Below are 57,335 nucleotides of genomic sequence, written 5' to 3'. Positions count from 1 at the left end.
ACTTGGCTGCCGCGGGGTGCGGAGGCGCCCTTCGCGGGAACCGGGGTCTCGGACGCGGAGTCCACCGGCTTGTCGGTCGAGTCGGTCGAGTCGGTCGAAATGCTCACGGCGTCCTCCTCAGGCCGTCGCCGTCTCGCGCACGCGCGCGTCGAGCAGCGCGTAGCAGACGTCGATGACGATGTTGAGCGCGAAGATGGTGATCGCGGTGATCAGCACCGCGGCCTGAAGCACCGCGAAGTCGCGGCCCAGGATGGAGTCGATCATCAGCTTCCCGATGCCCGGCCAGCCGAAGATCGTCTCCACCACCACGGCCCCGTTGACCAGCGAGACGGCGAGGTCGCCCGCCACGGTGAGCGCGGGCGCGGCGGCGTTGCGCAGCGCGTGATGGCTGACCACGCGGACGCTGCCGGCCCCCTTGCTGCGCGCGAGGCGCACGTACGGGGCGGAGAGCGCGGAGACCATCGCGCCGCGCACCACCTGGGTGAGCACGCCGAGCGGCCGGATCACCAGCGTCGCCACCGGCAGCACCCACGAGAGCATGCCGTCGGTGACGCCCGAGGTGGGCAGCACGCCGAGCGTCACGGAGAAGATCCATACGCCGGTGATCGCGAACCAGAAGTCGGGGACGCTCGCGGCGGTCATGGACAGGAACGAAGAGACGCGGTCGGCAAGGGAGTTGGGCCGGTAGGCGGCCCAGCTGCCGATGATCACCGCGCCGATGACGGCGATCAGCATGGTCGCGAAGGCGAGCTGCAACGTGGCGGGGAAGGCCCGCAGCGCCATCGTCGCCGCGGACTCGCCGGTGCGCAGCGACTCGCCGAAGTCGAGCTGGAAGACGCCGCCGAAGTAGTCGGCGATCTGCTGCCAGATCGAGTCGTCGAACCCGTTGCGCGCGGCGAAGGCGGCGCGCTGGGCCGGGGTGGCGGATTCGGGCAGGTACAAGGACGAGGGATCGCCGGTGAGCCGCGCGAGGACGAAGACCCCGAGAAGCACCGCGAGCAGCGGCAGGATGCTGGTCAGCGTGCGGCGACGAAGAAAGGGGAACATCGCTGTCCCTAGGTCGGAGGACGGGGAGCGGGCGTGCAGTGCAGGTGGGCAATTTCAGCCCCGCCGGCGTTTGAGGCGCGGGGTCCGGGGCGGAGCCCCGTGAGCGGGGTGGACGCGCCGCCCTGTCAGTCGGCGTGCGTGAACTCGGCGAGGCGCATCTCGTCGCCCGTCGCAGAGTTGGGCCGATACCGAACCCCTCCCGCGAGTGCAACGATCCCGTACATGTGCGCCACGTACGCGTACTGCGTGATCTCGGTCGGCTCCGCCGCGAAGACCCCCGCCAGCGCCCGCTGCCGCGCGCCGCCGGTGAGCGCCTCCGCCGCACGGATTCTCCGGTCGAACGCCCCCGTGCCGCCGGAGCTCTGGAACCCCTTGCTCAGCAGGTACTGATCCATGGAGAAGGCCGCGTCACCGGCCTGGTTCCCGTGCTGGATGAGCAGCAGATACGGCCCCGTGTCCTTGGGGAAGGGCCGCTCCTGGAACTCCGTGCTGCCCGCCGTGTCCTTCATCTGGATCTTGACGTTGAGGCCGATCCCCGCCAGCTCGTTCTGGATGACCTGCACGGTCTCGTCGACCTTCGGGAAGAGCGCGGTGCGGCTGATCAGCCGGATCTGCTTACCGACATCGACCCCGTCGGCCTTCGCCTGCGCCAGCAGCTTCCGCGCCTTGGCGAGATCGGTCGGCCAGGGCTTCAACCCCTTGTCGTACCCGGTGATCCCGGAGGGCACGAGCTGGGACGCGACCTTGGCGTCGCCCCGGTACAGGGAGTCGACGATGCCCTTGCGGTCGATCGCGTAGTTGATCGCCTTGCGCACCCGCTCGTCGTTCAGCGGCGCCTCGCCGAGCTGCATGCGCAGCGCGGTGGTCTCGTTGTTCGGATACGTGACCGCGGTGTCGCCCGCCCCGTCCTGCGGTCCGAGCGAAGTGGCCACGTCCGCCTCGCCGTTGGTGACCATGGCGGCGCGGACACTGCCTTCGGGGCGCCACTGGTAGAGGGCCTTGCGGTAGTCGGGGGCCTTGCCCCAGTACCGCTTGTTGGCGGCGAGGGAGAGCCGCAGGCCGGGCTCCCAGTCGGCGATCCGGTACGGGCCCGTGCCGACGGGTTCGCGCACCTTCTTCTTCGCGTCGGTGGACGTCGGCACCATCTCGATGAAGGAGAGCCGCAGCGGCAGGATCGGATCCGCCTCGGGGGTCGTCACCTTCAGCGTGTGGTCGTCGGGCGTCGACAGCTTCACGTCCATGTCCCCGAAGACGTAGCCCTCGACATTGCAGCCGAGCTTCGAGTTGACCGCGCGGTCGATGGAGTACGCGGCGTCCTTCGCGTCGAACCGCGAACCGTCGCTGAACCGGACACCCTCGCGGACGGTGTACGTCCACTGGGTGTCGGAGGTGCGCTTCCAGGCGGTCGCGAGCTTCGGCCGAAGCTCGCCCGAGTCCGGGTCGCGCTCGGTCAGCGGCTCGGTGATGTTGGAGCGCACCACCACGCCGGTGGAGGTCAGCGAGGACTCGCAGGGTTCGAGGGTGGGCGGCTCCTCCGGCAGTACGACGCGCAGCGTGTCCTTGCCCGCCGTCACCGACGCGCTGTTGGCCACGGTGCAGGCGCTTGCGGCGAGCGTGCAGACGACCGCCAGAGCGAGAGCCCGACCGGGGATGGGAACAGGGGGCATGGGGCTTCCTCCACCGTGACAGGCGCGAGCATGTCCACGGATGTAGACGCCGTTTCGATTTGTGGACGCACGGTAAGTGGGGGTTCTCGGGCACGTCAATAGGTCGCGCAGGCAGGGAAGTTGGACGCGCCCTACACGTTCCCTATGTGTGCGCCGGAGAGGAGGCGTACTCATATGTAGACGCCATTCCTATCCATGATCGACGTCTGCTAGCTTGCGGCCAGCCGGCCTCATCCGCCCGACGACCCTGGAGCTGCCCCATGGCCCGTTTCTCGCCCGATGATCTGCGCCGCGTCCTGGGCTCCGGCCTGCTGTCCTTCCCCGTCACCCACACCACGCCCGACCACGCCTTCGACGAGCCGGCCTACCGCGCGCACCTCCAGCGTCTGGCCGGGTACGACGTGGCGGGCCTCTTCGCCCCGGGCGGCACCGGCGAGTTCTTCTCGCTCAGCCACACCGACGTCGACGCGGTGCTGCGGGCGACCGTCGCCGAGGCGCACGACGGGCTGCCGGTCATCGGGGCGGCCGGATACGGCACGGCGACCGCGGTGGAGATGGCCCGGCGGGCGGAGGAGGGCGGGGCCGACGGCCTCCTGCTGCTGCCGCCCTATCTCACCGAGGTCGGACAGGAGGGGCTCTACGACCATGTGGCGCGGGTCTGCGCGGCCACGTCCCTCGGCGTGATCGTCTACCACCGGGCCAACGCACGCTTCAAGGCGGCGACCGTGGACCGGCTCGTCGCCCGCTTCCCCAACTTCATCGGGTTCAAGGACGGCGTCTGCGACATCGACCTCATGGCCCGGTTGCACGCCGAACACGACGGGCGGCTCGTCCTCATCGGCGGCCTCCCGACGGCCGAGACCTACGCCCTGCCGTACCTCGAACTGGGCGCCACCACCTACTCGTCGGCCATCTTCAACTTCGCCCCGCAGTGGGCCTGCGACTTCTACGCGGCCGTGCGCGCCCACGACAAGGCGCAGGTCTACGACCGGCTGCGCGAGTTCGTCCTGCCCTACATCGCCATCCGTGACCGGCAGCCCGGCTACGCGGTCTCGATCGTGAAGGCCGGCCTCACCGTCTCCGGCCACGGCGCGGGACCGGTGCGCCCGCCACTGACCGACCTCACCGAGGCCGAGCACGTCGAACTCGCCGCGCTCGTCAAGAAAGTGATCTGAACCGGCCCGGGACCATGAACCCGGACCATGAACCGGCCCCTGACCACGAGCCGGTCCAGGAAGGAGTCCCCGCATGACCACGTCCACCGCCACGTCCTCTGCCGCCGTCGGCCGCGTCCTCGCCGTCGGTTCGCTCAAGCCCTCGCTCGCCCGGACGCTGAGCACCACGTACGACGCTCTCGTCCTTCCGAAGGAAGGACCGGAACGCGACAGTTTCCTCGCGGAGTACGGGGTGAGGTCGGCGTCGTCGTCACCTCCGGCCGCGCGGGCGTCGGCACCGAACTCATGACCGCGCTGCCGCGCCTCGGCGCCGTCGTCAACTTCGGGGTCGGCTACGACACCACCGACGTCGCCCTCGCCCTGGAACGCGGCATCGTGGTCAGCAACACCCCCGACGTGCTCACCGACTGCGTCGCCGACACCGCGCTTGGGCTGACGCTCGACGTGCTGCGGGGGCTCTCCGCCGCCGACCGCTACGTACGGGCCGGCCGTTGGCCGAGCGAGGGCGCCGTCCCGTTGGCGCGGCGGGTCAGCGGCGCCCGGATCGGCGTGCTCGGGCTCGGCCGGATCGGGCGGGCCATCGCCACCCGGTTCGCCGCCATGGGCTGCCCGATCAGCTACCACAGCCGCCGCGAGGTCTCCGGCGTCGACTACACGTACGCGGCCTCGCCCGCGGAACTGGCCGCGTCCGTCGACGTGTTGGTGGTCGCGACCTCCGGCGGCGCCGCCACCAGCGGTCTCGTCTCCCGGGAGGTCCTGGAGGCGCTCGGCCCCGAGGGCTACCTCGTCAACATCGCGCGCGGCAGCGTGGTCGACGAGGAGGCGCTCGTCGACCTCCTGACCACCGGCGGCCTCGCGGGCGCGGGTCTGGACGTCTTCGCCGCCGAACCGCACGTGCCGGAGCCGCTCCTCGCCCTGGACAACGTGGTCCTCACGCCGCACCTGGCCAGCGGCACCGTCCAGACCCGCGACGAGATGGAACGGCTGACGCTGGACAACCTGGCGGCGTACCTGTCGCACGGGAAGCTGGTGACGCCGGTGTCCGAGATGGGCTGAGGTCCGGCGCAGGCCCGTTTCAGAGCTGTCCAGGGGCTCATTTCAGGGCAGTGTTCGGCCATTGTCAGTGGCGTGGTGTGCAATGGATCTCGTGCCCGCGCTCGAAGAACCATTGAAGAAGGTGCTCGGCCCCGCCACCGCGAAGGTGATGGCCGAGCATCTAGGCCTGCACACGGTCGGCGACCTGCTCCACCACTACCCGCGCAGATACGCGGAGCGGGGCGAGCTCACCCGCCTCGCGGAGCTGCCGCTCGACGAGCACGTGACGGTCGTCGCCCAGGTCGCCACCGCCCGCATCCTGAAGTTCAACGGCGGCAGGGGCCAGCGCCTCGAAGTCACCATCACCGACGGCAGCGGCCAGCTCCAGCTCGTCTTCTTCGGCCGCGGCATCCACAAGCCGCACAAGGACCTGCTGCCCGGTACGCGCGCGATGTTCGCCGGCAAGGCCTCGGTCTTCAACCGGAAGATGCAACTGGCGCACCCCGCCTACCAGTTGCTCAACGCCGAATCGTCCGACGAGGCCGCGGAGGCCGTCGGATCGTGGGCCGGTGCCCTGCTGCCGATCTACCCGGCGACGGCCAAGCTGGAGTCCTGGAAGATCGCCAAGGCCGTCGACCTGGTGCTGCCCAGCGCGCGCGAGGCCGAGGACCCGCTGCCCGAGTCGCTGCGCGAGGGGCGCGGCCTGGTCCCGCTGCCCGAGGCCCTGCTCAAGATCCACCGGCCGCAGGCGAAGGACGACATCGCCGACGCCCGGGACCGCCTCAAGTGGGACGAGGCCTTCGTCCTCCAAGTGGCCCTCGCCCGGCGCCGGTTCGCGGAGACCCAGCTGACGGCGGTCGCCCGCGTCCCGAAGCCGGACGGCCTGCTGACCGCCTTCGACGCGAAGCTCCCCTTCACGCTCACCGACGGCCAGCAGAAGGTCTCCAAGGAGATCTTCGACGACCTGGCCACGGAGCACCCGATGCACCGGCTGCTCCAGGGCGAAGTGGGTTCCGGGAAGACGATGGTGGCGCTGCGCGCCATGCTCGCCGTCGTCGACGCGGGTGGGCAGGCCGCGATGCTCGCGCCCACCGAGGTCCTCGCGCAGCAGCACCACCGGTCCATCACCGAGATGATGGGCGAGCTGGCGCAGGGCGGGATGCTGGGCGGGGCCGAGCACGCCACCAAGGTCGTCCTGCTCACCGGCTCGATGGGCATGGCCGCCCGCCGCCAGGCGCTGCTCGACCTGGCCACGGCGGAGGCCGGCATCGTCATCGGTACGCACGCGCTGATCGAGGACAAGGTGCAGTTCGACGATCTGGGCCTGGTCGTCGTGGACGAGCAGCACCGGTTCGGCGTGGAACAGCGCGACGCCCTGCGCTCGAAGGGCAAGCAGCCGCCGCACCTCCTGGTCATGACGGCGACGCCGATTCCGCGCACGGTCGCGATGACGGTCTTCGGTGACCTGGAGACGTCCGTCCTCGACCAGCTCCCGGCCGGCCGCTCGCCGATCGCCAGCCATGTCGTACCGGCGGCCGACAAGCCGCACTTCCTGGCGCGCGCGTGGGAGCGCGTACGCGAGGAAGTGAGCAACGGCCATCAGGCGTACGTCGTCTGCCCCCGCATCGGCGACGACGAGGACGAGAAGCCCAAGAAGGGCGCCGCCAAGAAGGCGTCCGCCGAGGACGAGGCGGAGAAGCGGCCACCGCTCGCGGTGCTCGACGTCGCGGAGGAGCTGGCGCGTGGCCCGCTCCAGGGGCTCAAGGTCGAGGTGCTGCACGGCCGGATGCAGCCCGACGACAAGGACGCCGTGATGCGCCGCTTCGCCGCGGGGGAGACGGACGTCCTGGTGGCGACGACCGTCATCGAGGTCGGTGTGAACGTGCCGAACGCGACGGCGATGGTGATCATGGACGCCGACCGGTTCGGCGTCTCGCAGCTCCACCAGCTGCGCGGCCGCGTCGGGCGTGGGTCGGCGGCGGGCCTGTGCCTGCTGGTCACCGAGATGCCGGAGGCCGCCCCCGCGCGCGCCCGCCTCGGCGCGGTCGCCGCCACGCTCGACGGGTTCGAGCTGTCCCGGATCGACCTCGAACAGCGCCGTGAGGGCGACGTCCTCGGCCAGGCCCAGTCCGGGGTCCGCTCGTCCCTGAGGATGCTTGCCGTGATCGAGGACGAGGAGATCATCGCGGAGGCGCGGGAGGAGGCGACCAAGGTGGTTTCGGCGGACCCGGAGCTTGCGGCATTGCCTGCCCTACGAGTGGCGCTGGACGCCCTCCTCGACGAGGAACGGGAACAGTACCTGGACAAGGGCTGACCCGTGCCGGGCCGGGGCCCCGAGCCCCGGTTGCACAGCGCCGTGGCTTCACCGTGCCGTGGCCGAGGCCTCCCGCCCTGATTGCGCGGCACCGGGGTCCCACCGTGCCGTGGTCGACGCTTCCCGTCCTGGGTGCGCGGCACTGTGCCGGGGGTGGGCGCCGTTGCATTCGGCGCGCGGCACCGGTTCCTGCCCGGCTGTGCCGGTGCCCGGTCATCTCCCACCGCCCGCCCCCTCCGGGGGCTTTGGCCTGTCCGGGGCCCGGTTGCTGTGCCGGGGTCTGCGCCTGTCGTAGCTGTTGCGCGGCACTGGTCCTTGTCCGGCTGTGCCGGTGCCCGGTCATCTCCCGCCCGCCCGCCCCCTCGGGGGGCTTTGGCCTGTCCGGGGCCCGGGTTGCTGCACCGGGGCGGGGCCCGTCGTGAGGGGTGCGCTGCACCGGGGGCCGGCGTGCCGTGGTCGGCGCCTCCCGCCCGGGGTGCGCCGCACGGGGTCTTGGGGCTGTGCCGGGGTGGGCGCCGTTGCATTCGGCGCACGGCACCGGCCCCTGTCCGGCTGTGCCGGTGCCCGGTCATCTCCCACCGCCCGCCCCCTCCGGGGGCTTTGGCCTGTCCGGGTCCGGGTTGCTGTGCCGGGGCGGGCGCCTGTCGTAGCTGTTGCGCGGTACCGGGGTGCCGCCGTGCCGTGGTCGACGCCTCCCGCCCTGGGAGCGCGGCATGGGGCCTTGGGGCTGTGCCGGGGACGGCGCCTGTCGTGAAGGGTGCGCGGCACCGGGGTGCCGCCTTGCCCACCCTGCCGCCCCAGGCGGCAGATTGCCCAAGTCGGCGACGGCCGACCGCAGTGGGTGGGGAGTCGTGGTTGCGGCGGATTGCCGAAGGCGGGTGGGGTCGACCGCAGAGGGTGGGGGAGCCGTGGCTGGCGGAGGTTGCCCAAGGCGGGTGTGGTCGGCCGCAGTGGGTGGGAAGTCGTGCTTGTGGCGGATGGCCCAAGGTGGTGGCGGTTGGCCGCAACGGGTGGGAACAGTGCAGGGCGGTGGATTGCCGTAGGCGGGTGCGGTCGACCGCAGTGGGTGGGGGAGCTGCGGTTGGCAGAGGTTGCCCGAGGCCGGGCATCCCTCGTCGTCCCGGGTGGGGAGCCGTGGCTGCCGGCGGATAGCCAAAGACGGGTGGCGGCACCCCGTCGGGCCGACGCCCCCGGAGGGGGCGGGTGGTGGGAGATGGGCGAGAGCCGGGCGATTGCCTGCGGGGCAGGACGACAATTCGAGCCCTGCGGCGGGTGGGCAAATCCAGCCCCGCCGGCGTTTGAGGCGCGGGGTCCGGGGCGGTGCCCCGAGGCCGTATCGCCGGTTCGGCACCGTCAGCCCCGTTCTTGGGTGAGAGTTCGCGGGGTCCGGGGTGGAGCCCCGAACCCGTATCGCCGGTTCGGCACCGTCAGCCCCGCTCGTGGACGAGAGCTCGCGGGGTCCGGGGTGGAGCCCGGTGTCCGTATCGCCGGTCGGCACCGTCAGCCCCGTTCCTGGGCGAGAGCTCGCGGTGCCCCGTGGTCGTATCGCCGGTCGGCACCGTCAGCCCCGCTCGTGGATGAGAGCCCGCCGGGGCCGGGGCAGCGCCCCGCGGCGTAGGAACGGTCGGCCCCGCCGCCCGGCAAGCGCACCGCGTCCACGTGCTGACAAACTGGACCCGCACCAGTCACACGGAAGACGAAGACAAGGACGTAGCGCGATGACCCGCGTGATCGCCGGAACCGCCGGCGGACGCCGCCTCGCCGTGCCCCCGGGCAACGGCACCCGGCCCACCTCCGACCGAGCACGCGAGGCCCTCTTCTCCACCTGGCAGGCGCTCCTCGGCGGCAGCCTCGACGGAACCCGCGTCGCCGACCTGTACGCGGGCTCCGGCGCCGTCGCCCTGGAGGCCCTCTCCCGCGGCGCGGCCCACGCACTCCTCGTCGAGGCCGACACCCGCGCCGCCCGCACGATCCGCGAGAACATCCGCTCGATCGGCCTGCCGGGAGCCGAGGCACGTACCGGAAAAGCGGAGCAAATCGTCGCGGGCCCGCCCCCAACTGCCCCCTACGACCTGGTCTTTCTCGACCCCCCTTACGCCGTCTCCGACGACGATCTTCGGGAGATCCTCCTCACACTCCGCGCCGGGGGCTGGCTCGCGGACGAAGCGCTCGTCACCGTGGAACGCAGCACCAGAGGCGGCGAATTCCGGTGGCCGGACGGCTTCGAGGGTCTGAGGTCCCGTCGCTACGGCGAGGGCACGTTTTGGTACGGTCGCGCCGCCTTGAACACCACCCTCACGTGCGACGACGCACGATGACCGGACCGGAGAGCGAGGGACATCCCGTGCGCCGCGCAGTCTGTCCGGGGTCGTTCGACCCCATCACCAACGGCCACCTCGACATCATTGCCCGAGCCTCCAAGCTCTACGACGTCGTGCACGTCGCGGTGATGATCAACCAGTCCAAGAAGGGACTGTTCGAGGTCGAGGAGCGGATCGAACTGATCCGCGAGGTCACGGCCGAGTTCGGCAACGTGGAGGTGGAGGCCTTCCACGGCCTCCTCGTCGACTTCTGCAAGCAGCGCGACATCCCGGCCATCGTCAAGGGCCTGCGCGCCGTCAGCGACTTCGACTACGAGCTGCAGATGGCCCAGATGAACAACGGCCTGTCCGGCGTGGAGACCCTCTTCGTCCCCACCAACCCGACGTACAGCTTCCTGTCGTCCTCCCTGGTCAAGGAGGTCGCGGCCTGGGGCGGCGACGTCTCGCACCTGGTTCCGCCGCAGGTCCACGAAGCATTGACGGAGCGCCTTCCCAAGAAGTGACGCGCACGCGCACGTTGGGCTTACAGTCGTCTCGTCCGTCTCCAACACCCCAGCCAAACCGGCGTCTAGACGAGAGAGTGGCGAGCACACGGTGGACGTGCAGAAGAAGCTCGACGACATCGTCAGCACGGTCGGTGGTGCGCGCTCGATGCCGATGTCGGCCTCGTGCGTGATCAACCGCGCCGACCTGCTGGCGATGCTCGAAGAGGTGCGCCAGGCGCTGCCCGGCTCCCTCGCTCAGGCCCAGGAGCTCATCGGCGGCCGCGAGCAGATGGTCGAGCAGGCCCACGCTGAGGCCGAGCGGATCATCGAGAGCGCGCGGGCCGAGCGGGGCACCCTGATCGCCGACACGGAGATCGCCCAGCGCGCCCAGGCCGAGGCCGACCGGATCCTCGCGGAGGCCCGCCAGGAGGCCGAGGAGGTCCGCGCGGAGGCCGACGACTACGTCGACTCCAAGCTGGCCAACTTCGAGGTCGTCCTCAACAAGACGCTCGGCTCCGTCGGCCGCGGCCGCGAGAAGCTGCTCGGCACCGGACCCGGCGTCGACGAGGCGGGCTACGAGGACGAGGACGCCCCCGAGCGCAGCCACGACCCGGAGACGCTGCGCCGGGACGCGGACGCGTATGTGGACACCAAGCTCGGCGCCTTCGAGGCGGTGCTCGCCAAGACCCTGGACGCCGTCGGCAAGGGCCGGCAGAAGCTGCACGGCCGCATCGCCAGCGACGACCTCGGCACGCTGGGCGTGGACGCCGAGGGGCAGCCGCACACCAGTGATGCCGACTACCTCGCGGGCCTCGCCGAGATCGGCGGCACCCAGGCCCAGCAGCCGGCCGCCCCGCAGCCCCCGCACATGCCGGCGCCTCCGCAGGTCCCCCAGATCCCCGCCCAGGCCCCCGAGCCCGCGCCCGCGTACGCGCAGCAGGGCCAGGACCCGTACGGCGGCTACCAGCAGCAGCCCTACGGCCAGCAGGACGCCTACGGCACCTACCAGCAGGACCCGTACGCGGCGTACCAGCAGGACCCGTACGCGTATCAGCAGCAACAGCAGCAGGACCCCTACGCGTACCAGCAGCACCAGCAGGACCCGCAGCAGCACCAGCCGCAGCAGGCCCAGGACAGCGCGCTCGACGAGACGAGTCTCTTCGACACGAGCATGATCAGCCTGGAGCAGATGCGGCAGTACGAGCAGGGGCGCTGAGCCGGTCCCAGGGGCAGATTGGGCCGTGAGCGAAAGGTCCAGTACCCTGGTTCTTCGGTCGCGCGTAGCACGTGCGTTCCGAGCTGCCCGGAAATTCGGGGCAGCGATCCCCACATGAGTTTCGAAGATCGAAAGCAGGACCAGCCCTGAACACCCACCTCGACCACCGCAACCCGTTCGTGTTCGATACGCACGAGCTGGGTCGGCGTCCTGGTGCCATGCAGCGGCTGTCCCGCACGATCGACGCTCCCAAGGAGTTCGGCCTCCTGGGAGTCATCGAGGTGCCGGAAGGCGCCCCGGTGGAGCTCGACCTCCGCCTGGAGTCGGTCATGGAAGGGGTGCTTGTCACAGGCACCGCCCGTGCATCGGCCAAGGGGGAGTGCGTAAGGTGTCTGGAGCCGCTCGTCCAAGAGGTCGACGCGGACTTCCAGGAGATGTTCTCGTACCCTGACGCCGACGACCGGGGCCGCGTAAAGGCGGAACCGGCCGACGACGCCGAGGAAGACGAGGACAGGCTCTTTCTCGAGGACGGCCTGTTCGACCTCGAGCCGGTGCTGCGTGATGCGGTGGTGCTCGCACTGCCGATGCAGCCGGTGTGCCAGGAAGACTGTGAAGGTCTGTGCTCCGAGTGCGGAGTGCGGCTTTCGGACGAGCCGGGCCACCACCACGACGCCGTCGACATCCGTTGGGCGGCTTTGCAGGGACTCGCTGAATCCATCCAGGACGGCGAGAAGGACGAGATGAGCGGCGCCGAAGCGCAAGCGGGCGTCGACGAGAAGCAGGAGAAGTAGCCGTGGCTGTTCCGAAGCGGAAGATGTCGCGCAGCAACACGCGCCACCGCCGGTCGCAGTGGAAGGCTGCGGTCCCCACCCTGGTTTCGTGTGAGCGTTGCCAGGAGCCCAAGCTGCAGCACATCGCGTGCCCGGCTTGCGGCACCTACAACAAGCGCCAGGTCCTCGAGGTCTGAGCGGCTGGTGAGAGGCACAGTGTCGAGCCCCAAGAAGGCGGATGACGCCAAGAAAAAGGTGGACACCACAGCCTCGTCCCACACGCTTCTGGAAGGGCGGCTCGGGTACAAGCTCGAGTCCGCCCTTCTGGTGCGCGCGCTGACGCATCGCTCGTACGCGTATGAGAACGGCGGCCTGCCGACGAACGAGCGCCTGGAATTCCTGGGCGACTCGGTCCTCGGCCTCGTGGTCACCGACACCCTCTACCGAACCCACCCCGACCTGCCGGAAGGCCAACTGGCCAAGCTGCGGGCCGCGGTGGTCAATTCGCGTGCACTTGCGGAGGTCAGCCGCGGGCTCGACCTGGGTTCCTTCATCCGGCTCGGCCGGGGCGAAGAGGGCACGGGCGGCCGGGACAAGGCGTCGATTCTCGCCGACACCCTTGAAGCGGTGATCGGTGCGGTGTACCTGGACCAGGGTCTGGACGCGGCGGGCGAACTCGTCCACCGGCTGTTCGACCCGCTCATCGAGAAGTCCTCGAATCTCGGTGCCGGCCTGGACTGGAAGACCAGTCTCCAGGAGCTGACGGCGACGGAGGGACTCGGCGTGCCCGAGTACCTGGTCACCGAAACCGGCCCGGATCATGAGAAGACCTTCACTGCTGCCGCCCGCGTCGGAGGCGTCTCGTACGGCACCGGCACCGGCCGCAGCAAGAAGGAAGCGGAGCAGCAGGCCGCCGAGTCCGCGTGGCGTGCGATTCGCGCTGCCGCGGACGAGCGGGCCGCTGCCGCGGATGCCGCGGTGGTCGATACGCCCTCCGGGACGTAACCGCTCCGCTTCCTACGCCCGTCCCACCGGTCAGCCGGAGGGGCGGGCGTTGTATTTTGCCTACGCTGCGGGGCTCCGCCCCGGACCCCGCTGGCTCTCGTCCAAAGGCGGGGCTCAATAGACGCAACCCGCCGCCTTGGGCAATCTGCCGCCTTGGACGGCAGGGTGGGCAAGGCGGCGCCCCGATGCCGCGCAACGATGACAAGGGCCCCTGCTGCGGGTTGTTTCGTGCGCGATACGCTCCCCTCAATCAACCCACCCGTCTCGTCCGGAGGACCCCCCGTGCCGGAGTTGCCCGAAGTAGAGGTCGTGCGGCGTGGGCTGGAGCGGTGGGTGGCGCATCGGACCGTCGCCGAGGTCGAGGTGTTGCACCCGCGGTCCGTGCGGCGGCACATCGCGGGTGGCGAGGACTTCGCGTCGCGGCTCAAGGGGCAGACGATCGGCGAGCCGAGCCGTCGCGGCAAGTATCTGTGGCTGCCGCTGGAGGGCTCGGGCCTCTCCGTCCTCGCCCACCTCGGCATGAGCGGCCAGCTCCTGGTGCAGCCGCACGACGCTCCCGACGAGAAGCACCTGCGCATCCGCGTCCGCTTCGCCGACGACCTCGACACCGAGCTGCGCTTCGTCGACCAGCGCACTTTCGGCGGCCTCTCGCTGCACGACACCGATGCCGCCGGCCTGCCCGATGTCATCGCGCACATCGCCCGCGACCCCCTCGACGCGCTCTTCGACGACGCCGCGTTCCACACCGCGCTGCGCGCGAAGCGCAGCACCATCAAGCGGGCCCTGCTCGACCAGTCCCTCATCAGCGGCGTCGGCAACATCTACGCGGACGAGGCACTGTGGCGCGCGAAGCTGCACTACGAGCGCCCCACGGGCACGTTCACGCGCCCGCGCACGGCCGAACTCCTGGGCCACGTAAGGGATGTGATGAACGCGGCGCTGAGCGTCGGCGGGACGAGCTTCGATGCCCTGTACGTGAATGTGAACGGGGAGTCGGGGTATTTCGACCGGTCGCTCGACGCGTACGGGCGCGAGGGGCTGCCGTGCCGGCGCTGTTCGACGCCGATGCGCCGGCGCCCGTGGATGAACCGGTCCAGCTACTACTGCCCGCGCTGCCAGCGCCCGCCGCGCACGCCGGCGTAAGGCGTCAGTAGCCGAAGTCCTGCGTCCACCACGGCCCGCCCGAGCCGAAGTGCACGCCGACGCCCAGGGTCTTGAAGTCGCAGTTCAGGATGTTCGCCTTGTGACCGGGGCTGTTCATCCAGGAGTCCATGACCGACTGGGCGTTCGCCTGGCCGCGGGCGATGTTCTCGCCGCCGAGGTCCGTGATGCCCGCCGCCTTGGCGCGGTCCCAGGGCGTCGACCCGTCCGGGTCCGTGTGGTCGAAGAAGTCCCGCGAGGCCATGTCGTCGCTGAACGCCGTGGCGAGCGAGGCGAGGCCGCTGTCCGCCGTCACCGGGGAGCAACCCACCTTGGAGCGCTCCTGGTTGACGAGGGAGAGGACCTGGGCCGATGCCGCCTTCTCCGATGTGGTCACCGAGCCGCCGCCGCCCCCGCTGGAGGGCGCCTTCGTGCGGGCCGGTGACGAGGGGGCGGCCGTCGACGGGCTCGCGCTCTTCGTCCTCGTACCGCTGTCGTCGGCGGACCGGGACTGCTGCGGACGCTTCGACGGTTCGGAGGTCCGGGGGGCTGCGCTCGAAGCGGACCGTGACGGCGTCGCGGACGGCGTGGCCCGCTCGGTGTCGCGGCTCGCCGCGGACGGCGCCCGGTCGTCGACCGCGCCGCTCGTGCCGCCCTGCGCGGTGACGTCGGGGGAGTCGGCGGCCTGCACCCTGCTGCCGTCACCGCCGCCGAACTTGAAGCTCCCGCCGCCGGGTATCAGCCCCGTGGTCACCGCGACCGCGCCCATCGCGACCGCGGCCGAGGCACCGAGCAGACCGGTGCGCAGCGGCACGCCGTCGCGCCGCTTGCGGTGGTGGGAGGTGCCGGGTTGGGCGGGAGGCGTGGGGCGCGGTGGGTACTCCGCGTAGCCCTGCGCAAAGTCGCTCGCGTGCGGGCGGCCGGCGGCGGAGCGTCGGTGGCGTCCCATGTCCTGTGCCTTCCTGGTCCTCTGGTCCTCGCGGTCGTCACTGTGGTGCGTGCTTCTCACCCGTACGAGTGAGGCTCGATGGTCGGGGACGCTACCCCAACTCCCCAGTGGGCGAAGTGCTCCGAGTGCTTTTGGCCGGTTAGCGTGCACCCATGAACGAAGAAGTACGGCTCACCGCCTGGGTGCGAGGACGTGTCCAACGTGTGGGTTTTCGGTGGTTCACCCGTGCACGCGCGCTGGAGATCGGCTCCCTGAGTGGTTTTGCTCTCAATCTGGACGACGGGCGTGTCCAAGTGGTCGCCGAGGGACCACGCGGCGCGTGTCAGCAACTGCTCGACTGGCTCCATGGCGACGACACACCCGGCCGCGTCGAGGGTGTGACTGAGATCTGGGACACGCCCCGCGGCGGTTACGACGGGTTTGCCATCCGCTGAGTCGTTGGCGCAGGCGGGCCCGGGTGAGGGGGCGCGGGACGTGCCGCAGGCACCTGCGTGCGGCAGAAACGCCCTGGTGGTTGCCAAGAACGGGGACTCGTGGCAGGCTCCCCGGCAACGGATGATCTCTACGCCCCCGGGCCCCGAACGTGAGGCCGTACCGCAGGTTCTGCGGCGCGAAGCCCCCGGTTTGCCCGCCAATACGGGGCGTGATCGTGTTGACCGTCAAACTTTTTGGTGAGACTCTGGAAGTCCCCGCGCACCTTAGCTGTTTGGCATGTGAGAACGGCAGCAATACAAGAAGTGCCAAGCACCGCGGGTGCGAATCCCTCACGACCCACACCGCTTCGGTCGGTCACTCATTGTGGAGGACCATCCATCATGGCAAAGGCGCTTCTCGGTTACGTCGGCGGCAGCGACCCGCGACTTCTCGCCGAGATGCGACGGCTCCAGCAGCGCGTCCAGGACCTCGAATCCGAGCTCGGCCGTATTCAGGCCGAGAACGACGCGCTCGCGGCTGCCGCTTCTCACGACTCTCTCATCGAGGGTATCGACGTACCCCAGGCGGAGCCTGCGCTCACCTGACCACCCCCAGCGACCCAGGTGGTCGGGCATCGCCCGTAACCAGCCGCTATCACCCGCTCGACCGAGTTATCCAAGGGACGCTTCGGCGTCCCTTTTTCCTCTCGGCCGGGCCTCCCGGTGCCCCCGTGCACCCTCTTGCGCTGACGTTCTATACGTCTGATGTGCCCTGCATGTTCACGCGTGAAACCGTGGGTTCATGGAGTGAGACAGGGGTGCCGGGTAGAGTCCGACGGCGTGCACCTCAAGGCCCTGACCCTGCGCGGGTTCAAATCGTTCGCCTCGGCCACCACACTGCGGTTCGAGCCGGGCATCACCTGTGTCGTGGGCCCCAACGGATCGGGCAAGTCCAATGTCGTGGACGCCCTGAGCTGGGTCATGGGCGAGCAGGGTGCCAAGTCGCTGCGCGGCGGCAAGATGGAGGACGTCATCTTCGCCGGCACGACCGGGCGGCCCCCGCTCGGCCGCGCCGAGGTCTCGCTCACCATCGACAACTCCGACGGCGCGCTGCCCATCGAATACGCCGAGGTCACCATCACGCGGATCATGTTCCGCAACGGCGGCAGCGAGTACCAGATCAACGGCGACACGTGTCGACTCCTCGACATCCAGGAGCTGTTGTCGGACTCCGGCATCGGCCGAGAGATGCACGTCATCGTCGGGCAGGGCCAGCTCGACGGCGTGCTGCACGCCGATCCCATGGGCCGTCGCGCCTTCATCGAGGAGGCCGCGGGCGTCCTCAAGCACCGCAAGCGCAAGGAGAAGGCGCTGCGGAAGCTGGACGCGATGCAGGCCAACCTCTCGCGCGTACAGGATCTGACCGAAGAGCTGAGGCGGCAGTTGAAGCCGCTGGGCAGACAGGCCGCCGTCGCGCGCCGGGCCGCCGTGATCCAGGCCGACCTGCGCGACGCGCGGCTGCGACTGCTCGCGGACGATCTCGTACGGCACCGTGAAGCGCTCAGCACCGAGGTCGCCGACGAGGCGGAGCTGAAGCGGCGCAAGGGCGCGGCCGAGGAGGAGCTGAAGAAGGCACAGCTGCGCGAGGGGCACCTGGAGGACGCGGTCCGGCAGTTGACGCCCCGGCTGCAGCGGGCGCAGCAGTCCTGGTACGAGCTCTCCCAGCTGGCCGAGCGGGTGCGCGGAACGGTCTCGCTGGCCGACGCGCGGGTCAAGAGCGCCACGGCGGCGCCCACGGAGGAGCGGCGCGGACGTGAGCCCGAGGACCTTGAGCGCGAGGCCGCGCGGGTGCGTGAGCAGGAGGCCGAGCTGGAGGCCGCCCTCGAAGCGGCGCAGGTCGCCCTGGACGAGACGGTCTCCCACCGGGCGGATCTGGAGCGGGAGTTGGCGGTCGAGGAGCGCCGGCTCAAGGACGTCGCGCGTGCCATCGCCGACCGCAGGGAAGGCCTCGCCCGCCTTCAGGGCCAGGTCAACGCCGCGCGCTCCCGGGCCGCTTCCGCGCAGTCCGAGATCGACCGGCTCGCCGCCTCCCGCGACGAGGCGCAGCAGCGGGCGGTCGCCGCGCAGGAGGAGTACGAGCAGCTGCAGGCCGAGGTCGACGGGCTCGACGCCGGTGACGAGGAGCTGACCGCGCGGCACGAGGCGGCCAAGACCGCGCTCGCCGAGGCGGAGGCCGCGCTGAGCGCCGCGCGGGAGGCCGCCACGTCCGGGGAGCGCAAGCGCGCGGCGCTCGCGGCCCGCCACGAGGCGCTCGCGCTCGGACTGCGGCGCAAGGACGGCACGGGTGCGCTGCTCGGCGCGAAGGACCGGTTGACCGGGCTGCTCGGCCCCGCCGCCGAGCTGCTGTCGGTGGCGCCGGGGCATGAGGTGCCGGTGGCGGCGGCGTTCGGCGCGGCGGCCGACGCGATCGCGGTGACCACGCCCACGGCCGCGGCCGACGCGATCCGCCTGCTGCGCAAGCAGGACGGCGGGCGGGCGTCGTTGCTGCTCGCCGCTGACGCGGACGGCTCGGCCACCGAGACTCAGCAGCCGGGTGGCCCTCCGTACGCCGCTGAACTGGTCCGCGGACCAGATGAGTTGATGTCTGCCGTGCGCCGGCTCCTGCGCGGAATCGTCGTCGTGGGGACGCTCGAGGACGCCGAGGACCTGGTGTACGCGCGGCCCGACGTGACCGCGGTGACCGCCGAAGGCGATCTGCTCGGGGCGCACTTCGCGCACGGTGGGTCCGCCGGGGCGCCGAGCCTGCTGGAGGTGCAGGCGTCTGTCGACGAGGCCGCCGCCGAGCTGGAGGAGCTGGCCGCCCAGTGCGAGCAGTGGGCCGAGGCGCAGCACGCCGCGGCCGAGCGGCGCACCGAATGCGCCGCGCTCGTCGAGGAGTTGGGGCAGCAGCAGCGGGTCATAGAGCGTGAGCGTTCCGGCCGGGCGCAGCAGCTCGGCCGGCTCGCCGGGCAGGCGCGCGGCGCCGCGGGCGAGGCCGAACGCAGCGCCGCCGCCGCGACCAAGGCGCAGGACGCGCTGGAGAAGGCCGTACAGGACGCAGAGGAGTTGGCCGAGCGCCTCGCCGTGGCCGAGGAACAGCCAGCCGACGAGGAACCCGACACCTCCGTGCGCGACCGCCTCTCCGCCGACGGGGCCAACGCCCGGCAGACGGAGATGGAGGCGCGCCTCCAGGTGCGTACCCACGAGGAGCGCGTCAAGGGGCTCGCGGGGCGCGCCGACTCACTCGACCGGGCCGCCCGCGCCGAGCGCGACGCACGCGCGCGTGCCGAGCGGCAGCGCGCCCGCCGCCAGTACGAGGCCTCGGTCGCCGAGGCCGTCGCGTCCGGCGCGCGCCAGCTGCTCGCGCACGTCGAGGTCTCCATCACCCGGGCCGACGAGGAACGGACCCTCGCCGAGCTGGCGAAGGCGGCGCGGGAGCAGGAGCTCGGAGCCGAGCGGGCGCGCGGCCGCGAGCTCAAGGAAGAACTCGACAAGCTGACGGATTCGGTCCACAAGGGCGAGGTACTCGGCGCCGAGAAGCGGCTGCGGATCGAGCAGCTGGAGACCAAGGCGCTGGAGGAACTCGGTGTCGAACCGGCCGGACTTGTCGCGGACTACGGTCCCGACCAGCTCGTGCCGCCCTCGCTCCCCGCCGAGGGCGAGGAGCTGCCCGAGGACCCGGAGCACCCGCGCAACAAGCCCCGCCCGTTCGTCCGTTCGGAGCAGGAGAAGCGGCTGAAGTCCGCGGAGCGCGCGTACCAGCAGCTCGGCAAGGTCAACCCGCTTGCTCTGGAGGAGTTCGCGGCGCTGGAGGAGCGTCATCAGTTCCTCAGCGAGCAGCTGGACGACCTGCGGAAGACCCGCGCGGACCTGCTTCAAGTGGTGAAGGAGGTCGACGAGCGCGTCGAGCAGGTCTTCACCGAGGCCTACCGGGACACGGCGCGTGAGTTCGAGGGCGTCTTCAGCCGACTGTTCCCGGGCGGCGAGGGACGGCTCGTCCTGACCGACCCGGAGAACATGCTCACGACAGGCGTCGATGTCGAGGCCCGACCGCCGGGCAAGAAGGTCAAGCGGCTCAGCCTGCTCTCGGGCGGCGAGCGGTCCCTGACCGCGGTGGCGCTCCTCGTGGCCATCTTCAAAGCGCGGCCGAGCCCGTTCTATGTGATGGACGAGGTGGAGGCGGCGCTCGACGACACCAACCTGCAGCGCCTCATCCGCATCATGCGGGAGCTGCAGGAGGCCTCGCAGCTCATCGTGATCACGCACCAGAAGCGCACGATGGAGGTCGCCGACGCGCTGTACGGCGTGTCCATGCAGGGCGACGGGGTGTCGAAGGTCATCAGCCAGCGGCTGAGCTAGGCCCCGCCTGTACCGACCCCTACCAGTGTTCAAGCCTTGAACGCAGTACGACACACCTATGCCTGAAATTCACAGGACCCGAAGTATTGACTTCAAAACATGAAGGCATAGTCTCTGCAACGTTGCTTTTACCTTCAGGTGGTGGGTGGCGCGAAGTTATGCGCCACTGGAATCGGATCTGAAGGGCTCGCCCCCACCCCCGGCAGCGAGGCCGGTGGCCCGAGGAGTACATGTGACCAGCAGTGCGGCACCAGTAGCGGGAGCCCGGCAGGAAGAGCCGGGCAATCTCCGACGTGTCACCTTGATCGCGGCCGGTGCCGCCATGGGTGGCTTCCTTTTCGGCTACGACAGCTCAGTCATCAACGGAGCCGTCGAAGCCATCCGTGACCGGTGGGACATCGGCTCCGGGACCCTCGCTCAGGTCATCGCCATCGCGCTGCTCGGCTCGGCCATCGGCGCGGCGACCGCCGGACGGATCGCCGACCGGATCGGTCGCGTGCGGTGCATGCAGATCGCGTCCGTGCTGTTCATCATCAGCGCCCTCGGCTCGTCGATGCCGTTCGCGCTGTGGGACCTGATGCTGTGGCGCGTCATCGGTGGCTTCGCCATCGGTATGGCCTCGGTGCTCGGCCCGACGTACATCGCCGAGGTGGCGCCGCCGGCCTACCGCGGCCGGCTCGGCTCCTTCCAGCAGGCCGCCATCGTGCTCGGCATCGCCATCTCGCAGCTGGTCAACTACGGCCTGCTGAACGCCGCGGGTGGCGACCAGCGCGGTGAGCTGCTCGGCCTGGAGGCCTGGCAGGTCATGCTCGGGATCATGGTGATCCCGGCCGCCCTGTACGGCGTGTTCACGTTCATGATCCCGGAGTCGCCGCGCTACCTGCTCGGCAAGGGCCGTCCCGACGAGGCCCGCAGGGTCATCAGGCAGGTCGAGGGCGACGGCGCCGACGCGGAAGCGCGCATCGCCGAGATCGAGCACGGCATGAAGAACGAGCGCCTGTCGACCTTCCGGGACCTCAAGGGCAGCTTCATCTTCAAGCCGATCGTCTGGGTCGGTATCGGCCTCGCGGTCTTCCAGCAGTTCGTCGGCATCAACGTCGCGTTCTACTACTCCTCGACGCTGTGGCAGTCGGTCGGTGTCGACCCGACGGACTCGTTCTTCTACTCGTTCACGACGTCGATCATCAACATCATCGGTACCGTCGTGGCGATGCTCCTGATCGACCGGGTCGGCCGCAGGCCGCTCGCCCTCATCGGCTCCGTCGGCATGGTCATCGGTCTCGCGCTGGAGGCCTGGGCGTTCTCGTACGACCTGGTCGACGGCAAGCTGCCGAACGCGCAGGGCTGGGTCGCCCTGATCGCCGCCCACTGGTTCGTCTTCTTCTTCGCGATGAGCTGGGGCGTCATCCTCTGGGTCATGGTCGGCGAGATGTTCCCGCCGAAGATCCGGGCCACCGCCATCGGTGTCGCGTCGATGTTCAACTGGCTGGCGAACTACACCATCACCGCGACGTTCCCGTCCCTGTCCGACTGGAACCTGAGCGGCACGTACGTGATCTACACGATCTTCGCGGCGCTCTCCATCCCCTTCACCCTGAAGTTCGTGAAGGAGTACAAGGGCAAGACACTGGAGGAAGCGGAAACGGTCGTCTGACCTCCGCCTCCCCTCCCCGAGACCGGGGAGATGGATTCAAGTCCCCGCTGCCATCTCCCCGCTTCTGTGACTGCCCCGGCTGAAGGACCTACGACTGGTCCTTCAGCCGGGGCAGTACGTTTTCGCAGTACAGCTGCAGGCTGCGGCGGCCCTCGTCCAGGGGCATGCCGCCGGACAGCGGGTGCAGGATGAAGTTGTCGAGCCCCTGGGCCAGGCACTCCTCGGGCGTGAGCACCCGGTAGACGCCCTCGGCGCGCAGCTCCTCGACCGACGAGGCCCCCGATTTCACGGCCGACTTGATGTCCCCCGACTGCCAGGACGCGTACGTCCGTGCCTCGTGCAGGAAGTGTTCGCCGTGCTTGGCCCAGGTGCGGTCCGGATCGTCGGACAGGTGCAGGAGCGGGGTCACCTTCCCCGGCATCATGGTCCAGCCCTCGGTCCCGTACTCCTCCAGGAGTTCCTTGTAGTACGCCTCGATCTCCGGCAGGTGTGCGCTCGGGAAGAACGGGAGGCCGAGCCGGGCCGCCCGGCGTGCGGCCGCCTTCGAGGAGCCGCCGACCAGGAGCAGCGGGTGCGGCTGGGTGAAGGGGCGCGGGGTGACGCGGACCCGGCGGCCGCGGAACTCGAACTCCTCGCCGGTCCAGGCCTTGAGCAGCGTTTCGAGCAGCTCGTCCTGGAGCTTGCCGCGCCGCTTCCACTCCACGTCGAACTGCGCGTACTCCTCGGGCCGGTAGCCGATGCCGGAGACCGTCACCAGGCGGCCGCCGCTGAGCAGGTCGAGCACGGCGATGTCCTCGGCGAGGCGGAGCGGGTCGTGCAGCGGGCCGATGATCGCGGAGACGGTGACCGCGATGCGCTTCGTGGCGCCGAGGACCGCGCCCGCGAAGGTGAAGGGTGAGGGCAGCCAGTTGTTGGCGACGCCGTGGTGCTCCTCGGTCTGCACCGTGTCGATGCCCTGCTCGTCGGCGTAGCGGGCCATCTCGACGGCCGCCTGGTAGCGGGCGGCGAGCGTCTCGGGCGTGCCGGCGGGGTCGACGAGGTTGAACCGTACGACGGACACGGGCATGGAAAAGTCCCCCTCCGCGAGGCGTGGAGCCGGATTCGTGGAGGGGGACGTTAGCTGACGGAGCGTCAGGAGGCCATGGCCTCGACGGCCTCGGACTCGTCAGGGGCCTTCGTGGTGTCGGCCGGCTTGGGCAGCGCCAGGTACAGCAGGCCGGAGACGACGATCGTGACGACCCAGCCGAGGCCGTACTCACCGACGAAGTTGTTCGAGGCGAGCGGGCCCGAGAACCAGGTCGACGACGTGAACAGCAGGCCGACGACCAGGCCGACCGCCCAGGCGACGCACGCGGCGGGGGAGAAGCCGCCCTTGTACCAGTAGGCGCTGGTGCGGGTGGTGTCGATGAGGGCGGCGGCGTCGTAGTGCTTGCGCTTGAACATGTCCGCGCCGAAGACGCCGACCCAGGCGGAGAAGGCCACGGCGAGCAGCGAGAGGAAGGAGATGAACGAGCTCATGAAGCTCGTCGCGACCAGCATCAGGATGGCGCCGAAGACCAGCGAGATCAGCGCGTTGATGGAGACGGCCCAGTGGCGCGGCACCTTGAAGCCGAGGGTCTGCGCCGTGAAGCCGGCCGAGTACATCGACATGGCGTTGATCAGCAGCATGCCGACCAGGGCGATCAGCAGGTACGGCACCGCGATCCACAGCGGCAGGATCTCGCCGAGGAAGGAGACCGGGTCCTGGGCGGAGGCCAGGTCGGGCGTGGAGACCGCCATCACGGCGCCCATCAGGACCATCGGCAGCACGACGATACCGGCGCCGCCGATCGAGTTCCCGATGATCCCCTTGGTGGAGGCGGTGCGCGGCAGGTAGCGGGTGAAGTCGGGGGAGGACGGGATCCAGCTGACGCCACCGGCGGCGATCATGCCGATGCCCGCGACCATCAGGGAGGTCTTACCAGTGGGCTGCCCGAAGACCTCGGACCAGTCGGTGTTGATGATCAGGTAGACCAGCACCAGGACCGAGAAGATCCCGAAGAGGTACGTCGCGTACTTGTTGCACATCTGCACGACGTTGATGCCGAGGCCCGAGATCGCGAACGTGGCGCACACGAACAGGAACAGGGTGAGGATCACCAGGAAGTTGTTCTGTTTGATGCCGAACAGGATGTCCAGGACGGTGAGCACGGCGTACGCGCCGGTCACCGCGTTGATCGTCTCCCAGCCCCAGCGCGCGACCCAGATCAGCGAGCCGGGCAGCAGGTTGCCGCGCTGCCCGAACACCGCGCGGGAGAGCGCCATGCCGGGCGCGCCACCGCGCTTGCCCGCGATGCCGATCAGACCCACGAGGCCGTACGACACGATGGGCGCCGCGATGGCGACGACGATGGCCTGCCAGAAGTTCAGCTTGTACGTCACGACGAGGCTCGCGCCCATCGTGAGCAACAGCACGCTGATGTTGGCGGCGACCCAGGTGGGGAAGAGCTCGCGGGTCTTGGCGGTGCGCTCGGCGTCGGGGACGGGCTCGATGCCGCGTGTCTCCAGCGCGCCTTCGGCTTCGGCGGTCTTGCTCATGCGGTGGGGTTCCGTGCCTCTCGCTCGGCTCGGCCGTGGGGGACGGAGAGCCGGTGGGGGGGGGTGACGGGCCCGCAGGGCCCTTGTGGAGTGGGTGTCGAGATCTGGGCGTGGTGTCCGGATCGCGTTGGACTCTACGCGCGTTGATGCGACGACTGCCATCGTACTTTAGTCCGAGTCGAACCCGTCAGAGGCCTTTGTCCTTTGGAGGAAGGCACGAACAAGGCTCGGGCGGGGTCCATGACTGATACTGGACGGGTTATGGAAACCGTCATCCTTGCTGTAGTCATCGCCGTGGTCGTGATCGGCGCGCTCGGCGGGCTCGTGATCGGCAGCCGCAAGAAGAAGCAGCTGCCCCCGTCCCCGCCGTCGGCGCCCGACATCACCACCGCCCCGCCCGCCGAGCCGCACGTCGGCGAAGAGGCCGAGACGCCGCGCGACGAAGCGCGGCGCACGATCGAAGAGGTCGATCTCCCCACCGCCGAGCCGGCCGTGGAAGAGGAACCCGAGGCCCCGGCCGTCGAGGAGCCCGCCGCTCCCGAGGTCGAGGTTCCGGAGCCGACCGCGGGCCGCCTCGTGCGGCTGCGCGCCCGCCTTTCCCGGTCGCAGAACGCGCTCGGCAAGGGCCTGCTCACCCTCCTGTCCCGCGAGCACCTCGACGAGGACACGTGGGAGGAGATCGAGGACACGCTGCTCACCGCCGATGTCGGCGTGCAGCCCACCCAGGAACTGGTCGAGAACCTGCGCGAGCGCGTCAAGGTGCTCGGTACCCGCACGCCGGACGAGCTGCGCGCGCTGCTGCGCGAGGAGCTCCTCAAGCTGCTGGTCCCCGAGTTCGACCGCACCGTGAAGACCGAGGGCTTCGCCACCGAGGGCACGACGCCCGGCATCGTGATGGTCGTCGGCGTCAACGGCACCGGCAAGACCACCACCACCGGCAAGCTCGCGCGCGTGCTCGTCGCCGACGGCAAGAACGTGGTGCTCGGCGCCGCGGACACCTTCCGTGCCGCTGCCGCCGACCAGCTGCAGACGTGGGGCGAGCGGGTCGGTGCGCGCACCGTGCGCGGCCCCGAGGGCGGCGACCCGGCCTCCATCGCCTTCGACTCCGTCAAGGAGGGCATCGAGGAGGGCGCCGACGTCGTCCTCATCGACACCGCGGGGCGCCTGCACACCAAGACCGGGCTCATGGACGAGCTCGGCAAGGTCAAGCGGGTCGTGGAGAAGCACGCGCCGCTCGACGAGGTGCTGCTCGTGCTCGACGCGACGACCGGGCAGAACGGTCTGGTCCAGGCCCGCGTGTTCGCCGAGGTCGTCGACATCACGGGCATCGTGCTGACCAAGCTGGACGGCACGGCCAAGGGCGGCATCGTCGTGGCCGTGCAGCGGGAGCTGGGGGTGCCGGTCAAGCTCGTGGGTCTCGGCGAGGGGCCCGACGACCTGGCGCCGTTCGAGCCGGAGGCGTTCGTGGATGCGCTTATCGGCGAGTAGCGGAAGTTCTCTTCGCACCCGGCGGGGAACTGCGGACCGGCTTCACCCGGTCACGTGGTTCCCCGCTTTCGTTCATACGCAGGGCGAGCGATGCGCCACGTACGCCAGCGTGCCCAGGAGCAGCCGTGCCTGCGGCGGTTGGGTCGCCGTGTCCAGGGACGGTGCGCGCAGCCACGTCGTCGGGCCGAGGCCGCCGCGGTCCGACGGCGGCGCCGTGACGTAGGAACCCGCGCCCAGCGCGTGCAGGTCGAGGTCGGCGTCGTCCCAGCCCATCCGGTAGAGCAGCGTGGGGAGTTCGGCCGCGGCGCCCGGTGCCACGAAGAAGTGGGCGCGGCCCTCCGGAGTGGCGATGACCGGGCCGAGCGGGAGGCCCATGCGCTCCAGGCGGATCAGCGCGCGGCGCCCCGCGGCCTCCGGCACATCGATCACGTCGAAGGCCCGGCCGACCGGCAGCAGTACCGCGGCGCCGGGGAACCGGCCCCAGAACTCGGTCACTTCGTCGAGCGTGGCCCCCGCCGGCGCCACCGCGGCCGGGTCGAGGGGATGGGCGCCGGGGGCCGGGCAGCCGGCCTTTCCGCAGGAGCACTCGGAGCCGGCGGCGCGGGCGCCGGGCGCCACGTCCCAGCCCCAGAGGCCGGTGAACTCCGCCACCGTGGTGCAGTCCGAAGCGCGGCCGGACGTGCGGCCGCGGCGCCGTGAGCCGGTGCGCATCTCGCGCATGCCGCCGATCGTGAAGCCCATGCCCCCTCCAACCCATCCCGTGCGCCAGCGGTTACGTGGCGGAATCGGATCGTTACCCAATGCGCACGCCGCTCCGGTCGGACCGGAGCTGATTCGCATTCGGGGTGGTGCGCCCGGTGCCGCGCGCCCCCGTCCACCCTGGTTCGCCTACTTCCGGCTGTCCTATGTCAAGTGAATCGTGTGGGGCCACTGCTGGGTTCATTCGAAGGGGTGGCGAATGGTGGCGTTTCCGTGTTCGCCCTCGCGGGAGGGGTGATCGTAGGATTACTTTCAGTGCACGAGCCCTGAGGGTGAGTGCACCCGTGGGTATGCCGGAGGCAAGTCGGTTTCCTGTTCGAGGAGTGACAACTGCCGGACGGGGAGCCGGGTTTGACGGCATCCTGGTAGGGCTTGCGGGCAAGAGTGTGGAGGCCGACGGTCGACTGGCCGACGGGGCTTCGCACACAGCGGCTTAGATGGCTTTCAGGGATGGGGGCGTTCCAGTGGGCGGCAGCGGCGGTGGCGTCACGAACGCCGAGAAGCGCCCGAACGAGCTGCTCGGTTCGTGGTTCGTGCGCAGTGGCTGGTCCAAGGGCGAGCTGGCGCGCCAAGTGAACCGACGGGCCCGGCAGTTGGGTGCGAACCACATCTCCACGGACACCTCGCGCGTACGCCGATGGCTCGACGGGGAGAACCCGCGAGAGCCGATCCCGAGGATCCTCAGCGAGCTGTTCTCCGAGCGCTTCGGCTGTGTCGTCGCCGTCGAGGACCTCGGCCTGCGCGCCGCGCACCAGGCGCCCTCGGTGTCCGGCGTCGACCTGCCCTGGACCGCCCCCCAGACCGTGGCGCTCATCGGCGAGTTCTCGCGCAGCGACCTGATGCTCGCGCGCCGCGGCTTCCTCGGCAGCTCGCTCGCGCTCGCCGCGGGCCCCTCGCTGATCGAGCCGATGCAGCGCTGGCTGGTGCCGACCCCGGGGGCCTCCGCCAGGCCGGAGCCGGAGCAGGCCACGCAGCGTCGTGGGAACCGGCTCTCGAAGCCGGAGCTCGACCTCCTGGAGTCGACCACGGTGATGTTCCGCCAGTGGGACGCCCAGTGCGGCGGCGGCCTGCGCCGCAAGGCCGTCGTCGGCCAGCTCCACGAGGTGACCGATCTGCTTCAGGAGCCGCAGCCCGAGGAGACGACGCGCCGCCTGTTCAAGGTCGCCGCCGAACTCGCCGAGCTGGCGGGCTGGATGAGCTACGACGTGGGCCTGCAGCCCACCGCCCAGAAGTACTTCGTGCTCGCCCTGCACGCCTCCAAGGAAGCGGGCGACAAGCCGCTGGGCTCGTACGTGCTCAGCAGCATGAGCCGGCAGATGATCCATCTCGGCCGCCCCGACGACGCCCTGGAACTCATCCACCTCGCCCAGTACGGCAGTCGCGACTGCGCCAGCCCCCGCACCCAGTCCATGCTGTATGCGATGGAGGCCCGCGCGTACGCGAACATGGGGCAGCCCGGCAAGTGCAAGCGAGCCGTGCGGATGGCCGAGGACACCTTCACGGATGCCGACGACTGGGACGAGCCGGATCCCGACTGGATCCGCTTCTTCTCCGAGGCCGAACTGCACGGCGAGAACAGCCACTCGTACCGGGATCTCGCCTACGTGGCGGGTCGCAGCCCCACGTACGCGTCGATGGCCGGGCCCGTGATGAAGCGCGCCGTCGAGCTGTTCGGGAAGGACGCCGAGCACCAGCGTTCGTACGCGCTGAACCTGATCGGGATGGCCACGGTGCACCTCCTGCAGAAGGAGCCCGAGCAGTCCACGGTGCTCGCGGGGCAGGCCCTGGAGATCGCCAGGAAGGTGCGCTCCGAGCGGGTCAACACCCGGATCCGTAAGACGGTCGCCACCGCGGTACGGGACTTCGGCGAGGTCGCCGAGGTCATCGATCTCACCGAACAGCTCGCGCTCCACCTGCCGGAGACCGCCGAAGCGGCGGTCTGAAGGCGGGGGAGCACCCCCACAAACGCCGGCCACGGCCATCCGTCCCGAAACAGCCCGACTCGGCTCCCCTACGCCAGGTCATCGCGGACGGAGACCGTGGCCGGTCTCTTTTCCCGGTCCGGTCGCGTCACCGTAACGAGCGGCGCGGACACAATCCGGCATTTCATCCACCCGTAACACCCGCGACCTCTTCGTCACTGCGGCGAAACACCGAGGGGCCCGAACGGAAACGGCGCTGCGCCAATGTCATGGCGCATAACCGGCCCACCCCTCATGACCGCATCAGGCTTCGCCCGCACGGGGCCGTACCAACGACGAGGAGACGCCGATGGCTCCAGCCATCACGCTGGCGGCAGACGCACCCACACTGTCGCCCGCCAACACAGGCTTCATGCTGATCTGTTCCGCCCTGGTGATGCTGATGACCCCGGGCCTGGCCTTCTTCTACGGAGGCATGGTCCGCGTCAAGAGCACCCTGAACATGCTGATGATGAGCTTCATCAGCCTCGGGATCGTCACGATCCTGTGGGTCCTCTACGGCTTCTCCCTCGCGTTCGGCACCGACAAGGGGTCGATCATCGGCTGGGACGGCGACTTCGTCGGGCTCAGCGGGATCGGCATCACCCAGCTCTGGGACGGCTACACGATCCCGATCTACGTGTTCGCGGTCTTCCAGCTGATGTTCGCGATCATCACGCCGGCCCTGATCAGCGGCGCGCTCGCGGACCGCGTGAAGTTCAGCGCCTGGGCGCTGTTCATCGCGCTGTGGGCCACGATCGTGTACTTCCCGGTCGCGCACTGGGTGTGGGGGACCGGCGGCTGGGCCTTCGACCTCGGCGTGATCGACTTCGCGGGCGGTACGGCCGTGCACATCAACGCCGGTGCCGCCGCGCTCGGCGTGATCCTCGTCATCGGCAAGCGCGTCGGCTTCAAGAAGGACCCGATGCGGCCGCACTCGCTGCCGTGGACGATGCTCGGCGCCGGCCTCCTGTGGTTCGGCTGGTTCGGCTTCAACGCCGGCTCGTGGCTGGGCAACGACGACGGCGTGGGCGCGCTGATGTTCATCAACACGCAGGTCGCGACCGCCGCCGCCATGCTGGCCTGGCTGATCTACGAGAAGATCCGGCACGGCGCGTTCACCTCGCTCGGCGCCGCCTCCGGTGCCGTCGCCGGTCTGGTCGCCATCACTCCTTCCGGTGGTTCCTGCTCGCCGCTCGGCGCGATCGCCATCGGCGCCATCGCCGGTGTGCTCTGCGCCATGGCCGTGGGCCTCAAGTACAAGTTCGGCTACGACGACTCGCTCGACGTCGTCGGCGTCCACCTGGTCGGCGGCATCGTCGGCTCCCTGCTCATCGGCTTCTTCGCCACGGGCGGCGGTCAGTCCGACGCGGCGGGCCTGTTCTACGGTGGCGGCCTGTCCCAGCTGTGGAAGCAGCTCGCGGGCGTCGGCGGTGTCCTCGCGTACTCGCTGATCGCCTCCGCGATCCTCGCCTTCCTCATCGACAAGACGATGGGTATGCGGGTTCCCGAGGACGACGAGGTCTCCGGCATCGACCAGGCCGAGCACGCCGAGACGGCGTACGACTACAGCGGAGCGGGCGGCGGAGCCCTGGCCCGCCAGGCCGTACCCGCCCCGGCCGCCACCCCGAAGGACCCGCAGAACACGAAGAAGGTCGACGCATGAAGCTGATCACCGCGGTCGTCAAGCCGCACCGGCTCGACGAGATCAAGGAAGCCCTCCAGGCCTTCGGTGTCCAGGGACTGACCGTGACGGAGGCCAGCGGATACGGCCGTCAGCGCGGGCACACCGAGGTCTACCGCGGCGCCGAGTACACCGTCGACCTGGTACCCAAGATCCGGATAGAGGTCCTGGTCGAGGACGACGACGCCGAGCAGCTGCTCGATGTCGTGGTGAAGGCCGCGCGGACGGGCAAGATCGGCGACGGCAAGGTCTGGGCGGTCCCCGTCGAGACGGCCGTGCGGGTGCGCACCGGCGAGCGTGGGCCGGACGCGCTGTAACGGACCATTCATGGACGGAACGGGAGTCGCTGGGTGACGAGTGTGAACGACGTACGCGCCGAATCAGAGGATTCCGGACCCAGCGGCTATGCGGCGGCCCGGCTGCGCCTCCTCCAGGGGGAGGCGCGGTCCGGGCCGCCGCGCCGTGCCGCCCTCGCGGAACTGACCGACGACTGGCTCGCCGGGCTCTTCGGCACGGGGACGCCAGGGGTCTCGCTCGTGGCGGTCGGCGGCTACGGCCGCGGTGAGCTGTCCCCGCGCAGCGACCTCGACCTGCTCCTGCTGCACGACGGCTCGGCGGACTCCGGGGAGGTCGCGGAGCTCGCCGACCGGATCTGGTACCCGGTGTGGGACCTGGGCCTCGCCCTCGACCACTCCGTCCGTACGCCCGCGGAGGCGCGCAAGACCGCGGGCGACGACCTGAAGGTGCAGCTCGGGCTGCTCGACGCCCGGCACATCGCCGGTGACCTCGGGCTGACGGCCGGCCTGCGTACCGCCGTGCTCGCGGACTGGCGCAACCAGGCGCCCAAGCGGCTGCCCGAACTGCGCGAGCTGTGCGAGGAACGGGCCGAGCGCCAGGGTGAGTTGCAGTTCCTGCTCGAACCCGACCTGAAGGAGGCGCGGGGCGGACTGCGGGACGCCACCGCGCTGCGTGCCGTCGCCGCCTCCTGGCTCGCGGACGCGCCCCGCGAGGGCCTCGCCGACGCGCGGCGCCGGCTCCTCGACGTACGGGACGCGCTGCATCTGGCGACCGGGCGGGCCACCGACCGGCTCGCGCTCCAGGAGCAGGACCAAGTCGCCGCGGAACTGGGCCTGTTGGACGCCGATACGTTGCTGCGGCAGGTGTACGAGGCCGCGCGCACGGTGTCGTACGCCAGCGACGTCACCTGGCGTGAGGTGGGCCGGGTGCTCAAGTCCCGGTCCGCGAGGCCCCGGCTGCGGTCCCTGCTCGGTGGCGGGAAGGCCGCGCCGGTCGAGCGGTCGCCGCTCGCCGAGGGCGTCGTCGAGATGGAGGGGGAGGTGGTGCTTGCCCGCGCCGCCAAGCCCGAGCGCGACCCGGTCCTGCCGCTGCGCGCCGCCGCCGCTGCCGCCCAGGCGGGCCTGCCGCTGTCGCTGCACGCGGTGCGCCGGATGGCGGCCGCCGCCCGTCCGCTGCCCGCGCCCTGGCCCGCCGAGGCCCGCGAACAACTGGTCACGCTGCTCGGCGCGGGGCGCCCGACCGTCGAGGTGTGGGAAGCCCTGGAGGCCGAGGGACTGATCACCCGGCTGATCCCGGACTGGGAGCGGGTGCGGTGCAGGCCGCAGCGGAACGCCGTGCACACGTGGACGGTCGACCGGCACCTCGTCGAGACGGCGGTGCGGGCCTCCGAGTTGACGCGGCGCGTGCACCGGCCCGACCTGCTGCTCGTGGCGGCGCTGCTGCACGACATCGGCAAGGGCTGGCCGGGGGACCACTCGGTCGCCGGCGAGATCATCGCGCGGGACGTCGCCGCGCGGATCGGCTTCGACCGGGCCGATGTCGCCGTGCTCGCCTCCCTCGTACGGCACCACCTGCTGCTCATCGAGACCGCCACGCGGCGCGACCTGGAGGACCCGGCGACCGTACGGTCCGTCGCGGACGCGGTCGGCTCGACCGGGACGCTCGAACTGCTGCACGCGCTGACCGAGGCCGACGCGCTGGCCACCGGGCCCGCCGCCTGGTCGTCCTGGCGGGGCTCACTCGTCGCCGACCTGGTCAAGCGGGTCTCGGCGGTGCTCGCGGGGGACGAGCCGGTCGACCCGGACGATGCCGAGCCGACGGCCGAGCAGGAGCGGCTCGCGGTGGAGGCGCTGCGCACCGGCGGGCCCGTGCTCGCGCTGCGGGCGCAGACGGACGCGGTGCCGACCGAGGGCGAAGGGGCCGGGGAACCCGAGCCGCTGGGCGTCGAGTTGGTGATCGCGGTGCCGGAGCAGGACGGGGTTCTTCCGGCCGTCGCCGGGGTGCTCGCGATGCACCGGCTGACCGTGCGGACGGCGGAGTTGCGAGCGTTGACGCCGCCGGAGGGCGTGGAGGGCGTCGCCCTGCTCCTTGACTGGCGGGTCGCCGCCGAGTACGGCTCCCTGCCGCAGGCCGCGCGGCTGCGCGCCGATCTCGTACGGGCCCTCGACGGGTCGCTGGACATCAAGGCGCGGCTCGCCGAGCGGGACGCCGCGTATCCGCGCAGGCGCGGGGTGGTGGCGCCGGCGGCCCGGGTGACGGTGGCATCGGCGGGCTCGCGGCGGGCGACGGTGATCGAGGTGCGGGCGCACGACGCGCCGGGTCTGCTGCACCGCATCGGGCGGGCGCTCGAGGCGTCCGGGGTGCGGGTGCGCTCGGCGCATGTGTCGACGCTGGGCGCCAACGCGGTCGACGCGTTCTACGTGGCCGGGGGCGACGGGGGGCCGCTGCCTTCGCAGGAGGCGGTGTCCGTGGCGCGGGGCGTGGAGGAGGCGCTGCGGGGGTGACTCCTCGGTGACCGCTTGGGTGGTCGAGGGCTTGCGCGGGGCGGGGCCGGGGTGCGAACCCCGGCCCCTGCCGCGTCACTTGCCGATGAAGCCGTTCGTCCGCAGGAAGTACAGCGCGGCCTGATCCGCGCTCTTGCCCTCCAGGTCGACCAGGCCGTTGAGCTTGATCACGGTCTTCTCGGTGAGCGCGTCACCGAGCTTCTTCGCCAGCTTCGCGAGCTGCGGGTACTTCTTCGCGGTCTCGTCGCGCACGGTCAGCGCGGCCAGCTCCGTGGTGAAGTGCCCCTTGTCGTCGTCCAGGACCTTCAGGTCGAGGGACTCCAGGCGGGCGTCCGTCGTGAACACCTCGGCGAACGCGCAGGGGCTGCCCTTCGCCACGTTCACGAAGTTCAGCGCGAACGCGTTCTGGTAGACCTGTGGTGCCTGGAACTTCAGCTTGTACGGGCTCTGCTCCATCGCCGCCAGCTCACGGTCCAGGAACTCCGAGGCCCCGCACAGCGTCGCGTCCTCGGGGTGCTCCTTCGCCAGCTTCGCCAGATCGCTGATCGAGTCGACCTTGCCGGCCCGGCCCGGGGCATCGGCGGCGCGGGCCATCGCGTACTGGTCGCCGAACTTCGCCGGGCCCAGCCACTTGATCTTGTGCTTCTTCAGGTCCTCGCTCGACGTGGCCCTGAACTGCGCGGCGCTGCCCTGCACGGGCGTGTCGTGCTGGAGGAACTGGGTCCAGCCGGTGCCGGAGTAGTCCCAGTACATGTCGATGTCGCCGCCCTGCAGCGCGCTGCGGGCGATCGTGGTGCCCTGGAGGCCCGTCTGGTCCTTCGTCCTCGCCCCTGCGGCCTCCAGCGCGTACTTCGTGATCTTGCCGAGGATCTGCTGCTCGGTGAACTCCTTGGAGCCGACCGTGAAGTGGGCGCCCTTCAGGTCGACGTCCTTGGCGATCGAGCCGCCGTCGAGCTGCTTCTGGCTCGCGGTGCGCGGCAGGTCGTCGGATCCGCCGGAGCCCGCGTCGGAGCAGCCCGCCAGGGTCGCGCCGAGCAGCGCGACGCACAGTGCCGCGGCCGGTCCGAATCGCATGCGTGTCTTCACTTCTCTCACAGGCCCCTTCTCACAGACCGCGCGGGCGCAGCAGGTTCTCGACGATCCCGGCGACCCAGTCCACGAGCAGCGCGAGGACGGCCACGAGCACACTTCCGGTGATCAGGACCAGGTTCCGGCTGGAATTGATCCCGTTCGAGATCACATCGCCGAGGCCGCCGGCCCCGATGAACGTCGCGAGCGCGACCGTGCCCACCGTGATCACCAGTGCCGTACGGATACCGGCGAGCATCACCGGCACCGCGAGCGGCAGCTCGATCCGGCGCAGCACCTCGCCCTTCGTCATCCCCATGCCCTGCGCGGACTCGAGGATCGAGGGATCGACCTGCTGGAGGCCCGCGATGGTGTTGCGCAGCACCGGCAGCACCCCGTACGCGACGAAGGCGATCAGCGCGATCTGTGTCACGCCGAGGCTGACGAAGGCCACCGCGAGCAGCACGATCAGGCCGAGCGAGGGCAGCGCCTGCCCGATGCTGGCGACCGCGAGGACGGGACCGGCGAGGTGCCGGGCCCAGCGGCGGGTGAGCAGCACGCCGAGCGGGATGGCGATCACGAGGATCAACACTGTGGCGGCCGCGGTCAGTTCGAGGTGGGTGAGGGTGCGGCTGAGCAGGTAGTCCGCGTTCAGGCTGCGCCGCTCGATCTGGTCCTTGTCCTGCCCGGAGACGTACCAGGCGAGGAGCGCGAGCACCACGGCGAGGGCGAGCGGGGTGAGGGCGAGGCGCCACAGCGGCGGCAGGACGCGGGTGCGTTCGGGGGTCCTTGCCGCGGCCGGGAGCTCGTCGACGAGTGCCTGGGTCATGGCCGGGCCCCCTGGAGCAGGCCGGAGGCGCCCTCGGAGTGGATCAGCGTCCGCAGTGTGTCCAGGGTGACGACGCCCCGGTAGCGGCCGAGGTCGTCCACGACCGTCAACGCGGACGCGTTCACGGCGAGCAGCTCGTCGAGCGCGTCGTAGAGGCTGGTGTCCGGGCCGAGCGGGGAGATCAGCGGCAGTCGCGCGCCGCCGTCGGCGGGCAGCCAGCCGACGGGACGGCGGTCCTCGTCCAGGACGACCACGAACTCCCGGTCGCTGTCGTGGGCCGCGTCCTGCTGCTCCTCGGCGCTCGCCGATTCGGCGACCGTGGGCCACAGCGGTACGTCGACGTTCCCGAGCCGGGTCAGCGACAGGCGGCGCACGGCGGCGCCGGACCCGATGAAGTCCGTGACGAACTCGCTGGCGGGCTCGGCGAGGATCTTCTCGGGGGTGTCGTACTGGACGACGTTGCCGTGCTCGGCGAAGACGGCGATCTTGTCGCCCATCTTCACGGCCTCGTCGATGTCGTGGGTGACGAAGACGATCGTCTTGCGCAGCTTCGACTGGATCTTGAGGAACTCGTTCTGCAGCGCCTCGCGGTTGAGCGGGTCGATGGCGCCGAACGGCTCGTCCATCAGCATCACCTGCGGGTCGCCGCCGAGCGCGCGGGCGACGCCGACGCGCTGCTGCTGACCGCCGGAGAGCTGCTTCGGGTAGCGGCCGCGGTACGTGTCCGGGTCCAGGCCCACCATGTCGAGCAGCTCGTCCACGCGCGCGTGGACGCGTTTTTTGTCCCAGCCGAGCAGGCCGGGCACGGTGGCTATGTTCTGGGCGACCGTCTGGTGCGGGAAGAGGCCTGACTGCTGGATCGCGTAGCCGATGCGGCGGCGCAGCTCGTGCACCGGGATCTTCGTGACGTCCTCGTCGGCGAGGTGGATACGGCCGGACGTCGGCTCGATCAGCCGGTTGATCAGCTTCATCGTCGTGGTCTTGCCGCAGCCGGAAGGCCCGACGAAGACCACGATCTTGCCTTCGGGGATCTCCAACGTCAGGTCGTCCACGGCCGGACGCTCCTGCCCTGCGTAGGACTTGGTCAGCCGGTCGAGCCGGATCATCGGGTGACCCCCTTCGGAGTGGTCAGGCGGTTGAGCAGGGCGAAGAGCAGATCGAAGAGCAGCGCGAGGACGACGATCGCGAGCGCGCCCTCGAGCGTCAGATAGACGGCGAACGGGGTGCCCGCGCTGGCGAGCCCGTCGAGGATGAGCTTGCCGAGGCCAGGACCGTTCACGGCGGCGGCGATCGCGGCGATGCCGAGCAGCATCTGCGTCGCGACCCGCAGGCCGGTGAGGACCACGGGCCAGGCCAGCGGGAACTCGATGGTGGCGAGCACCTTGAGGCGGGTCATCCCCATCGCGTTCGCCGACTCGACGATCGCCGGGTCCAACTCGCGCAGGCCGACCACCGTGTTACGTATGACGGGCAGCAGCGCGTACAGCGTCAGGGCCACGATCGAGGGCCCGGTGCCCAGGCCGAGCGGCGTGATGAGCAGGCCGAACAGCGCGTACGACGGGATCGTCAGCAGCAGCCCGGCCGCCCCGAGCACGGCGGCGCGCGGCGCCTTCGTCCGGTACGTCAGGACCGCCACCGGCACCCCGATGAGCACGGCGAGGGCCAGTCCTTCGAGGACCAGCAGGATGTGCGCGAGCGTGGCGTCGAGCACATCGGGCCAGTTGCCCTGGATGTAGTCGAAGAAGTTCACGCCGGCCTCCCCTGGGGTGCCGGCGGCCTACGGACCGGCCGTGGGGGCCGGTACGTGGAAAGGGAGGTCATCGGTGAACTCCTGTTCAGGTCATAGGTGCGTACGGCGGTTCGCCGCACGGCTGCTGGTGGTGGTTCCGGGCACGACCGGGCACGCCCCGGCCCGGGGCGAAGGTGAGGGGTGGTGTCGAAACCTGGAGGCGCCTACCCAGTCGGGCGGCACTGATGTGCACGGATTTACGGAACCGCCGGGGCCGTAATTATGGCGAACTTCCTGGTCACGCCGGGGTGCCCGCGATGGATATGGAGGCGTATGCGCGGTTATTTCGTACGTGGGTGCGACCCGTGGGACGCATCGGGACCGGGCCACTGACCACCGCGCCGCGGGCGGATACCCTGGAGGGCGACCTGTCCGTAAAGCCACCCGACCTGAGGATTCGCGACCGCCGTGTTCGACACTCTCTCCGATCGCCTCGCAGCGACATTCAAGAACCTCCGCGGCAAGGGGCGCCTCAGTGAGGCGGACATCGACGCCACGGCGCGCGAGATCCGGATCGCCCTCCTTGAAGCCGACGTGGCGCTGCCCGTCGTCCGCGCCTTCATCAAGCAGGTGAAGGAACGGGCCACCGGCGTCGAGGTCTCCCAGGCGCTGAACCCCGCCCAGCAGGTCATCAAGATCGTCAACGAGGAGCTCATCGGCATCCTCGGCGGCGAGACCCGCCGGCTGCGCTTCGCCAAGACCCCGCCGACCGTGATCATGCTCGCGGGTCTCCAGGGTGCCGGTAAGACGACCCTCGCGGGCAAGCTCGGCGCCTGGCTCAAGGGTCAGGGCCACTCGCCGCTGCTCGTCGCCTGTGACCTCCAGCGCCCGAACGCCGTGAACCAGCTGAGCGTCGTCGCCGAGCGCGCCGGCGTCGGCATCTACGCGCCGGAGCCGGGCAACGGTGTGGGCGACCCGGTCAAGGTCGCCAAGGACTCCATCGAGCACGCCAAGGCCAAGGTCTACGACGTCGTCATCGTCGACACCGCGGGCCGCCTCGGCATCGACCAGGAGCTGATGCAGCAGGCCGCGGACATCCGCGACGCCGTCAGCCCGGACGAGGTCCTGTTCGTCGTCGACGCCATGATCGGTCAGGACGCGGTCAACACGGCCGAGGCCTTCCGCGACGGCGTCGGCTTCGACGGCGTGGTGCTCTCCAAGCTCGACGGTGACGCCCGCGGTGGTGCCGCCCTGTCGATCGCGCACGTCACCGGCAAGCAGATCATGTTCGCCTCCAACGGCGAGAAGCTGGACGACTTCGACGCGTTCCACCCGGACCGCATGGCGTCCCGCATCCTCGGCATGGGCGACATGCTCACGCTGATCGAGAAGGCCGAGCAGACCTTCTCGCAGCAAGAGGCCGAGAAGATGGCCTCCAAGCTGGCCTCCAAGAAGGGCCAGGACTTCACGCTCGACGACTTCCTGGCGCAGATGGAGCAGGTCAGGAAGATGGGCTCCATGTCCAAGCTGCTCGGCATGCTGCCGGGCATGGGGCAGATGAAGGACCAGATCGCCAACCTCGACGAGCGCGACGTCGACCGCACGGCCGCGATCATCAAGTCGATGACCCCGGCCGAGCGCCAGGAGCCGACGATCATCAACGGCTCGCGCCGCGCCCGTATCGCCAAGGGCTCCGGCGTCGAGGTCAGCGCGGTCAAGAACCTGGTCGAGCGGTTCTTCGAGGCCCGCAAGATGATGTCCCGCATGGCCCAGGGTGGCGGCATGCCCGGGATGCCGGGCATGCCCGGCTCGGGCGGTGGCCCCGGCAAGCAGAAGAAGCAGCCGAAGAAGGCCAAGGGCAAGCAGCGCTCCGGCAACCCCATGAAGCGCAAGCAGCAGGAGCAGGAGGAGGCCGCCCGGCGTGCGGCCGCCGCCGAGGCCGGCGGCGCGCTCGGGCTGCCGGGTGCGGGCCAGCAGGATCCCAAGGACTTCGAACTCCCCGACGAGTTCAAGAAGTTCATGGGCTGACAGGTCCGCAGTTCTTGTTCGTGTAAGGGGCGCCCACCCATGGTGGGCGCCCCTTACACATGTCCTCTACGCGGCTACAGAGACGGTCAGGCCGCCCGTGTCGCGGCCTCGCGGATCTCCGTGCCGTTGGCCAGGCCCGCCGGATCGAGCCCGAGGGCGGCCGCCGCGGTCGCGCCCACGTCCGCCAGGCTCGACGCGTCCGGCAGCAGCTCCACGCCCGGCGCCCCGGTCCTGTGGATCAGCACCGGCACGTACTCGCGCGTGTGGAACGCGTGGCCGATCGTCGGGTCGTTGCCGTGGTCGCCCGTGACGATCAGCCGGTCGCCGGGCCCGGTCAGCAGGGACAGCAGCGCCGCGAGCCCTGCGTCGACCTGCTCCAGGATGCGGCCGTACCGCTCGACGTCCTGCTGGTGCCCGGCGAGGTCCGACTCCTGGACGTTGGCCACCACCAGCGAGTCGCCCTCCGCCCGCACCGCCTCCAGCGTGTGCGCGAGCACCTCGGCCGTGGCCACGGCGGGCCGCCGCACCGCCGCCTCGCAGGCGAGGATGTCCGCGGCCTTGCCGACGAGCGTCACCGGGATCCCGGCCCGGGCGGCCAGGTCGGGGAGCTGCCGGGTGTGGTCCGACTCGGCGCCCAGGTGCTGCACCTGGAGCCCGCCGTTGCGGTAGAAGCCGGTCGCCGGGGTGTCCAGGCCGACGGTGCCGCCGTCCCCGTCCCGTACGAACTCCGGCAGCGGACCGTCCGCGTGCCCGCCCACCGCGATGACCCGGGCCACGGGTGCGACGGCCCGTACCGTACGGGCGACGGAGAGGATGCCGTCGAAGTCGAGGCCGGCGTCGAGGTGGTCCAGGCGGCCCGAGGCGTTCCAGTTGATGCCGGGGTCCGCCTCCAGGTTGTCGTGCACCAGGACCGCGCCGTCGGCCACCAACAGGGGCTTGCCGTCGAGGCGTTCGACCCGGTGGCCCGCGTCCGTCAGGGCCCGTGTCACGTCGTCCAGGTGTTCCGCGAGCCGGGCCACCGTCACCTTGCTGAAGTCGGCGCCCATCATCGTCTGATGCCCGGCGAACGTGTCCGCCCCCGGGTAGCCGAGCGCCGCGCGGCCGACCGCGACCGGCAGATGCGTGCGGCGCGCCAGGTCCGGGTGCGGATGCACGAGGCCGAGGCCGAGCGCGCCGAGCGTCGGCAGCCGCAGCGGTCTGCCGAACGCCTCCCGGCACCGGTCGAGCACGTGCCCGCAGGTGTCCGCCGCCAGGTCACCGGGGCGCAGCGCCCCGGCGTCCGGCATCGCGCTGACCCCGAATCCGTCCACCACCACGATCACGGTCTTGCTCGTCGCAGGCGTCGCAGGCGTCGCAGGCGTCGCAGGCGTCGCGGGCGTCGCGGGAATCGCAGGTGTCGAGGGCGTCGCAGGGCCCTTCTCTTGCTCGTTCATCACAGGGCCCTTCCTTGTGCGTCGTACAGGCCGAGGAGGCGCGGCGCCCCGGCGGCGAGGCCTCCGACCACCGCGACCGTCGAGCGCGTCACGAAGATCTGCGTACGGAACGCCAACAGCGCCGTGTCGCCGACCCGGGCGTCCGCGCCGGGCGCGGGGGCGTCGAGCAGCCGGTAGTAGTCGATGTTCTCGGCGGGCGCGCCCTGGACCCGCAGGCGCTCGCCGGTGCGGGGGAGGAGTGCCGTCTTGATCCCCGAGCGCGGGTAGAAGCCGCCTCCGTAGACGGCTGGCCTGCCGTCCGCGAGGGTGTGCGCGACCTCGGTGACGTACACGTAGGCGGGCTTCTCGGGCTGGGTGAGGTCGTGGGCGTGCAGCGGTGTCGTACCGGTCAGGGAGTGGCCGGGTTCGCCGTGCGTGGCGCCGAGTTCGGCGAGCAGCGGGAGCGTCGCCATGGATGTCGCGCTGGGTGCGCTGAGCTTGAGGTCCGTGTGGCCGCGCGCGGCCAGCGCCTGGCGTGCCTTGAGGGCGAGTTCGAAGTTCGGCGTGGCGGCCGGCGCGCCCGTGGCCGGATCGCACAGCACGCACGGGAACGCCGTGACGCCCGCGATCCGCACGCCCGGGAGCCGCTCGGTCTCCGCCGCGAAGCCGTCGAGCCCGGCGAGCGGGACACCGCCCTCCTGTCCGGGGTACACCGAACCCGCGGCGCCCTCCAGGCGGATCAACACGTCCTGTACGAAGCCCAGTTCGCGGGCCGCTTCCGATACGGCGCGGGCGTTGGCCAGGTCGTACACGGTCACCGTCTCGGGACGCCAGGCCAGCATCTCGGGCAGGGCACGGCGCGGGATCTGCACCAGGTGGCCGAGGTTGCCCGCCTGCGCGCCCGCCGCGTGCAGGGTGCGGGCCTCGGGCGGGTCGATGGCGGCGTAGCGGGGGATGTGCCGGGCGATGGCCCTGATCAGCTCGGGGTTGCGGCCGAGCTGCTTGACGACGAACCACAGGCTCAGGCCGAACCGGTCGGCCTCGGCGGCGAGCAGCGCGGCGTTCGCCTCGATGGCGTCGAGGTCCATGACGTACGTGTCCGGGGGGATCTCGCCCCGTCGGTGCAGGTCCGCCGCGGCGTCGGCCAGCTCGGGGTTGCGGGTGAGCAGACTGTCGAGGAACACGGCGGTCAGTCCTTGCTGGGTTCGTTCAGTCGGTCGGGTCGGTTCAGTTCGTTCAGTGAGCGGCGCAGGATGTTGACGACGAGGTCGGCGCCCGCGCGCATCGGGTTGATCCGGACCGTCCAGTCGGCGAGCGCGGGCGCGTCGTCGAGGGCCGAGCTGGACATGCGGTAGAAGAGCGGCGCGATCTCGTACCGGGAGTTGGAGCCCACCGGGTAGGGCGCCGCCCCGAGGCGCGCGGCCACGTCCGGGAGTTCGCGCGCCACGGGCCGCTCCAGGCGCACAAGCAGACAGCGGTCCTGCGCGTTGGCGATCCGCACCTCGGCGACGCCCGGCACCTCACCGGCCGCGAGCCGCTCGGCGACCTCGGCTCCCACCCGCGACTGCAACGCCCACATCACCGGTACGTGGGTCAGGGCGCGCAGCGCGTCGAGCGCCTGGTGGCCCTGGACCTGGCCGCCGCCCGAGTAGTTGTCCGCGCGGACGTGCTCGACGAGGTCACGGGCGCCGACGACGGCACCGACGCCCTCCGGGCCGTGCAGCTTGAACAGGGAGAAGCAGGAGGCGTCGGCGCCCAGTTCGACCCCGGAAGCCGGCACCCGCATCACCGCGTAGTTGTCGTCGACGATCGTGCGCACCCCGGCCTCCCGGCAGGCGGCGAGCACTGCCCCGGGATCGTAGGAGTCGCCGAGCCGCTGCCGCGTGTGCTGCACATACGCCCAGCGGAACCGTCCGGAGGCCAGCTCGGCGCGCAGCGCGTCGAGGTCGTTGAAGTCGACCTCGTGGGTGCGGACGCCGATGCCGCGCAGCGTGACCTCGGTGGTGCGGTAGATCGGAGCGCGATGGATGAGCAGCGGATCGCCCGCGCTCACCGCCGCGTTCAGCGCGGCGCGGATGGCGCCCGTGCCCGCGCCCTGGACGAGGGCCGCGTCCTCGGCGCCGAAGAAGTCGGCGAGCACGGCCTCCACCTGCGCGGTGGTCCGCGGCCTGCCGAGCCCGGGCACCACGCCCGCGTCGGCGGCGAACAGTTCGGGGCCCTCGAAGTGCGCGGCCGTGCACTCCAGGAGCCGGAACTGCCGCGCGGCGGCGTCCTCCACGGAGACGGTCGCCAGGGGGTGAGTGGTGGGCAGCGACGGGGAATTCACAGCGGTCATGGTCAGATCTCCTCCACGCTCGCGCCGGTCAGGAAGCGCAGCGGATTGCGCCGTGTCATCAGGTCGACGAGGTCGTCGTCCACCCCGGCGGCGCGCAGCCTCGGCAGGAAGGAGCGGAACAGGTGCCCGTAGCCCTGGCCGCCCTCAGTCAGCAGATAGCCGTGCCGGGAGATGTCGCAGCTCAGCAGGGCCCGGTCGGCGTGCCCGGCCTCGATCAGGCTCAGCAGCAGCCGGAGTCGTACATCATCGCTCTGGTAGCTCTCCTTGCCGACCGTGTCGAAGGCGACGTACGCGCCGCTCGCCGCCAGCTCCTTGTGCACGCCCGGATCGTCGAGCAGGTCCTGGTGGCCGATGGAGACGCGCTCCGGAGGCAGCCCCTCGGCCGTCAGCAGCTCCAGCTGGGCGAGGCCGCCGCGCCCGAGCTGGGCGTGCGTCGCGACGGAGAGCCCGGTGGCGCTCGCGGCCCGCGCGGCGGCCCGCAACGAGCGGCTCTCGGGCTCGCTCGGCAGGTCCCCGTGGCTGCCGATCTCCCCGAGGACGCCGGGCCGGATGCCCGTACCGCCGAACCCGTCCTCGATCTCGCGTACGAGCGTGTCGGTGAGCCGCTCGACGCTCGCGTCGGCCAGCTCCGGCGTGTGGAACGGCTCGTAGTACCAGCCGGTCGCCGCGACGACCGCGACCCCGCTCTCTCGGGAGAGGGCGGCGAGCGCGCCCGGATCGCGACCCATGCCGCGGCAGGTCAGCTCCACGACGAGCGAGAGATCGAACTCCTCGCGCAGTGCGCCCAGTTCGGCGGCGACCGAGGGGCCGTGCCGCCGCGGATCGAGGACGGCGCCGCCGTCGCCCTTGAGGTCCAGGTCCAGGGCGAGGTGCTCGTGGGCGAGGGCGGGGCCGCGGACGGCTTCGTAAGAAAGAGGGCCCGTGACGGTGTGGAGGGTGGTGGTGTGCATGGTGGGGGGTGTCCTCTCCTGTGTGCTGGACCGGCGGGGCGGCCTGTTCGGGCCGGCCCGGCGGTGTGTCGGCCGGCGTCGGCCGCGGCTCACCCCTTGATCGGGGTGAACAGGTCCAGCCAGTACAGGATGTTGAGCACGATGCCGCCGACGATCACCGCGGCGGGCGCCGCCGCCATCCGTACGACGGGCCGGCCCATCGCCTCGTTGAGCAGGTAGAGCCCGCCCACGATGAGGATGCCGAGCCCGGCGCCCATCGCGTTCGCGGCCATCAACGAGCCGAACAGGATGGCCAGTTGCAGTGCGTCGGTGATCGCGCTGCGCAGGTGTTCCGAGGAGTCCCGCACGCTCGGCAGCTTGCCGAGGAACTTGCCGATGTACGACAGGGCGAGCACCTCGACCGCGAAGACGAGCGCGCCGACGACCGCCGCGAGGATCGGGTTCGGCATCAGGTAGCCGATGGGGTAGACGAGCGTGAAGCCCGCGATGCCGTACGCGCCGGAGGCCAGGGCAGTCGTCGCGATCAGCGGGATGAAGCCGAAGACGCGGTAGAAGTCGACCTGCGCGGCCTCACTGTAGTTCCCCTTGGCGATCAGGAAGCTGGTCGCCTCACCGCCGCCGAAGACGTGCATCTGCGCCAGGAGACAGACGCCCGCGCCGAGCACCATGAACAGTGGCAGATACGTGCGAAGCCGGGCCGCGCTCGCGCTGAACAGGGAGGCCATCGGGTCGTCGGCGGGCGCGACCTCCTCGGCCTGCTCGGCCCCCTCGGCTCCCTTGGCCTCCTCGGCCTTGCTCGCCCGGTCCGCCTTGCGCTGCTTGAGGTCCTTGTTGATCGCGAGCCCGATCAGCATCAGGACGCCGACGGCCATGGCGATGGCGCCCGCGAAGACGGTCGGCCACAGCTTCATCGTCATCACGACGAGCGCGAGCTCGACGACGCCCGCGATCCCGCCCCACTTCCGTCCGAACTGCTTGGTGATGGCGAGCACCGGGAACAGCGTGAACAGGAACAGGATCGGCGTCGACATCTCCTGCATCGCGGTCAGGAAGTCGACGGGCAGGTCGTGCGCCAGGTTGTTGGCGCCGCTCAGACCGAAGACGACGACCGCGCCCCAGGCGCCGCCCAGGATCGGGGCGAGCCACTTCTTGGGCGACAGGACGCCGAGGATGTCGGTCGGCAGGAACAGCAGCCACGGGTTGAGGACGCCCGAGGACAGGGCCATCGGGGCGCCGAGCCCGAAGATGAACCCGGCGGAGAGCCCGAAGGAGACCGCCGTGGTGGCGCTGCGGGTGGACCGCCCCTGGATGAAGTCGAGCATGAAGGGGCGCACGCCGTCGTTGAAGACGGCCAGGGCCATGTGCGAGATGAACGCGGTCAGGGCGCACAGGGCGATCACGGTGAGCTGCTGCGCGAGCGTGAAGTCGAGGTTCGCGCCGGCGGCGAGGACCGGGCCGGGGGAGGTGATCATGGCATGCCCCTGGGCTTACGAGCGGTCGGCGATCGCGCGGGCGATGAGCGGCGCGATCCGGTCGATCTGGTCCATGGAGAAGCCGAACACCTTCTTGCCGTCCGCCAGCAGGGACTCGACCTCCTCCGCCGTGGGCACGCCGCGGCCGAAGGTGTGGCAGGCGGGCTGCCCCATCAGGCCGACCAGGACGCCGAGGGAGGCCCCGGCCCCGGTGTGACAGGTGCCGAGGAAGTAGTCGGCCTGTCCGGCGCGCAGCTTCATCGCGGCGTCCATGTCGCTGGAGACGGTGACCTCGACGCCGTCGAGCCCCAACTCCTTGACCGCGTTGGCTACTTCGACCTTGCCGACGCCGCCGGTGAGGATCTTCGTCATGGCTGGTTCCCTCTCTCGGGCTCAGTGGGTGGTGTGCTGCCGCGCCAGGACGGCGAGGTGCAGGGCGAGGAAGTTGACCTCGGACTCCGGCAGGGAGGCGCCGAGTTCGGACTGGGCGCGTGTGGAGACGCGGCGGGCGCGCTCGACGGCCTCGGGGTGTTCGGCCAGTTCGGCGGCCACCTGCTCGTCCGTGAGGAACTGGTCGATGGGCGCGCCGTCGAGCAGCCGGGTGAGCGCCATCATCAGATGGCTGGTGAGCATGCCGGCGCTCTCCTCCGTGACGGTGTGTCCCGCCTCCTCCAGGGCGGTCAGCTCGGAGGTCACGAAGTCGGCGACCTCGGGCCTGACCTGGCCGCCCTCTCGGAACAGCTGGATGCGGAGGGCTAGTTGGTCGTCCATCGGACCTCCCAAGCGGTGCGGGCGGGACAGTAACCGGGATTCTGGATTCTGATCCGAGTCGTGGGTCCCCCACTCGGGGCTCGCGACAGGGTGTCGTCGGTACGTGTTGTTGTTACGTGGTGTCGTTACGTGCTGTTGTCGGTGCGAAGGCCTGCCGTCAGTACGAGGGAATGCGATCGCCTCGCAGTACCTCGGACTGGAGCTGTGCCACCTGCGACAGATCGAGGGCGTCGCGCACCGCGGACAGCGCCTTCGCACCCTCGGTCCTGCCTATGACCGCCGCACTGGAGTTGCGCAGCGCCAGATCGCGGGTGACCTCGTCCCCCAGGGGCAGTACGTCCACCTCCATGCCGAGCCGGCCCTGCACCTCGTCGAGGTTCCAGACGGTGGCGTCGACCTGGTCCTGTGCGAACAGGTCGCGCAGCTGCATGTAGGAGGACTCGACCCACTGGACGTTCTCGTGTCCCGCGAAGGCGCGCTCCGCCAGCATCCGGTGGTCCTCGGACGTGTGGTCGACGGCGACCCGCAGTCCGGAAGCGTTCAGATCGGCGCCCTTGCGCACCAGGAACCCGTGCGCACCTACGTAGGTGGCGGGTCCGAGGTCGGCGACGAGCGCCAGGCTGTCCTTGTGCTGCTCGACCAGGCCGTCCGCCGCGAGCCGCGACAGCACGACGAGGTCGACCTTGCCTTCCAGCAGTGCGGACGTACGCGCGCCCGCGCCACGCATGAAGGTGATGGCGAACGGTGTGCCGGCCTCTTCGAAGGCGGCGCGCAGCCCCGTCGCGAGACCTTCGTAGCGTCGCGAGTAGGGGAGCGGCATCGCGGCCAGCAGGGTGCCGAGGCCGGAGAGCTGCCACAGGATGGCGCGCTCCGAATGGGTCAGGAAGGTGCCCAGGTGGCCGCGGGCCGTGGTCCCGATGGCGCCGGACTCCTCCAGGAGGCGCAGCGCGGCCTGCACCGTCCCGTTCCCACAGCCCAGCTCCTGGGCCAGGTCCTTCACCCGGGGCAGCCGCGTCTCCGGCTCGTGCCCCATCAGGAGGACCGCGAGCCGTCGCGCCGCAAGACCGTTCCGCGTGAGGAAACGATCGTCGAAACCGTTCACACCAAAGACAGTAACCAGGATTCTGGATACTGGCAAGGGTGCCGGATCTGTGCGGTCATGGGCCCAAGGTCCGTGGGCCACCCAGCGCTCGACGGCCGCAGGCGGCAGGAAGAGAGGCAGGCGTGGCGAACCCGGTACCCCCGCGCGATCGGACGGATCAGCCCTGGCGTTCCGAGGGCGCGCCGCCCCCTCCGCCCCCGCCGGGACCCAAGCGCAAGATGCCCGGCGGCTGGGGCGGCCTCATCCTGACGGCCCTGATCGTCTACCTCATCGCCAATCTGGTGCTGTCGTTCTTCAACGAGGGCGACGAGCCGACCGTCTCGTACACCGAGTTCAGCAAGCAGGTCGAGGCCGACAACGTCACCAAGATCTACTCCAAGGGCGACGCGATCCAGGGTGAGCTCAAGAAGGAGAAACCCACTCCCAAGGACAGCGACAGCAAGCGCAAGAACTACACCAAGTTCACGACGCAGCGTCCGGCCTTCGCCGACGACGACCTCTGGGCCAACCTGGAGAAGCACGACGTCACGGTGACGGCCGAACCCGTCGTCCAGGAACGCAGCTTCCTGTCCAACCTGCTCATCTCGCTCGCCCCGATGATCCTCCTCGTCGTGCTGTGGATCTTCATCGCGCGCCGCATGAGCCAGGGCATGGGCGGCGGCGCGGGCGGCATGCTCGGCCGCAAGCAGCCGCCCAAGCCGGTCGAGCTCGAACCGGGCAAGAAGCGCACCACGTTCGAGGACGTCGCCGGCATCGACGAGGTCGAGGGCGAGCTCAACGACGTAGTCGACTTCCTCAAGAACCCCGACGACTACCGCACCATGGGTGCCAAGATGCCGCGCGGTGTGCTGCTCGCGGGCCCGCCCGGCACCGGCAAGACGCTCCTCGCGCGCGCGGTCGCGGGCGAGGCCGGGGTGCCGTTCTTCTCGGCCTCCGCCTCGGAGTTCATCGAGATGATCGTCGGCGTCGGCGCCTCACGCGTACGTGAGCTGTTCGCCGAGGCCCGCAAGGTCGCCCCGTCGATCATCTTCATCGACGAGATCGACACCATCGGCCGGGCCCGCGGCGGTGGCGGCGGCGTGGGCGGCCACGACGAGCGCGAGCAGACCCTGAACCAGATCCTCACCGAGATGGACGGCTTCAGCGGTTCCGAGGGCGTCATCGTCATCGCGGCCACCAACCGCGCGGACGTCCTCGATCCGGCCCTGACCCGCCCTGGCCGCTTCGACCGGATCGTCAACGTCTCGCCGCCCGACCGCGGCGGCCGCGAGTCCATCCTCAAGATCCACACCCGCGACATCCCGCTCGCCCCCGACGTCGACCTCGGCCAGGTCGCCCGTACGACCCCGGGCATGACCGGCGCCGAACTCTCCAACCTCGCCAACGAGGCCGCCCTGCTCGCCGTCAAGCGCAAGCAGAAGCAGGTCAGCCAGTCCGACCTCTCCGAAGCGCTCGAAAAGGTCCAGCTCGGCGCCGAGCGGCCGCTGGTGATGCCCGACGAGGAGCGCCACCGCACCGCCTTCCACGAAAGCGGCCACGCCCTCCTCGGCATGCTGCAGCCCGGCGCCGACCCCGTCCGCAAGATCACGATTGTGCCGCGCGGCCGCGCCCTCGGCGTCACGCTCTCCACCCCGGACTCCGACAAGTACGCGTACACCGAGGAGTACCTGCGGGGCCGCATCATCGGCGCCCTCGGCGGCATGGCGGCCGAACACGTCGTCTACGGAGTCATCACGACCGGCGCCGAGAACGACCTGGAGCAGGTCACCAACATCGCGCGTGGCATGGTCGCCCGCTGGGGCATGAGCGAGAAGGTCGGCCGCCTGTCCGCCCTCCCGAACGACGCCCAGCAGGCGTACGGGCTTGCCGCCGCCCCCGACACCCTCGACACGATCGACGGCGAAATGCGCCGCATCGTGGACGAGTGCTACACGGAGGCGTGCCAGAAGCTGCGCGACAACCGGGACAAGCTCGACGCGCTGGCGTCCGCGCTCATGGAGAACGAGACGCTGGAGGAGGCCGACGCGTACCGCATCGCCGGCGTCACGCGCTTCACCAAGGACTGAACGGCACGGCCCCCGCAGGAACCCGGCCCGCACGCCTCAGGGCCTGCGGGCTATCAAGTACCTGAAGACATTGGGCATCCACACGGTGCCGTCGGCGCGCACATGCGCCTGGAGTGCCTCGGACACCTCCTTGTCGACCTGCGCCAGATCCGTCGCCCCCACAGCGGCGTCGAACAGGCCCGTGGAGAGCAAGCCGCGCACCGCGCTCTCGGCGTCCGCGTACCCGAAGGGGCACGCCACCCGCCCAGAGCCGTCGGGCCGCAGCCCCGCCCGCTGAGCGACCTCCTCCAGGTCGTCACGGAGCGCCGGGCGCCAACTCCCCGTACTACGTAGGGGGTCGGCGAGTTTTGTGGCCACCCGTAGGACGGACGACGTGGCACAGCGCTCCGGAGGACCCCAGCCGACGAGCACCACGGCGGCGCCCCTGCCCGCCAGCGGAGCCACGCTCTCCAGACGCGCGGAGAGCCCCTCGGAGTCCCCGGCCACACACCCGATCGGATGGAAGTCGGTGATCACGTCGTACGGGGCTCCGCCGGGATCGTCCGCGGTGAGATCGCCGGGGTCGGCCGTCGTGAGCCGGGCGTCCGCGGCCTCCCGCGGCCGGGCCGCGTCGGGCAGCAGCCGCTCCTCGGCCAGGGCGAGGAGCTCGGGGTCGGAGGGCTCGACGCCGGTCACGGCCGCGCCGCGCGACGCCGCCATGAGGAGCGCGAGACCCGAGCCGCAGTCGAGCCCGAGGAGCCGGGTGCCCGAACCGACCTCCAGACGCTGGTAGACCGCTTCGTAGAGCGGCACCAGCATCCGTTCCTGTATCTCCGCCCAGTCACGCGCGCGTGCGCACAAGTCCGCCTGCGGCGCGGGCGCCGTGTGAGGGAGGTGCCGCCGCACGAGCGTAGGTGTCATCGAAAGTGCCCCAATCCACCGAGAGATGCCGAGAGTTGTCGCTGTGCTGTCTGACCGTTCGCGTGGCGTCCGACCGTGCTCGCGCGCTGCTCGCACTCCCCCCGTATGCCAGAAAACTCCGCAACGTCCGCCGCGTCTAGGGGGTGTTTGGCAGGCGCGGCGACAATGCGCGTGTGCACCGTCGTGCGCCCCCGGGCGGTCATATGACGGGCGCACGCGGGCATCCGGGCGAAAAGGATTCGAGTGCTCCACGGCCCGCGCCGTAGCATCCGCGCCATGGCCAAACCCCGCGTTCTCACGCCCCGGGCGGAAGACTTTCCGCGCTGGTACCAGGATCTGATCACCAAGGCCGAACTGGCCGACAACGGTCCGGTGCGCGGCACCATGGTCATCCGACCGTACGGCTACGGCCTGTGGGAGCGGATGCAGCGCGAGATGGACGACCGCATCAAGGAGACGGGCGCGCAGAACGCGTACTTCCCGCTCCTTATCCCGCAGTCGTACCTCACCAAGGAGGCCGACCACGTCGAGGGCTTCGCGCCCGAGCTGGCCGTGGTCACGCACGGCGGCGGCAAGGAGCTGGAGGAGCCCGCCGTCGTCCGCCCCACCTCAGAGATGATCATCAACGCCTCCTTCGCCAAGTGGGTGCAGAGCTACCGGGACCTCCCGCTGCTCATCAACCAGTGGGCGAATGTGGTCCGCTGGGAGCTGCGGCCCCGCCTCTTCCTCCGTACGACGGAATTCCTCTGGCAGGAGGGACACACGGCGCACGCGACCTACGAAGAGGCGCGCGACTTCGCGGCGCGCATCCACCGGCACGTCTACGCGGACTTCATGGAGAACGTCCTCGCGATGGACGTCCTCCTGGGCCGCAAGACACCCAAGGAGCGCTTCGCCGGGGCCATCAACACCCTCACCCTCGAAGGGATGATGGGCGACGGCAAGGCCCTCCAGATGGGCACGAGCCACGAGCTCGGCCAGAACTTCGCCAAGGCCTTCAACACGCGCTACCTGTCCAAGGACGGCGCGGAGGAGCTCGTCTGGCAGACGTCCTGGGGCTCGACGACCCGCATGATCGGCGCGCTGGTGATGATGCACGGCGACGACAACGGACTGCGTGTCCCGCCCCGCCTCGCGGCCACCCAGGTCGTCGTGCTCGCCATCAAGGACGACGAGGCGGTGCTCCACAAGGTGCGCGAAATCGGCGACGTACTTAAGAAGGCGGGAATCCGCGTCCATGTGGACGACCGCACCGACATCCCCTTCGGGCGCCGCGCCGTCGACTGGGAACTGAAGGGTGTGCCCGTACGCGTCGAGGTCGGGCCCCGCGACCTGGAGAACGGCACCGCGATGCTCGCCCGGCGCATCCCCGGCGGCAAGACCCCGGTCGCGCTGGAGGCACTGGTCGCGGTGCTGCCGAAGATCCTGGAGGAGGACCAGGCGCTGCTGCTCGCGCAGTCACGGGAGCGGCGGCAGCTGCGGACGACCGACGTGACCACGGTGGCCGAGGCCCTGGAGGCGACCTCCGCGGGCGGCTGGGCGCGCATCCCGTGGGCCACCCTCGGGGAGGCGGGCGAGAACGAGCTCGCAGGACACGGCGTCTCCGTACGGTGTCTGCTCACTCCCGAAGGGGCGGTGCCGGACGCCGATGACGCGGCCGGTAACGTCGCGGTCGTGGCGCGCGCCTACTAGGCCCGCGCACCGGAGGGCGCCCGCGAAGGCGTACATGCCACTACGCACCACCTTGTTGTGAGCTGTGCGCCTTCTCCGTACATTTGCGCACCCGCCCTCCTCGGGACGCATCAGTGGGAACTGACTGGTACGTGCAAATTATTTGGGATGCCCCGGAATAGGAACACGGAGGCACCCCGGCTCGTTGTCACGACGTGAGCACGACACCACCTGTTCTCGCCGCAGAGCTGGCAGGGGCGTGGGCCGACATTCAGCGGCACCACCCCGAACTGCCGGATCTTGCCGCGCCCGAATCCCTGATCGGCGAATCGTCGTCCGCCTGTGGACGCGAGCTCTCCTTCGAGCGACTCCTCCACGAGGCAGTCCACGGCATCGCAGCCGCGCGCGGAATCCGCGACACATCGCGCGCCGGCCGCTACCACAACCGCAGATTCCTGGCCATCGCCGAGGAGTTGGGCCTCGACCATCCCGAGGAGCCGCACCCCAGCAGCGGCTTCTCGCTGGTCACGCTCAACCCGGAGGCGAAGCAGCGCTACCGGCAGACGATCGAGCGGATCCAGCGCGCCCTGAAGGCGCACACCGTGGCGACCGCCGCGGACACCAAGCGAAGCTTCCGCGGCCCGGCCGCGCGGCACGGCTCCTCCGGGGGCGGCGTCCGCGTCAAGGCGGTCTGCGACTGCGGGCGCAACGTCCGTGTCGTGCCGTCGGTGCTCGCGCAGGCCCCGATCATGTGCGGCGGCTGCGGGAAGCCGTTCCGTATCCCGGAGATCGTCGGCGTCGCGGCGGGCTGAGGGCTCTGCTCCTGGTGGGGCTCGGTGGAGCGGCCGAGGGGGATTCGGCCGCTCCGGAGACCTGTGGCACAATGGCAAGCTGTACTCGACAGTCGCACAGGACCCCTCTCTCCTCCGGCTGACGCGTCCATCGGGCACTCGGGTACCGCAACCCCACGCGGCAATCTCGCCGTGCCCACCCACGTCAAGACCAGGAGACACCACTCCCGTGGCAGTCAAGATCAAGCTGAAGCGTCTGGGCAAGATCCGTTCGCCTCACTACCGCATCATCGTCGCCGACTCCCGCACCCGCCGTGACGGCCGTGCGATCGAGGAGATCGGCCTGTACCACCCGGTGCAGAACCCGTCGCGCATCGAGGTCGACTCGGAGCGTGTCCAGTACTGGCTGGGTGTCGGCGCGCAGCCGACCGAGCCGGTCGCGGCCATCCTCAAGGTCACCGGTGACTGGCAGAAGTTCAAGGGTCTGCCGGCCCCGGCGCCGATGAAGGTTGCCGAGCCGAAGGCCGCCCGCCCCTCCTTCGAGGCGCTGGCCACCGAGGACGAGCCCAAGGGTGAGGCCATCACCCAGAAGAAGAAGGCTGAGAAGAAGGACGAGGCCGAGGCCCCGTCCGAGTCGACCGAGGCCTGAGCATGCTCGAGGAGGCTCTTGAGCACCTCGTGAAGGGCATCGTCGACAACCCCGACGACGTGCAGGTCGCCTCGCGCAACCTGCGCCGGGGCCGCGTCCTCGAGGTCCGGGTCCACCCCGACGACCTCGGCAAGGTGATCGGCCGCAACGGCCGCACCGCGCGCGCTCTGCGTACCGTCGTGGGTGCCATCGGCGGCCGTGGTGTCCGCGTCGACCTCGTCGACGTCGACCAGGTTCGCTGAGAAAAGTTGAACACCGGCTCGGGCCGGGGAGGGCTTACGAGCCGTCCCCGGCCCGATTCGTTTGAGCCGCTTCCGGCGGCCTGACAGGAGAGTTTCCGACGTGCAGTTGGTAGTCGGGCGCATCGGTCGCGCCCACGGCATCAAGGGCGAGGTCACCATCGAGGTGCGCACCGACGAGCCCGAGCTGCGGCTCGGCCCCGGCGCGCGACTCGCCACCGACCCGGCCTCCACGGGGCCGCTCACCATCGAGACCGGCCGGGTGCACAGCGGCCGGCTGCTGCTGCGCTTCGAGGGCGTACGGGACCGCACCGCGGCCGAGGCGCTGCGCAACACCCTGCTGATCGCCGAGGTGGACCCCGAGGAACTGCCCGAGGAAGAGGACGAGTTCTACGACCACCAGCTCATGGACCTCGACGTCGTCACGGCCGACGGCACCGAGGTCGGCCGGATCACGGAGATCTCGCACCTGCCCTCGCAGGACCTGTTCATCGTGGAGCGGCCCGACGGCAGCGAGGTCATGATCCCGTTCGTCGAGGAGATCGTCACCGAGATCGACCTCGAGGAGCAGAAGGCCGTCATCGACCCGCCGCCCGGCCTGATCGACGACCGCGCCGAGATCGCGTCCTCGCGCGAAGAGGGGGACGAGTCCGCATGAGGCTCGACGTCGTCACGATCTTCCCCGAGTACCTGGAGCCGCTGAACGTCTCCCTCGTCGGCAAGGCACGCGCGCGTGGTCAACTCGACGTCCACGCGCACGACTTGCGGCAGTGGACCCACGACCGGCACAACACGGTCGACGACACCCCCTACGGCGGCGGCCCCGGCATGGTCATGAAGACCGAGCCGTGGGGCGACTGCCTCGACGACGTGCTCGCCGAAGGGTACGAGAGCGGCGCCCAGGGGCCCGTCCTGGTCGTCCCCACGCCCTCCGGGCGCCCCTTCACCCAGGAACTCGCCGTGGAGCTCTCCGAGCGCCCCTGGCTGGTCTTCACGCCCGCGCGCTACGAGGGCATCGACCGCCGCGTCATCGACGAGTACGCGACCCGCATGCCGGTCTACGAGGTCTCCATCGGCGACTACGTCCTCGCGGGCGGAGAGGCCGCCGTGCTCGTGATCACGGAAGCCGTGGCGCGGCTGCTGCCCGGCGTCCTCGGCAACGCCGCGTCGCACGAGGACGACTCCTTCGCGCCCGGCGCCATGGCCAACCTCCTGGAGGGGCCCGTCTACACCAAGCCCCCGGAGTGGCGCGGCCGGGACATCCCCGACGTGCTGCTCAGCGGCCACCACGCCAAGATCGACCGCTGGCGGCGCGACGAGGCGCTGCGCCGCACCACGCGCAACCGGCCCGACCTGATCGAGCGCACCGACCCCAAGGCCTTCAACAAGAAGGACCGCGAAATGCTCTCGATCCTGGGCTGGGGGCCGGGCCCCGACGGACGATTTGGGCCGACGCCCGAGGTCGTGGAAGAATAGGCCGCTGCTGTACGTCCAGTCTGCGCCCCTGCCACAGGGGGAACGACGCAAGGCCCGACGCGATCAGCTACCGAAACTCATCGCATACCTCCCGCCGATGACCTGTGGCATCGGCGAAGAAAGCAGACGATCATGTCTCACCTGCTCGACTCCGTCGACTCCGCGTCGCTGCGCGACGACGTCCCGGCCTTCCGCCCCGGCGACACCGTCAACGTCCACGTCCGCGTCATCGAGGGCAACCGCTCCCGTGTGCAGCAGTTCAAGGGCGTAGTCATCCGCCGCCAGGGCGCCGGCGTCCGCGAGACCTTCACGGTCCGCAAGGTCTCCTTCTCCGTCGGCGTCGAGCGCACCTTCCCGGTGCACACCCCGATCGTCGAGAAGATCGAGCTCGTCACCAAGGGTGACGTCCGCCGCGCCAAGCTGTACTACCTCCGTGACCTGCGCGGCAAGGCCGCGAAGATCAAGGAGAAGCGCGAGAACTGAGCCGCTCGGCGCCCCAGGAGGGCGCCGGCGCATCTCGCCTGCGGCGTCCACAGCGCGGCCGGATAGCATCTGGCCTCGATGGACACCGAAGCACAGCACGAGGAGCGCGACCGCTCCTCCGAGCCCCATGAGAACACCTCACAGGGCGAGGAGGACCGGTCGCGCTCCTCTTTGCTCTCCGGGGTGCTCGACTGGCTGCCGGGCGGCCGCATCACCCTGGCCCTGCTGCTGTGCCTGGCATGCCTGCTGGCCGTCAGCGTCTTTGTGATGCAGCCGTTCCAGATCCCCAGCAGCTCCATGGAGAGCACATTGAGGGTCGGGGACCGCGTTCTCGTAAATAAGTTGGCGTACCGTTTCGGTGCCGAGCCGGCCCGTGGTGACGTGGTCGTCTTCGACGGCAGCGGGTACTTCGGAGAGGGCGACTACATCAAGCGTGTCGTGGGCACGGGGGGAGACCGGGTGGCCTGCTGCGACACCAAGGGGAGGATCGAGGTGAACGGGAAGTCCGTGGACGAGCGCTCCGTGCTGCACGCCGCGGACGCGCCTTCGGAGGTGCCGTTCGACATCGTGGTTCCCGAAGGCACCCTCTTTCTGCTCGGTGACCATCGCAGCGACTCCCGTGACTCCCGCGACTACTTGGGCGCGCCCGGCGGCGGGTTCGTCCCCGTGGACCAGGTGATCGGCAAGGCCGAGTGGATCGCCTGGCCGACCGGACACTGGCACTCCTTGTCCCGTACGGACGTCTACGCGCGCGTGCCCGCACCCGGCGGCGCCCATGGGTAGGCGCGGCAAGACGCGCAGCCACCGCGGCGACGAGCGGCTGCCCACCGGCAGCCGGCCCACCAGCGGCCCCGAGCACCAGGGGAGGGCCGAGCGGCGCAAGCTCGCCCGTAAGGTGAAGCGCCGCCGAAGGCGCTCCGTGCTCAAGGAGATACCCCTCCTCATAGGCGTGGCCCTGGCCATCGCCCTTGTCCTGAAGACGTTCCTCGTGCAGGCCTTCGTCATCCCGTCGGGCTCCATGGAACAGACGATCCGGATCGGCGACCGGGTCCTGGTCGACAAGCTCACTCCCTGGTTCGGCGCGCAGGTGCAGCGCGGCGACGTCGTCGTCTTCAACGACCCGGGGAAGTGGCTCGAGCAGGAGGCCGGTCAGAAGAAGGAAGCCCCGGTCGGCGTGAAGCAGGTCAAGGAAGGTCTGACCTGGATCGGGCTGCTGCCGTCCGACAATGAACGCGACCTCATCAAGCGGGTCGTGGGCGTCGGCGGCGACACCGTGAAGTGCTGCGACACCAAGGGCCGCGTCACGGTCAACGGGACACCGCTCGAAGAGCGTGCGTACATCCATCCCGGCAACGCCCCCTCGAAGTTCGACTTCTCGGTGAAGGTGCCCAAGGGGCGCCTGTTCGTGATGGGCGACCATCGCGCCAACTCCGCGGATTCCCGCTATCACCTCACCGAGGCCTTCAACGGGACCGTGTCCGAGGAGTCCGTGGTGGGGCGGGCCCGGTTCATCGGGTGGCCGATCGGTCACTGGGCCTCGTTGTCACAGCCACCGACCTTCGCCGCCGTGGCCGACGCGCAAGGAGACGGGTCGACCGTCGCCTCGGAAACGTCGCATAGGGTGGCCTCCACGTACGGTGCCGGACCGGGCTCGAACGCTTCGGATTCGGACGGATTTATCCCCCTCCCGACCCCTGCGGAACTCCCGCTCGTTATGGGAGTGGTGGGCCTGCATCGGATACGGGTCAGGCAGCGGCACGGAGTGAGGAGTGGATGTGGGGGACTTGGCGGTCGGCGCACGGTCAGGGCATGGTCCCGAAGAGGAGCCCGGGCGATCCGACGACGCGGCGGGTCCGGGTCCCGAGGACCGGGTGCCCGAGGCGGGTGACGGCTCGACGGCCGCCCCCGTGAGCGAGGTGCGGTCGAGCGGCGGGTCGAAGGGCGGATCCAAGAAGCCGCGCTCCTTCTGGAAGGAGCTCCCGCTCCTCATCGGTATCGCGCTCGTCCTCGCGCTCGTGATCAAGACGTTCCTGGTCCAGGCGTTCTCGATCCCTTCGGCGTCGATGGAGAACACGCTGCAGATCGGCGACCGGGTCCTGGTCGACAAGCTCACCCCGTGGTTCGGTGCGGAGCCGGAGCGCGGCGAGGTCATCGTCTTCCACGACCCGGCGAGCTGGCTGGAGGGCGAGCCGACGCCGGAGCCGAACGCGGTGCAGACGGTGCTCAGTTGGATCGGCCTGATGCCGTCCGCCAACGAGAAGGACCTCATCAAGCGCGTCATCGGCGTGGGTGGCGACACCGTCGAGTGCAACGGCACGGGCCCGCTCAAGATCAACGGCAAGGCGCTGAACGAGCCGTACGTCTACCCGGGCAACACCCCGTGCAGCGACGACAACGCGGGTGGAACGTTCAAGGTGAAGGTTCCCGAGGGCAAAGTTTGGGTCATGGGTGACCACCGCCAGGACTCCATGGACTCCCGCTACCACCAGAACGACAAGAACAGCG

Annotated in this window: 52 protein-coding genes (2 of these 52 cut by a window edge); 32 read left to right on the top strand and 20 right to left on the bottom strand. The window is 70.4% G+C overall.

All coding sequences use genetic code 11. The features are described from left to right. The 3 genes from ACOKM3_RS14630 to ACOKM3_RS14620 form a co-directional block, all read right to left on the bottom strand. Window positions 1-107, bottom strand: partial view of an ABC transporter permease gene (locus ACOKM3_RS14630; protein ID WP_426900613.1) — the 5' portion only. 922 nt of this gene lie to the left of the window's left edge; only the first 107 of its 1,029 coding nucleotides appear in the window; its start codon is at window positions 105-107; its stop codon lies off the left edge, out of view. Window positions 108-117: 10 nt separating this feature from the next. After that, window positions 118-1,047 (bottom strand): ABC transporter permease, encoded by a 930-nt coding sequence (locus tag ACOKM3_RS14625; RefSeq protein WP_426900611.1) that lies wholly within the window; start codon window positions 1,045-1,047, stop codon window positions 118-120. A gap of 125 nt (window positions 1,048-1,172) precedes the next feature. Next, window positions 1,173-2,714 (bottom strand): ABC transporter substrate-binding protein, encoded by a 1,542-nt coding sequence (locus ACOKM3_RS14620; RefSeq protein ID WP_426900609.1) that lies wholly within the window; start codon window positions 2,712-2,714, stop codon window positions 1,173-1,175. Window positions 2,715-2,974: 260 nt separating this feature from the next. Here ACOKM3_RS14620 and kdgD point away from each other — a divergent pair, with 260 nt between their 5' ends. The 11 genes from kdgD (at window position 2,975) to mutM (ending at window position 14,178) form a co-directional block, all read left to right on the top strand. Next, window positions 2,975-3,889, top strand: coding sequence for a 5-dehydro-4-deoxyglucarate dehydratase (gene kdgD, locus ACOKM3_RS14615; RefSeq protein WP_426900607.1), 915 nt, complete (start codon window positions 2,975-2,977; stop codon window positions 3,887-3,889). A 73-nt stretch (window positions 3,890-3,962) separates the two neighbouring features. Continuing rightward, complete coding sequence (locus ACOKM3_RS14610; protein ID WP_426900605.1) at window positions 3,963-4,178, top strand: hypothetical protein; 216 nt, start codon at window positions 3,963-3,965, stop codon at window positions 4,176-4,178. After that, entirely contained in the window at window positions 4,175-4,945 is a 771-nt protein-coding gene (locus ACOKM3_RS14605) for a 2-hydroxyacid dehydrogenase (RefSeq protein ID WP_426900603.1), read from the top strand. Before ACOKM3_RS14610 ends, ACOKM3_RS14605 begins: the two co-directional genes overlap by 4 nt. An 82-nt stretch (window positions 4,946-5,027) precedes the next feature. Further along, window positions 5,028-7,238, top strand: coding sequence for an ATP-dependent DNA helicase RecG (recG, locus tag ACOKM3_RS14600; RefSeq protein WP_426900601.1), 2,211 nt, complete (start codon window positions 5,028-5,030; stop codon window positions 7,236-7,238). 1,718 nt (window positions 7,239-8,956) lie between these two features. Then, entirely contained in the window at window positions 8,957-9,556 is a 600-nt protein-coding gene (rsmD, locus tag ACOKM3_RS14595) for a 16S rRNA (guanine(966)-N(2))-methyltransferase RsmD (protein WP_426900599.1), read from the top strand. Between the two features lie 26 nt (window positions 9,557-9,582). After that, the gene (coaD, locus tag ACOKM3_RS14590; protein ID WP_426900597.1) at window positions 9,583-10,062 is read left to right on the top strand and encodes a pantetheine-phosphate adenylyltransferase; all 480 of its coding nucleotides are present in this window, start codon (window positions 9,583-9,585) and stop codon (window positions 10,060-10,062) included. A 91-nt stretch (window positions 10,063-10,153) separates the two neighbouring features. Next, window positions 10,154-11,260, top strand: a complete 1,107-nt coding sequence (locus tag ACOKM3_RS14585) for an ATP synthase F0 subunit B (protein ID WP_426900595.1) — start codon at window positions 10,154-10,156, stop codon at window positions 11,258-11,260. Window positions 11,261-11,406: 146 nt separating this feature from the next. Further along, window positions 11,407-12,051: a YceD family protein gene (locus ACOKM3_RS14580; RefSeq protein ID WP_266718907.1), complete on the top strand. Its 645-nt coding sequence runs from the start codon at window positions 11,407-11,409 to the stop codon at window positions 12,049-12,051. Window positions 12,052-12,053: 2 nt separating this feature from the next. Then, a complete protein-coding gene (rpmF, locus tag ACOKM3_RS14575) occupies window positions 12,054-12,227 on the top strand; it encodes a 50S ribosomal protein L32 (protein ID WP_030361955.1) in 174 nt (57 codons plus the stop codon). A 7-nt stretch (window positions 12,228-12,234) separates the two neighbouring features. After that, complete coding sequence (gene rnc, locus ACOKM3_RS14570; RefSeq protein ID WP_426900593.1) at window positions 12,235-13,035, top strand: ribonuclease III; 801 nt, start codon at window positions 12,235-12,237, stop codon at window positions 13,033-13,035. Window positions 13,036-13,317: 282 nt separating this feature from the next. Beyond that, window positions 13,318-14,178 (top strand): bifunctional DNA-formamidopyrimidine glycosylase/DNA-(apurinic or apyrimidinic site) lyase, encoded by an 861-nt coding sequence (mutM, locus tag ACOKM3_RS14565; protein ID WP_426900592.1) that lies wholly within the window; start codon window positions 13,318-13,320, stop codon window positions 14,176-14,178. A 4-nt stretch (window positions 14,179-14,182) separates the two neighbouring features. On the opposite strand, the gene ACOKM3_RS14560 is transcribed toward mutM, so the two are convergent. Further along, the gene (locus tag ACOKM3_RS14560) at window positions 14,183-15,124 is read right to left on the bottom strand and encodes a CAP domain-containing protein (protein ID WP_426900590.1); all 942 of its coding nucleotides are present in this window, start codon (window positions 15,122-15,124) and stop codon (window positions 14,183-14,185) included. Window positions 15,125-15,276: 152 nt separating this feature from the next. Here ACOKM3_RS14560 and ACOKM3_RS14555 point away from each other — a divergent pair, with 152 nt between their 5' ends. From ACOKM3_RS14555 to ACOKM3_RS14540, 4 genes are all read left to right on the top strand, one after another. Further along, complete coding sequence (locus tag ACOKM3_RS14555) at window positions 15,277-15,558, top strand: acylphosphatase (protein ID WP_426900588.1); 282 nt, start codon at window positions 15,277-15,279, stop codon at window positions 15,556-15,558. Window positions 15,559-15,939: 381 nt separating this feature from the next. Next, entirely contained in the window at window positions 15,940-16,143 is a 204-nt protein-coding gene (locus ACOKM3_RS14550) for a hypothetical protein (protein ID WP_306318751.1), read from the top strand. 234 nt (window positions 16,144-16,377) lie between these two features. Further along, window positions 16,378-19,935, top strand: coding sequence for a chromosome segregation protein SMC (gene smc / locus ACOKM3_RS14545; RefSeq protein ID WP_426900586.1), 3,558 nt, complete (start codon window positions 16,378-16,380; stop codon window positions 19,933-19,935). A gap of 232 nt (window positions 19,936-20,167) precedes the next feature. Next, on the top strand, window positions 20,168-21,589 hold the full coding sequence (locus ACOKM3_RS14540) for a sugar porter family MFS transporter (protein WP_426900584.1): 1,422 nt from the start codon (window positions 20,168-20,170) through the stop codon (window positions 21,587-21,589). A gap of 88 nt (window positions 21,590-21,677) precedes the next feature. Here the strand turns inward: ACOKM3_RS14540 and ACOKM3_RS14535 are convergent, their stop codons facing one another. Beyond that, a complete protein-coding gene (locus ACOKM3_RS14535; protein WP_426900582.1) occupies window positions 21,678-22,655 on the bottom strand; it encodes an LLM class flavin-dependent oxidoreductase in 978 nt (325 codons plus the stop codon). Between the two features lie 65 nt (window positions 22,656-22,720). After that, window positions 22,721-24,166 carry a cytosine permease gene (locus ACOKM3_RS14530; protein ID WP_426900580.1) on the bottom strand — a complete coding sequence of 482 codons (1,446 nt, stop codon included), beginning with the start codon at window positions 24,164-24,166 and terminating at the stop codon, window positions 22,721-22,723. 261 nt (window positions 24,167-24,427) lie between these two features. Between ACOKM3_RS14530 and ftsY the strand changes: the two genes are divergently transcribed. Further along, complete coding sequence (ftsY, locus tag ACOKM3_RS14525) at window positions 24,428-25,654, top strand: signal recognition particle-docking protein FtsY (protein WP_426900578.1); 1,227 nt, start codon at window positions 24,428-24,430, stop codon at window positions 25,652-25,654. Window positions 25,655-25,726: 72 nt separating this feature from the next. On the opposite strand, the gene ACOKM3_RS14520 is transcribed toward ftsY, so the two are convergent. Then, window positions 25,727-26,395 carry a bifunctional DNA primase/polymerase gene (locus ACOKM3_RS14520; RefSeq protein ID WP_426900576.1) on the bottom strand — a complete coding sequence of 223 codons (669 nt, stop codon included), beginning with the start codon at window positions 26,393-26,395 and terminating at the stop codon, window positions 25,727-25,729. 482 nt (window positions 26,396-26,877) lie between these two features. Here ACOKM3_RS14520 and nsdA point away from each other — a divergent pair, with 482 nt between their 5' ends. The 4 genes from nsdA to ACOKM3_RS14500 all read left to right on the top strand — a co-directional run bounded on the left by nsdA (window position 26,878) and on the right by ACOKM3_RS14500 (window position 32,859). Beyond that, window positions 26,878-28,356 (top strand): transcriptional repressor NsdA, encoded by a 1,479-nt coding sequence (gene nsdA, locus ACOKM3_RS14515; RefSeq protein WP_426906790.1) that lies wholly within the window; start codon window positions 26,878-26,880, stop codon window positions 28,354-28,356. A gap of 328 nt (window positions 28,357-28,684) precedes the next feature. Then, a complete protein-coding gene (locus tag ACOKM3_RS14510) occupies window positions 28,685-30,040 on the top strand; it encodes an ammonium transporter (protein ID WP_426900574.1) in 1,356 nt (451 codons plus the stop codon). Beyond that, window positions 30,037-30,375 (top strand): P-II family nitrogen regulator, encoded by a 339-nt coding sequence (locus tag ACOKM3_RS14505; RefSeq protein ID WP_266714579.1) that lies wholly within the window; start codon window positions 30,037-30,039, stop codon window positions 30,373-30,375. The genes ACOKM3_RS14510 and ACOKM3_RS14505 overlap by 4 nt, the downstream gene beginning before the upstream one ends. A gap of 33 nt (window positions 30,376-30,408) precedes the next feature. Beyond that, window positions 30,409-32,859 (top strand): [protein-PII] uridylyltransferase, encoded by a 2,451-nt coding sequence (locus ACOKM3_RS14500; RefSeq protein ID WP_426900572.1) that lies wholly within the window; start codon window positions 30,409-30,411, stop codon window positions 32,857-32,859. Between the two features lie 75 nt (window positions 32,860-32,934). Here the strand turns inward: ACOKM3_RS14500 and ACOKM3_RS14495 are convergent, their stop codons facing one another. The 4 genes from ACOKM3_RS14495 to ACOKM3_RS14480 are packed head-to-tail and all read right to left on the bottom strand — an operon-like array spanning window position 32,935 to window position 36,506. Continuing rightward, window positions 32,935-33,933 carry an ABC transporter substrate-binding protein gene (locus tag ACOKM3_RS14495; protein ID WP_426900570.1) on the bottom strand — a complete coding sequence of 333 codons (999 nt, stop codon included), beginning with the start codon at window positions 33,931-33,933 and terminating at the stop codon, window positions 32,935-32,937. Window positions 33,934-33,964: 31 nt separating this feature from the next. Further along, window positions 33,965-34,756, bottom strand: coding sequence for an ABC transporter permease (locus tag ACOKM3_RS14490; protein WP_426900568.1), 792 nt, complete (start codon window positions 34,754-34,756; stop codon window positions 33,965-33,967). Further along, window positions 34,753-35,862, bottom strand: coding sequence for an ABC transporter ATP-binding protein (locus tag ACOKM3_RS14485; RefSeq protein ID WP_426900566.1), 1,110 nt, complete (start codon window positions 35,860-35,862; stop codon window positions 34,753-34,755). The genes ACOKM3_RS14490 and ACOKM3_RS14485 overlap by 4 nt, the downstream gene beginning before the upstream one ends. Continuing rightward, window positions 35,859-36,506 (bottom strand): ABC transporter permease, encoded by a 648-nt coding sequence (locus tag ACOKM3_RS14480; RefSeq protein WP_426900564.1) that lies wholly within the window; start codon window positions 36,504-36,506, stop codon window positions 35,859-35,861. Before ACOKM3_RS14480 ends, ACOKM3_RS14485 begins: the two co-directional genes overlap by 4 nt. 447 nt (window positions 36,507-36,953) lie before the next feature. On the opposite strand from ACOKM3_RS14480, the gene ffh reads away from it, so the two are divergent. Then, window positions 36,954-38,513 (top strand): signal recognition particle protein, encoded by a 1,560-nt coding sequence (ffh, locus tag ACOKM3_RS14475; protein ID WP_426900562.1) that lies wholly within the window; start codon window positions 36,954-36,956, stop codon window positions 38,511-38,513. 86 nt (window positions 38,514-38,599) lie between these two features. Here the strand turns inward: ffh and ACOKM3_RS14470 are convergent, their stop codons facing one another. The 8 genes from ACOKM3_RS14470 to yhfZ form a co-directional block, all read right to left on the bottom strand. After that, window positions 38,600-39,946 (bottom strand): phosphopentomutase, encoded by a 1,347-nt coding sequence (locus ACOKM3_RS14470; protein ID WP_426900560.1) that lies wholly within the window; start codon window positions 39,944-39,946, stop codon window positions 38,600-38,602. Then, on the bottom strand, window positions 39,946-41,109 hold the full coding sequence (locus ACOKM3_RS14465) for an alanine racemase (protein WP_426900558.1): 1,164 nt from the start codon (window positions 41,107-41,109) through the stop codon (window positions 39,946-39,948). Before ACOKM3_RS14465 ends, ACOKM3_RS14470 begins: the two co-directional genes overlap by 1 nt. A 5-nt stretch (window positions 41,110-41,114) precedes the next feature. Then, complete coding sequence (locus ACOKM3_RS14460) at window positions 41,115-42,260, bottom strand: aminotransferase class V-fold PLP-dependent enzyme (protein WP_426900556.1); 1,146 nt, start codon at window positions 42,258-42,260, stop codon at window positions 41,115-41,117. 2 nt (window positions 42,261-42,262) lie between these two features. Further along, window positions 42,263-43,210 (bottom strand): phosphotriesterase family protein, encoded by a 948-nt coding sequence (locus tag ACOKM3_RS14455; RefSeq protein ID WP_426900554.1) that lies wholly within the window; start codon window positions 43,208-43,210, stop codon window positions 42,263-42,265. A gap of 89 nt (window positions 43,211-43,299) precedes the next feature. Further along, window positions 43,300-44,682 (bottom strand): YhfT family protein, encoded by a 1,383-nt coding sequence (locus ACOKM3_RS14450; protein ID WP_426900552.1) that lies wholly within the window; start codon window positions 44,680-44,682, stop codon window positions 43,300-43,302. A gap of 15 nt (window positions 44,683-44,697) precedes the next feature. Further along, window positions 44,698-45,054, bottom strand: a complete 357-nt coding sequence (locus ACOKM3_RS14445) for a DUF2620 domain-containing protein (RefSeq protein WP_426900550.1) — start codon at window positions 45,052-45,054, stop codon at window positions 44,698-44,700. Window positions 45,055-45,075: 21 nt separating this feature from the next. Continuing rightward, window positions 45,076-45,453: a PRD domain-containing protein gene (locus ACOKM3_RS14440; protein WP_426900548.1), complete on the bottom strand. Its 378-nt coding sequence runs from the start codon at window positions 45,451-45,453 to the stop codon at window positions 45,076-45,078. Window positions 45,454-45,610: 157 nt separating this feature from the next. After that, window positions 45,611-46,555, bottom strand: coding sequence for a GntR family transcriptional regulator YhfZ (gene yhfZ / locus ACOKM3_RS14435; protein WP_426900546.1), 945 nt, complete (start codon window positions 46,553-46,555; stop codon window positions 45,611-45,613). Between the two features lie 122 nt (window positions 46,556-46,677). Here yhfZ and ftsH point away from each other — a divergent pair, with 122 nt between their 5' ends. Next, complete coding sequence (gene ftsH, locus ACOKM3_RS14430; RefSeq protein ID WP_426900544.1) at window positions 46,678-48,621, top strand: ATP-dependent zinc metalloprotease FtsH; 1,944 nt, start codon at window positions 46,678-46,680, stop codon at window positions 48,619-48,621. A gap of 36 nt (window positions 48,622-48,657) precedes the next feature. Here ftsH and ACOKM3_RS14425 read toward each other — a convergent pair whose 3' ends face one another. Continuing rightward, window positions 48,658-49,521 carry an SAM-dependent methyltransferase gene (locus ACOKM3_RS14425; protein ID WP_426900543.1) on the bottom strand — a complete coding sequence of 288 codons (864 nt, stop codon included), beginning with the start codon at window positions 49,519-49,521 and terminating at the stop codon, window positions 48,658-48,660. A gap of 276 nt (window positions 49,522-49,797) precedes the next feature. Between ACOKM3_RS14425 and proS the strand changes: the two genes are divergently transcribed. From proS to lepB (ACOKM3_RS14375), 10 genes are all read left to right on the top strand, one after another. Continuing rightward, window positions 49,798-51,213, top strand: a complete 1,416-nt coding sequence (proS, locus tag ACOKM3_RS14420; RefSeq protein WP_426900541.1) for a proline--tRNA ligase — start codon at window positions 49,798-49,800, stop codon at window positions 51,211-51,213. A gap of 194 nt (window positions 51,214-51,407) precedes the next feature. After that, complete coding sequence (locus ACOKM3_RS14415) at window positions 51,408-52,004, top strand: hypothetical protein (protein ID WP_351336314.1); 597 nt, start codon at window positions 51,408-51,410, stop codon at window positions 52,002-52,004. 208 nt (window positions 52,005-52,212) lie between these two features. Next, a complete protein-coding gene (rpsP, locus tag ACOKM3_RS14410) occupies window positions 52,213-52,632 on the top strand; it encodes a 30S ribosomal protein S16 (RefSeq protein ID WP_422410217.1) in 420 nt (139 codons plus the stop codon). 2 nt (window positions 52,633-52,634) lie between these two features. Then, a complete protein-coding gene (locus ACOKM3_RS14405; RefSeq protein WP_014176063.1) occupies window positions 52,635-52,874 on the top strand; it encodes an RNA-binding protein in 240 nt (79 codons plus the stop codon). Window positions 52,875-52,974: 100 nt separating this feature from the next. Continuing rightward, the gene (gene rimM / locus ACOKM3_RS14400) at window positions 52,975-53,529 is read left to right on the top strand and encodes a ribosome maturation factor RimM (RefSeq protein ID WP_426900539.1); all 555 of its coding nucleotides are present in this window, start codon (window positions 52,975-52,977) and stop codon (window positions 53,527-53,529) included. Then, window positions 53,526-54,347: a tRNA (guanosine(37)-N1)-methyltransferase TrmD gene (gene trmD, locus ACOKM3_RS14395; protein ID WP_426900537.1), complete on the top strand. Its 822-nt coding sequence runs from the start codon at window positions 53,526-53,528 to the stop codon at window positions 54,345-54,347. The genes rimM and trmD overlap by 4 nt, the downstream gene beginning before the upstream one ends. Before the next feature lie 132 nt (window positions 54,348-54,479). Continuing rightward, on the top strand, window positions 54,480-54,830 hold the full coding sequence (gene rplS, locus ACOKM3_RS14390) for a 50S ribosomal protein L19 (RefSeq protein WP_327661379.1): 351 nt from the start codon (window positions 54,480-54,482) through the stop codon (window positions 54,828-54,830). 78 nt (window positions 54,831-54,908) lie between these two features. Next, entirely contained in the window at window positions 54,909-55,613 is a 705-nt protein-coding gene (gene lepB, locus ACOKM3_RS14385; protein ID WP_426900535.1) for a signal peptidase I, read from the top strand. Then, entirely contained in the window at window positions 55,606-56,718 is a 1,113-nt protein-coding gene (lepB, locus tag ACOKM3_RS14380) for a signal peptidase I (RefSeq protein ID WP_426900533.1), read from the top strand. The genes lepB (ACOKM3_RS14385) and lepB (ACOKM3_RS14380) overlap by 8 nt, the downstream gene beginning before the upstream one ends. Next, window positions 56,606-57,335: the 5' portion of a signal peptidase I gene (gene lepB / locus ACOKM3_RS14375; protein ID WP_426900531.1), read on the top strand. It continues 245 nt past the right edge of the window; only the first 730 of its 975 coding nucleotides appear in the window; its start codon is at window positions 56,606-56,608; its stop codon lies off the right edge, out of view. Before lepB (ACOKM3_RS14380) ends, lepB (ACOKM3_RS14375) begins: the two co-directional genes overlap by 113 nt.

This window comes from Streptomyces nidicola, from assembly GCF_050106155.1.
GTDB lineage: Bacteria > Actinomycetota > Actinomycetes > Streptomycetales > Streptomycetaceae > Streptomyces.
Note: the sequence above shows the minus strand (reverse complement) of the source record. Positions and strands in the feature narration are given on the sequence as shown.

Bases quoted from the DNA above. Each gene is read 5' to 3' on its own strand.
- ACOKM3_RS14625 (WP_426900611.1), bottom strand. From the start codon at position 1,047: ATGTTCCCCTTTCTTCGTCGCCGCACGCTGACCAGCATCCTGCCGCTG.
- ACOKM3_RS14620 (WP_426900609.1), bottom strand. From the start codon at position 2,714: ATGCCCCCTGTTCCCATCCCCGGTCGGGCTCTCGCTCTGGCGGTCGTC.
- kdgD (WP_426900607.1), top strand. From the start codon at position 2,975: ATGGCCCGTTTCTCGCCCGATGATCTGCGCCGCGTCCTGGGCTCCGGC.
- ACOKM3_RS14610 (WP_426900605.1), top strand. From the start codon at position 3,963: ATGACCACGTCCACCGCCACGTCCTCTGCCGCCGTCGGCCGCGTCCTC.
- ACOKM3_RS14605 (WP_426900603.1), top strand. From the start codon at position 4,175: ATGACCGCGCTGCCGCGCCTCGGCGCCGTCGTCAACTTCGGGGTCGGC.
- recG (WP_426900601.1), top strand. From the start codon at position 5,028: ATGGATCTCGTGCCCGCGCTCGAAGAACCATTGAAGAAGGTGCTCGGC.
- rsmD (WP_426900599.1), top strand. From the start codon at position 8,957: ATGACCCGCGTGATCGCCGGAACCGCCGGCGGACGCCGCCTCGCCGTG.
- ACOKM3_RS14560 (WP_426900590.1), bottom strand. From the start codon at position 15,124: ATGGGACGCCACCGACGCTCCGCCGCCGGCCGCCCGCACGCGAGCGAC.
- ACOKM3_RS14555 (WP_426900588.1), top strand. From the start codon at position 15,277: ATGAACGAAGAAGTACGGCTCACCGCCTGGGTGCGAGGACGTGTCCAA.
- ACOKM3_RS14550 (WP_306318751.1), top strand. From the start codon at position 15,940: ATGGCAAAGGCGCTTCTCGGTTACGTCGGCGGCAGCGACCCGCGACTT.
- ACOKM3_RS14535 (WP_426900582.1), bottom strand. From the start codon at position 22,655: ATGCCCGTGTCCGTCGTACGGTTCAACCTCGTCGACCCCGCCGGCACG.
- ACOKM3_RS14530 (WP_426900580.1), bottom strand. From the start codon at position 24,166: ATGAGCAAGACCGCCGAAGCCGAAGGCGCGCTGGAGACACGCGGCATC.
- ftsY (WP_426900578.1), top strand. From the start codon at position 24,428: ATGGAAACCGTCATCCTTGCTGTAGTCATCGCCGTGGTCGTGATCGGC.
- ACOKM3_RS14520 (WP_426900576.1), bottom strand. From the start codon at position 26,395: ATGGGCTTCACGATCGGCGGCATGCGCGAGATGCGCACCGGCTCACGG.
- ACOKM3_RS14510 (WP_426900574.1), top strand. From the start codon at position 28,685: ATGGCTCCAGCCATCACGCTGGCGGCAGACGCACCCACACTGTCGCCC.
- ACOKM3_RS14505 (WP_266714579.1), top strand. From the start codon at position 30,037: ATGAAGCTGATCACCGCGGTCGTCAAGCCGCACCGGCTCGACGAGATC.
- ACOKM3_RS14495 (WP_426900570.1), bottom strand. From the start codon at position 33,933: ATGCGATTCGGACCGGCCGCGGCACTGTGCGTCGCGCTGCTCGGCGCG.
- ACOKM3_RS14490 (WP_426900568.1), bottom strand. From the start codon at position 34,756: ATGACCCAGGCACTCGTCGACGAGCTCCCGGCCGCGGCAAGGACCCCC.
- ACOKM3_RS14485 (WP_426900566.1), bottom strand. From the start codon at position 35,862: ATGATCCGGCTCGACCGGCTGACCAAGTCCTACGCAGGGCAGGAGCGT.
- ACOKM3_RS14470 (WP_426900560.1), bottom strand. From the start codon at position 39,946: ATGAACGAGCAAGAGAAGGGCCCTGCGACGCCCTCGACACCTGCGATT.
- ACOKM3_RS14460 (WP_426900556.1), bottom strand. From the start codon at position 42,260: ATGACCGCTGTGAATTCCCCGTCGCTGCCCACCACTCACCCCCTGGCG.
- ACOKM3_RS14455 (WP_426900554.1), bottom strand. From the start codon at position 43,210: ATGCACACCACCACCCTCCACACCGTCACGGGCCCTCTTTCTTACGAA.
- ACOKM3_RS14450 (WP_426900552.1), bottom strand. From the start codon at position 44,682: ATGATCACCTCCCCCGGCCCGGTCCTCGCCGCCGGCGCGAACCTCGAC.
- ACOKM3_RS14445 (WP_426900550.1), bottom strand. From the start codon at position 45,054: ATGACGAAGATCCTCACCGGCGGCGTCGGCAAGGTCGAAGTAGCCAAC.
- ACOKM3_RS14440 (WP_426900548.1), bottom strand. From the start codon at position 45,453: ATGGACGACCAACTAGCCCTCCGCATCCAGCTGTTCCGAGAGGGCGGC.
- ACOKM3_RS14425 (WP_426900543.1), bottom strand. From the start codon at position 49,521: ATGACACCTACGCTCGTGCGGCGGCACCTCCCTCACACGGCGCCCGCG.
- proS (WP_426900541.1), top strand. From the start codon at position 49,798: ATGGCCAAACCCCGCGTTCTCACGCCCCGGGCGGAAGACTTTCCGCGC.
- ACOKM3_RS14405 (WP_014176063.1), top strand. From the start codon at position 52,635: ATGCTCGAGGAGGCTCTTGAGCACCTCGTGAAGGGCATCGTCGACAAC.
- trmD (WP_426900537.1), top strand. From the start codon at position 53,526: ATGAGGCTCGACGTCGTCACGATCTTCCCCGAGTACCTGGAGCCGCTG.
- rplS (WP_327661379.1), top strand. From the start codon at position 54,480: ATGTCTCACCTGCTCGACTCCGTCGACTCCGCGTCGCTGCGCGACGAC.
- lepB (WP_426900535.1), top strand. From the start codon at position 54,909: ATGGACACCGAAGCACAGCACGAGGAGCGCGACCGCTCCTCCGAGCCC.
- lepB (WP_426900533.1), top strand. From the start codon at position 55,606: ATGGGTAGGCGCGGCAAGACGCGCAGCCACCGCGGCGACGAGCGGCTG.